Below are 57,186 nucleotides of genomic sequence, written 5' to 3'. Positions count from 1 at the left end.
CCCCCTCAGGCGCAGCCGCCCGAGCCACAGCTATGGCTCGCGGCCGCTTCGGCGGCTTCGCGGCATTCCCCTGTTGCCGGATCGAAGCCGCGCTGCGCCATCGTGAAGACCAGGGCCGCATCCATCATCTCGGCATGCTGCGGGAACCAGCCGGCCAGCTCCGTGCGCAGGATGTTCAGCGGTTCGCGGTCGTCCAGCTCATTGGCATAGCGCAGCGCCTCGCGCATCACGTTCAGCACCATGGCGTGCTGGCTGGCATGGCAGTTCTGCGCCTCGAAGCCGCAGCGCGCCATCCAGTCCTCCTCCATCGCGAAGTGAGCCTCGGTGTGAGCCAACAGCGCGTGGTAGGCGGGCAGGGCGTCGATGCCGGCGTCCAGCGCAGCGCCGAAGGCGTTCAGCAGGCCGACGAACTCTTCGTGGGTGGTGTCCAGCGTCGACTGGTTCAGGACCAGCTTTTCATTCCAGGCCAGTGTGCTCATGCGAGACGGGCGCGATGGCGGGCCACCTGGGCGCGCACCTGGGCCGGTGCGGTTCCACCGAGCACATTGCGCGCGTTCAGCGAACCTTCCAGCGACAGCACCTCGAACACATCGGCTTCGATGCGCGCGTCGAAGGCCTTCAGCTCGTCCAGCGACAGCGCGGCCAGGTCCACGCCCTTGGCCGTCGCCGTCTTGACGGCATGGGCGACCACCTCGTGCGCATCGCGGAAGGCCACGCCCTTCTTGACGAGGTAGTCGGCCAGGTCGGTCGCGGTCGCATGGCCCTTCAGCGCCGCGGCGCGCATGGCCTCGGGTTTGACGGTCAGGCCGGCCAGCATGTCGGCAAAGATGCGCAGCGTGTCCTTCAAGGTGTCCACCGTGTCGAACAAGGGCTCCTTGTCCTCCTGGTTGTCCTTGTTGTAGGCCAGCGGCTGGCCCTTCATCAGCGTGACGAGGCCGACGAGGTGGCCGACCACGCGGCCCGTCTTGCCGCGCGCCAGTTCGGGCACGTCGGGGTTCTTCTTCTGCGGCATGATCGACGAGCCGGTGCAGAAGGCGTCGGGCAGGGCGATGAAGCCGAAGTTCTGGCTCATCCACAGGATCAGCTCCTCGGACAGCCGCGAGATGTGCAGCATCACCAGCGTGGCGGCCGACGAGAACTCGATCGCGAAGTCACGGTCGCTCACCGCGTCCAGGCTGTTCTGGCACACGCCCTCCATGCCCAGCGTCTTCGCGACGCGCTCGCGGTCCAGCGGGTAGCTGGTGCCGGCCAGTGCCGCGGCGCCCAGCGGCAGGCGGTTGACGCGCTTGCGGGTGTCGAGCATGCGTTCGGCATCGCGGGCAAACATCTCCACATAGGCCAGCAGGTGGTGGCCGAAGCTGACCGGCTGCGCCACCTGCAGGTGCGTGAAGCCGGGCAGGATCACATCGGCATGCTCGCTGGCCTTTTCCACCATCACGGTCTGCAGAGCCTTGAGCAGGCCGCTGATCTCGTCGATCTCGCCGCGCAGCCACAGGCGCACGTCGGTCGCGACCTGGTCGTTGCGGCTGCGGCCGGTGTGCAGKCGCTTGCCGGCAWYGCCGACGCGCTCGGTCAGSCGCGCCTCGATGTTGAGGTGCACGTCCTCSAGGTCCAGCTTCCACTCGAACTGGCCGGCCTCGATCTCGGCGGCAATCTCGCCCAGGCCTCGCTGGATGGCCGCATGGTCCTCAGCATTGAGGATGCCTTGCGCCGCCAGCATCTCGGCATGAGCGAGGCTGCCGGCGATGTCGGCCCGCCACAGGCGCTGGTCGAAGCCGACGCTGGCCGTGTAGCGCTTGACCAGATCGCTCATCGGCTCTGAGAAGAGGGCGGACCAGGCTTGGGACTTATTCGCGAGTTGGTTGTCTGACATGACTGAGATGAGGCGGGCGGCGGAATTCAGCGCGCAAAATGCAGGCGCAGCCCGGGATTATCGAACGCCAACAAATCCGAGCCCCACATGCCCTTCTTCAAGCGTCGCGCGCCAGCGCACCACAGCGTCTGGCACGAGTCCATGCAGCTCAGCCAATGGCTGGGCTTCGCGGCCACCGAGCTGCCTGAACTGCCCGAGCTCAACAAGGCGCCGCTGCTGGACCCGACGCGCGCCTTCGACGTCTGCCACGTTGGCCTGGTGCTGCGCGCCGTGCTTGGCGTGCAGCTGTTGCTGGCCCTGGGGGTAGCCGTCGTCGCGCGCGATGCCGGCCAATGGCTGACGCTGACGGCCAACGGCACGGTCGTGACCATGTTCGCCGTGCTGTCCTGGCTGCTCGTCGTCTGCGCGGCCAAGCGGCTGTGGCCGCGCCTGCCCGAGCCGGTGCAGTGGGGCGCGCTGATGCTGCTCGGCGCCGTCGGTGCCTTGATGGGCTTTGGCCTGCTGAGCCTGACGAGCGAAGACCCGGCTGGCGCCTGGCGCGTCGCCAGCATCGCCGTCTGTGGCGCCAGCGGCGCGGCCCTGCTGCTGGCCTGGCTCAAGATGCGCGAGCACACCCAGCGCCCGGCCGACGCCTTGGCTCAGCTCGTCGAGCTGCAGTCGCGCATCCGGCCGCACTTCCTGTTCAACACGCTGAACAGTGCCATCGCCCTGGTGCAAATCGACCCGGCGCGCGCCGAGAGCGTGCTGGAGGACCTGGCCGAGCTTTTCCGCGTCGCCCTGGCCGACGCCAGCGCCTCGGTCACGCTGGCCGAGGAGGTCGAGCTGGCGCGTCGCTACCTCGCCATTGAGCAGATCCGCTTCGGCAAGCGGCTGCGCATCGTCTGGCACCTCGACCCCGAGGCGAACAGCGTGCGCGTACCGCCGCTGCTGCTGCAGCCGCTGGTGGAGAACGCCGTGCGCCATGGCGTCGAGCCCAATGACGAGGGCGGCGAGCTGGAGGTCACCACGATGCGCCGCGGCGCCGAGGTCGAGATCCGCATCGTCAACACCGTCGGCGGGCCGACGCGAACGGCCGGCCATGGCCTGGCCCTGCGCAATGTGCGTCAGCGGCTGAAGCTGATGCACGATGTCGCGGCGCGCTTCGAGCTCGAATCCACCGAGCAGCGCTTTTCCTTGCGTATCCTGGTGCCGTTATGACCACAGCCCTGCGCGTCCTCCTCGTCGACGACGAACCTCTGGCCCGGCTGCGCCTGCGCGGCCTGGTCGACGCCATCCAGGAACCGCGCTGCGAGGTCGTCGCCGAGGCGGCCACCGGTTCCCAGGCCGCGGCCTGGCTGCGCGAGCATGGCTGCGACATCGTGCTGCTGGACGTGCAGATGCCCGGCGCCGACGGCCTGCAATTCGCCGACAGCCTGGCCCAGCGTCAGGCGGACCAGCCCGGCCTGCCGGCGCCACTGATCATCTTCGTCACGGCCCACGCCATGCATGCGCTGCGCGCCTTCGAACTCGACGCGCTCGACTACCTGACCAAGCCCGTGCGCCGCGAGCGCTTGCAGGCCGCCCTGGCCCGCGCCGCGCAGCGCCTGGCCGAGCGGGGTGCCGCCCAGGCCCAGCAGCCGTTGGACGCGCCTGCCGCAACCGATACGGCTGACTTCGTCACGCTGACCGACCGGGGCCGCCTGCTGCGCGTGCCGATCGCGGAGGTGCTGTATTTCAAGGCCGAACTGAAATACCTGACGCTGCGCACCGCCAGCGAAAGCCATGTGATGGACGGGGCGCTGTCCGACCTGGAGCAGCGCTTCGGCGAGCGCTTCCTGCGTGTGCACCGCAACGCGTTGGTGGCGCGCTGGGCCGTGCGCGAACTGGAGCGCCACGCGCCGACATCCTTCGGCGAACTGGATGGCGGTGACTCCGCCGAGGTGGCCGACAGCTGGGCGGTGCGCGTCGTCCATGTCGACGAATGGCTGGCCGTGTCACGGCGCCAGGTGGCGGCCGTGCGCGAGGCACTGGCGGGACAGGCGCGTTGAGGCGAGGCAGGAGGTGGCTGGCGTTGGGCCTGCTGATGCTGGCGACTGCCGGCGGCCTGGCCGGGTGGCGGGTGTGGCGGCCACCGCAGCCCAGCTCGGCGGCGCCAGTCGCCGCGCCATCGGTCGCGGCCAGCTCGACGCCGGTGCCAGCGCTGGCGACTGCGGCCGCGCGGTCCATCGCGGCCTCCGTGGTGCAGCCACAGGCCAGCGGGCCGGCGGGCGCCGAGTCGAAGGAATTCGTCGAGGTCTGCGGCTTCGGCCGGGTGAAGCGTGCCGACATGGATGGCAAGAGCGAGGAGCCGCCGCCTTGGGCGCAGGTCTGGGAGCGGCAGGCCGAGGAGGGCAGGGCCAGCCTGCTCAGGCGTTTGGAGGCGGGTAGCCCGGGGCAGCGTATCTCCGCCGCCGTGCTGCGTGACGACGTGCAGGCGGCCGCCGCGCTCGCGGCCACGACCACCGACGCGGCAGCCTATCGCCTGGCACTGAGTGCCTGCCGCAACGATGCAGCCCGCCGAGTTGCTGCCGCCAGGCCGCCTTTGCCGCCGGCGTCGTATCCCAGTGGCGTGTTCCTGACAGAACCGCAGGCCCCCGGTCCTCTGCCGACGGCCTGTGCCGCACTGACCCTGGAAAGGCTGGAGCTGCTCAACCCTGGCGACGCCTGGCCCTGGCAAGCCCGCATGCAGGACAGCCAGCAGCGTGGCGACGCAGCGGGTGTTTCCCAGGCCCTCTATCAATTCGCCCAGCGTGCCCGCACGGCCCCGCCATTCAGGCCGCTATCCATCGCCATGGCCGAAGTCGCGGCGGCCGAGCCGACGCCGGAGGAGGCCATGGCTCTGATGATGGTGCTTGGGAAAGACATGGCCATCATGCAAAGCCCGCACTTCGAGATCTCGCGCGCCTGCCGCCCCGAAACGCTCGGTGATGCCAACAGGCGCCAGCTTTGCGAGCAAGCCGTGCGACGCCTGCCCGAGATGACGACGGAGCTCATCGAAGCCAGCCTGCTGTACAGGCTGGAGGAGCGCGTCGGCCTGGTGCACAGCGCCAAGGCTCTGCAGCGCGATGAGGGCAACCGGGTCCTTGAGGCGATGGCGGCAGACTCGATGCGGTGGTTGAAAGAGCCCAACTGTGGCGGCCTCAGCCGCATGGGGCGACAGCTCGCCCTGCTGGCTCGCCAGGGCGAGCTGGCCTATGCCCGCACGGTGATGAAGGACAGGCCGGCATCCGCGCCACCCTGAGGCGGCCGGCCTTGCCTATGTTGACGGCATGACTGCACGGACGCATCGCTGGTTTGGGATCGTGGCAGCCGGGGTGACGGCCTACCGGCGGCGTCGAGTGCCGGTTCGGCCGTCCTGGCGCGCATCATGGCCACGCCGCGCCAGCCAGCCTCTGCCAGCAAGGGTTGAGTCAACCTGCTGGTACCCGCTGCATCGCCCTCAGGCTCTCCAGCACCAGCCCATTGACCCGCGCCGCCTCCGTGATCGGCGCCATGTGCCCGGCACCGTCCAGCATCCTGAGCTTCACCAGCGGCAGCCGCACCGACAGGCTCTGCGCCACGCGGCGGGCGCTGGCGCGGGTGGCGCTGCCGCAGATCAGTTGCACCGGCATGCGCAGCAGGTCCAGCAAGCTGTCGCTCCATTGCGCGGCGAACAGGGCCTCGAAATGGCGGCGCACTGTCGGCATGGCTTCGGCGATACGCAGCTGCGCGGCGATGTCCATCTCGGGCCAGACGTCGCGGCCCTGCCAATAGGCGCAGAAACCGCGCGCGGCGCCGAAATCGTCGCTGCGGTCGAGTGCGGCACCCAGCGTGGCGGCGACCGCGCTGATTTCTTCCCACTCCGGCTCGTTCGGACCCAGGGCTGGCAGCACGCCGAAGGCCACGGGTTCGTACAAGGTCAGCGACAGCACGCGCTGCGGCTGCTGCAGGGCCATCTGCAGGGCGACGGCGCCTCCATAGCTGTGGCCGACGAGATGAAAGCCCTGGTTGGTTGCGAACGGCAAGCCGGCGAGCACGCCGTTGGCTTCGACCGACAGCTGGCTGGGCATCAGCTCCGGCCAGTCGGGCCGGCCGCCATGGCCGTAGAGATCGGGCGTGTGCCACTGCCAGGCGTCACTACCCTGGGCAACGAGGCGGCGCCATTGCTTGCCGCTGGCGGCGCTGGAGTGCAGGCAGACGACGGGGGTGGCTTGGGACTCGGTCATGGCGATCTCCGGTATGTGGCGGCATCCTCCGGTGCGTGTGTTTCAAGCAGGCTGCGAAGGGCCGGGCGTTTGTTTCATTCGTTTCAGGCCGCCGCGCCGGCGGGCGGCGCAGGGGATCACGAACCCAGTCGCATGGAAGGGGCTGTAGGTATGGGCCTACCCGTGAGCAGGCCGCAGGCCGATGTTTGCTGCACTGCGGTGGCGCCTAGGCTGGGGCTCCCCAATCAACAGGAGCGCGCAATGAAGCACGCCAAGCATTTCTCGGCAACGGCCCTGGCCTGCGCGCTGGTGGCCGGCACGCCCTTCCTGGCCGAGCCAGCCCAGGCGCAGCAGCGCAGCAGCCAGGTGGCGATGCTGCGCGTGACGGGCTTCGACGTCGAACAGGTCGACCGCCTCGAGCCGGGCGCCGAGCTGAACTTCACGGTCTGGGGCACGCCGGGGGCAAACGTGCTGCTGCAGATCGACGGCAGCCGGCGCACGGTGCGCCTGGACGAGACCAGCGCGGGCCGCTATCAGGGCAGCTACATCATTGGCCGCTCGGACCGCATCGGGCCGGATTCGCGGGTGCATGCCAATCTGCGCCGTGACAACCGCGTCACGACGGCGCTGCTGGGCGAAGCGCTGCAGGCGGGCTGGCCGGTGCCGGGCGAGACGGCCCTGCGGCCGGAGATCCAGTCCATGGATGTTGTGCGCGAACGCGGCCGTGGCCGCGCCGAGGCGCTGCGCTACACCTTGCGTGGCACACCAGGTGGCCAGGCCTCCGTGCTGCTGCAGGGCAGCGAGACGCGCAACATCGTCCTCGAGGAGATTCGCCCCGGCGAATATGCCGGCACCTATGTGCTGCCGCGCGGCGCCTGGGTGGATACCGAGCGGCCTCTGACGGCCCAGTTGCGCCTGGGGGACCGCAGCGTGCGCAGCAGCGTGCCCAATGCGTATGCCAGTGTGAACCTGCCGCCGCGCCGCGCCGAGGCCTGCTATGACTGCGCGACCGTGCAGGCCGTGAATGCCGTGCAGGTCGACGGCGAGGGCCGCGTGCTGGGCACGGTGGCCGGCGGCGTGCTGGGCGCGGTGGTGGGCAGCCAGTTCGGCAAGGGCGATGGCCGCACGGCCGCGGGCGTGGCCGGAGCAGTGGGCGGCGCGCTGCTGGGCCGCGAGATCCAGAAGCGCAACAGCGAGCGCACGCAGTATGAAGTGGTGGTGCGCACGAACGACGGCCAGCAGCGCACGGTTGTCTATGCCGACCCGCCGTCTTTCCGCGTGGGCGACACGGTGCGCGTCGTTGGCGACACGCTGGCGGCCTACCAGCGCTAGCGTCCAGGCGACGCGGTCGGGGGCGTGCGCTTCAACCGGTGTTGCGCAGCCCCGCGGCGATGCCGTTGATGGACAGATGGATGCCGCGCTGCACGCGCTCCATGGCCGGGTCGTCGGCCTGGGTGCGGCGGTAGCGGCGCATCAGCTCGACCTGCAGGTGGTTGAGCGGATCGATGTAGGGAAAGCGGTGCTCGATGGAGCGGGCCAGCGACGGGTTGGCCGCAAGGCGCTTGTCGTCGCCGGTGATGAGGCTCAGCGCCGCTTGCGTGAGGTCGAACTCGGCGCGGATGGCCGTGAAGATGCGCTTGCCGAGCTTCTTGTCTTCCACCAGCTCGACGTAGCGCTCGGCCAGGGCCAGGTCGGTCTTGGCCAGCACCATGTCGAGGTTGGACAGCAGCGCGCGGAAGAAGGGCCAGCCCTTGAGCATGCGCTTGAGCAGGGCCAGGTTCTTGGCGCGCTGTGCCGGCTCTTCGCCGAGGAAGGCCTCCACGCCGGAGCCGAAGCCGCACCAGCCGGGCAGGGCGACGCGGGCCTGGCCCCAGGAAAAGCCCCAGGGGATGGCGCGCAGGTCTTCGATGGCGCGCGTAGCCTTGCGTGAGGCCGGGCGYGAGCCGATGTTCAGCTCGGCGATCTCGCGGATCGGCGTGCTGGCGAAGAAGTAGTCGGCAAAGCCGGGCGTGTCGTAGACGAGACCGCGGTAGGCGTCGAAGCTTGCGTCCGACAGCGCCTGTGCAGCCTGCAAAAAGCCCTTGGGCGCGCTCTGCGTCGGATGCAGCAGCGTGGCCTCCAGCGTGGCGGCCACCAGCGTTTCCAGGTTGCGCCGGCCGATCTCCGGGTGGGCGTACTTGGAGGCGATGACCTCGCCCTGCTCGGTCAGGCGGATCTGGCCGTTCACGGTGCCGGGAGGCTGGGCCAGGATGGCCTGATAGCTCGGGCCGCCGCCGCGGCCGACGGTGCCGCCACGGCCGTGGAAGAGGCGTAGCGTGATGGGGCCGACGCGCTTCAATTCGTCGAACAGCKCGACCAGCKCGATCTCGGCGCGGTAGAGCTCCCAGGACGACGTGAACATGCCGCCGTCCTTGTTGCTGTCTGAGTAGCCCAGCATGATGTCCTGCTCGCCGCTCGAACGGTCCACCAGGCCGCGCACGCCGGGCAGGGCGTAGAACTCGCGCATGATGTCCGGCGCGACGCGCAGGTCGCCAATGGTCTCGAACAGCGGCACGATGATGAGGTCGCTGACCGCATACTCGGTCAGCACGCCGCGCAGCAGGCCGGTTTCCTTCAGCAGCAGGGCCACTTCCAGCAGGTCGGACACCGACTCGGTGTGCGAAATGATGTAGTGGCGCAGCGCCTCGCGGCCGAAGCGGGCCAGGGCCTCGCGGGCGGCTTCGAAGGTGGCGAGTTCGAACAGCGTCTTGTCGGTATAGCTCGCGCCGATGACGCGCAGCGGGCGGGCGTCGTTCAGCAGCTTCAGCAGCAGTTCGCGCTTGGCGGCTTCATCGAGCGCCGGGTAGTCGGCCTCGATCCGGGCCGTGGCCAGCAACTCCGCCAGCACCAGCTCGTGCTGGTCGCTGCTCTGGCGCAGGTCCAGCGTGGCGAGGTGGAAACCGAACACCTGCACGGCGCGGACCAGCGGGCTCAACCGCGGTGCGATCAGTGCTTCGGCATGGTGGCTCTTCAGCGAGGCCTCGATGATGCGCAGGTCGGCCAGCAGCTCATCGGGTGTGCGATAGGGGTCTTGCGGCGCGACGGCATGGCGCAGCGCCTCGGTGCCGGTCAGCGCATGCAGGGTGGCGGCCAGGCGGGCATACATGCCCGTCAGCGCACGGCGGTAAGGCTCGTCCATGCGATGGACGTTCTGGTCGGGGCTGCGCTCGGCGAGCTTCTGCATGTCGGCAGAGACGCCCGTCAGGTGCAGCGAGATGGACAGCTCCGCGCCCAACTCGTGCAGTTCGGTCAGGTAGTGGCGCAGCGCCACCTCACTCTGGCGCTGCATGGCGCGCTTGAGCGTCACGGCGCYGACGTTGGGRTTGCCGTCGCGGTCGCCGCCKATCCAKTKRCCCATGCGCAGGAAGCTGGGCAGTTGCTCGCCGGGCAGGTGCTCCTCCAGCTCGGCATAGAGCTTGGGAATCTGGCGCAGGAAGGTGGACTGGTAGTAGGAGAGCGCGTTCTCGATCTCGTCGGCCACCGTCAGCTTGGAGTAGCGCAGCATGCGCGTCTGCCAGAGTTGGGTGATGCGGGCGCGCAGCAGGCCCTCGGTGTCGCGCAGCTCACGCTCCGTGCCGGCTCGGTCACGCGCTTCCAACAGGCCGGCCACGGCGCGCTCGGCGTCCAGGATGCTCTTGCGCTGCACCTCGGTCGGGTGGGCCGTCAGCACCGGCGAGATGAAGCCGCGCTTGAGCACCTCGGCGATCTCGGTCGGGCGGATGCCGGCCTCGTGCAGATGCTCCAGGCAATAGGCCAGCGAGCCGGGCTGCAGGCTGCCGGCTCGCTCGTGCACGTCGCGGCGGCGGATGTGGTGACGATCCTCGGCGATGTTGGCCAGATGCGAGAAATAGCTGAAGGCGCGGATGACGCTGACGGCCTGCTCGCCGGACAGGCTCTTCAGCAGCTTGTCGAAGCGCTTGCCGGCCTCCTTGTCGTGCTTGTGGCGATAGGCCACCGACAGCTGGCGGATGCGCTCGACCAGCTCGTAGGCCTCGCGCCCCTCCTGTTCGCGGATGACGTCGCCGAGGATGCGCCCGAGCAGCCGGATGTCGGCCACCAGCGGTTCATTCTTGTCGGCCTTTTTGTCGATCTCTTGGCGGGCAGGAGCGGCTCGTGAGGGCATGGCAGGTCGTCCGAGAAGGAATTGCTATAGGAGAAGTAACCAAGTTACCTCTCCGTGACTCTAGCAGTTTCTTCTCAGGAGCGGACCCCTTCACTGTGCCGCCGGCGCTGTCGCGAAACCGTCGCTGAGCGTGCGCAGGAAGGCGACAACGTCGGTCACGTCCTGGGCGGTCAGGGTCGGCGGCTGGCCGGCGCGCCGGAAGGGTGCGCCTTGCTGGACATTGCCGTGGTAGAGGGCGGGCAGGTCGTTGTAGACCAGGGCCTGTCCGTTGACGGTCGGGTACCAGCGCGCCGGATCGAGGTCACGCGTGGCGTAGAAGGCGACGGCGTCTTCGAGTGCGGCGAAGCGGGCGTTGTGGAAGTACGGTCCCGTCAAGGCGACGTTGCGCAGCGTCGGCGTGCGGAACATGCCGCACAGGTCGGCGCGGCCAGCGAGGTCGCTGCGGGCGCACAGGCCGAGATCGAAGAAGGCCGGATTGGCGGTGGCCTGGCTCTGGTTGCGCGGCACGCCGAGGGCGTGATAGCTGAAGTTGGTGAACAGGGCGCGGTTCAGGCCTGGCTGGATTTGAACAGGCCGGCTGTCATGGCAGCTGGCGCAGTTGCCGCGCTGCGGGTCGTTGAACAGATTGAGGCCGCGCTGCTCCTGGGCGGTGAAGGTGGCGCGGCCGTCCTGGACCGCGTCGAACTTGCTTGTGAACGGATGGAACCTGGCGTCATCGGCCTGGTAGCGGGCGAGTGCGGTGACGGCGGCGTCGACCCACTGGTTGTCAGTCGCGGCGGCCGGCAGATTGGCTGCGGCACGCAGGTCGGCCGAATAGGGCAGGGCGCGCAACCGGGTTGCCAGCGCGGCGACGTCGGCATTGGCCATCTCGTCAGCATTGAACAGTGGCCCGCGCGCCTGCTCGCTGCGGTTGTTGGCGCGGCCATCCCAGAACAGCCCGCCGCGCGGCCGGCCCTGGGCGTCAAACCCAAAGGCGCCGGCCTGATCGAGGTAGCGAGCGCTGGGCGAACTGCGCAGGCCCTGGTGGGTGCCGTCGGCACCACCCAGGGGCAGGAAGCTGCCGGTTGCATCCGAATGGCCGCGCGCCTCGACGTGGCAGCTGGCGCAAGCCAGCTTGCCGCTGGCGGAGAGGCTGACCTCCTCGAACAACCGGTCGCCGACCTGGGCCAGCGTCGGCACGGGAACGGGCGCTGGCAAAGGCGTGCGGGGTGGGCGCTGGGCGGCGGCATCGGCGCTGGCGTCGGCAGCGGCGCCGCCAGCGCCGCCGCCGCAGCCAGCGAGCAGGCAGAGCAGCATTGCGGGCAGCAGGATGTGGCGGGCGAGCATGGCGGTCTCCTTCGTTGGCATGCCGCGAGCTTCCCGGCCGAGCGTGGGCCCAGCATGGAGAAACTGTGGAGGCCGGCTCCACAGTTGCCCGGCAAGATGCGCGCATGCGTCTTGTCCACCAGTTGTCTCTGCTTCTCATCACCATCGCGCTGGCGGCCGTCGCGGCCGTGGCCGGTCAAGTGGTCTGGAATCTGCGCGCCGGCTTCAGTGACTATCTGCAGGCTCAGGACGGCGAGCACCTGACGCGACTGATGGAAGCCGCCGAGCGAGACCTGGCCCGGCGCGGCGGGGCGCCGCAGGACTGGCGCCCGGCGCTGCGTGACTGGCTGGACACCGTGCGCGTGTCGACGGGGCATGGCGGCCCTGCTGAAGGACCACCGCCGGGCGGCCGGTCCGACGATCCGCCGCCACCGGAGCGTGGCGATCCCGAGGGCCGCCGTCCGCCGCCTGACCCGCGCCGCGACCCACCACCGCCGCGCCGCGATCCTTCCAATTTCGGCCCACGCGTCGTTGTGCTGGCTGCCGATGGCATCACCCCGCTGGCGGGCCGCCGCGAGACGCTGGGCCGCCCCGGCCAGACCCGCGCCATCAAGCTCAATGGCCAGACGCTGGCCGTGCTGCGGCTGGCGGAACGTGCCGGGCCGGCCGAGGGGGTGGACGCCAGTTTCATGCGACGGCAGTACATCGGCTTGGGCGTTGTGGTCGGGGGTGTCCTCATCGTGGCCTTGGTGCTGGCACGGCTGCTCGCCGTGCGCTGGGCGCGGCCATTGGCCGAGGCCCAGGTTGCGGCACGGCGGATCGCGGCGGGCGAGTTCGACGTGCGCCTGCCCGCGCCCCGCGATGGCGGCGGTGCCAGCGAGATCACAGGCCTGCACGCGGACATCAACGGCATGGCCGAGGCGCTGCAGCGACTGGAGAGCAGCCGCCAGCGTTGGATCGCCGAGCTGTCCCACGAGTTGCGCACGCCGCTGGCCGTGCTGCGTGGCGAGGTCGAGGCGCTGGTGGACGGCATACGGCCGCTGGACAGCACGGCGCTCACATCGCTGCAGGAAGAGATCAAGCGCCTTTCCCGCCTGGTTGAAGACTTCCATCTGCTGGCCACGTCGGAGCTGCGGTCCCTGCCTTGCGAGTTCGAGCCCGTGGCGCCGGTTGCGCTGCTGCAGGCGGCCCTTGAGCGCGTCGCGCCGCGTGCCAGGGCGCGGGGCCTGGTCATCGAGGCGCCCTTGCCGCAGGTGCTGCCGGCCGCGTGCTGGGATGCGGTGCGAGTCTCTCAACTGCTGGCCAATCTGCTTGAGAACAGCCTGCGCTACACCGAGGCTCCCGGCCTGCTGCAAGTGTCGGCGCGCTCGCTGGGCACGGCCATCGAGATCCGCATCGAAGACACACCGCCCGGCGTGGCGGAGGCCGAGCTGGACCGTCTGTTCGACCCGCTCTACCGTGTCGACCCCTCGCGCAGTCGCGCCTTTGGGGGCTCGGGCCTGGGCCTGGCCATCGCCCGTGCCATCGCGCTGGCCCATGGCGGCCGCCTGCACGCCGAGGCCTCGACGCTGGGCGGCCTGGCCATGGTGCTGACACTGCCGCTCAAACCCGAGGGAAATGGCCTATGAGCGATCTCATCCTGATCGTCGAGGACGAGCCCAAGCTGGCGGCCCTGGTGCGGGACTATCTGCAGGCCGCCGGCTACCGCAGCGAATGGCTGGCCGATGGCCGCCAGGCGCTGGAGAGGCTCAAGACCGGCCCGATGCCGGCGGCGGTGCTGCTGGACGTCATGCTGCCCGGGCTGGACGGCCTGGAGGTCTGCCGCGCCGTGCGCATGTTCAGCGACGTGCCCATCCTCATCAACAGCGCCCGTGTCGAGGAACTGGACCGGCTGCTTGGCCTGGAACTGGGCGCGGACGACTATGTCTGCAAGCCCTTCAGCCCGCGCGAACTCGTGGCCCGCGTGAAGGCCCTGCTGCGCCGCACCCAGGGACGGCTGGCGCCGGCCACACTGGTGCCGGCGGGTGGCGGCTTTGCGGTGGATGAGGCGGGCCAGCGCATCGTCTGGCAGGAGCAGGCGCTGTCGTTGACGCCGGTGGAGTTCCGCCTGTTGCGCCAGCTGCTGCAACAGCCGGGGCGCGTTTTCGAACGGTCGCAACTGCTGGATCTCATCCACGAGGACTTCCGCGACGTGTCCGACCGGGTTGTCGACAGCCACATCAAGAACATCCGCCGCAAGCTGGCGGCGCTGGAGCCAGCCCAGGAATGCATCGCTTCGGTGTACGGCGTGGGCTACCGGCTGGACCTGGCCTGAGCCTGCTTTCTCCACTGCGTTGCTTTTGGACAACTCATCACGGGCGCCGTACCTGCACTGAAACCAGAGGCACTCCTCTGGTGCCCAAGTGACCCATCATGGGCTTTCTGTCCCCATTCCGGGAAAACCAGACTGCGCCTGCAATTGAATCCTCCGCCACATTGGGATATTGTTGACAGCGTTGTCTATTTGAATTGACCCGCAGATCGATGTGCTCTTGGCAAGGATTCTGAGATCGCTACCAAAGCTCATCCCCGATGGTTGCGCGCAAGCGCACGATTCGCTGTCCGGCCACCCCGGAAAGAGCTGCTTTCGCAGGTGTTGTTGATTGCGCACACGGCAAGATCAACTCGCGTAAACCCCAGGAGTCATGGGGAGGCCAAAACGTACAGTACGCAGGCGCCTGCAACGGGCACTCTCTTTTTTGAGGAGTGCTGGTAACGCTACCAAGTGCTGGCATCAGCGGGCCATAGAGTCGTCATCAATCGGCGCTACAGCCGCTTAAAGCAAGTAAGGAGACAAATGAAACACCCTCAGATTTCCAAAGTTCGGCGTGGTCCCGTGCGGTCCATCCGGCTCAAGCCCGTTGCGTGGGCCTCATCGATCGCGTTGCTTACGGGTGCCGCGGCCGTGCATGCTCAGCAGGCTGGCGCTGCGGCACCTGCATCTGCGGCGTCGGCTGCTGCCAACTCCCTGGAGACCGTGGTCATCACGGGTATTCGCCGGTCCCTTGACAGCGCTGTCACCCTGAAGCGCGATTCACGCGGCTTGGTCGATGGCATCGTGGCCGAAGACATCGGCAAGTTCCCGGACACCAACCTGGCCGAGTCGATGCAGCGCATCGCCGGCGTGTCCATCGACCGGAACATGAGCGGTGAAGGCTCGCAAGTCACCGTTCGCGGCGTCGGCCCGCAGTTCAACATGGTGCTGCTGAACGGCCGGCAGATGCCGACCTCCAATGGTGCCGGCCGCGCCTTCGACTTTGCCAACCTGTCCTCCGACGCAGTTTCCGCGCTGGAGGTGTACAAGACCGCGCGAGCCTCGTCGCCGACGGGCGGTATCGGCGCCACCATCAACGTCAAGACGGCCCGCCCGCTGGATGTGCGCGAAACCATCGCCAGCATCGGCATCAAGGCCAACTATGACGAGTCGATCGGCCGCCTGCCGGGCGAGATTGCGGGCTCGAAGGTCACGCCAGAAATCTCCGGCATCTACAGCACGTCCTTCGGGGACCGCACGCTCGGCATCTCGATCAGCGGCAACTACTCGAAGCGCAATTCGGGCTCCAACAACGCCTTCACTGGCAACGGTTGGCAAACTCAGCCGATTACGAACGGTGCCGCCGGTACGGCGTATGACGGTGTTCCGGCCGGCAACCTGAAGAACTTCCCGACCAGCGGCTATGTGACGCACACGAATGACGTGCGTTACCGCGTGACCGATCTGGAGCGCGAGCGCATCAACGGTCAGGCCGTTCTGCAGTTCTCCCCGACGAAGGAACTGAAGTTCACGCTGGACCACACGATTGCCATCAACGCGACCAAGCAGAACGCCATTGAGAACTCCTCCTGGTTCGGCCCCTCGTATTCGGGCCCGTTGAATGGCCAGCCGCCCACGACCTTCACCGCCACGGGCCAGGTCTACGACCCGATCATCCAGACGGCCACCTGGGACGGCACGCACGACTTCGCGATGTACGCTGCCCAGCAGGCGGTCAAGACCAAGCTGAACTCCACCGGTTTCAATGCGGCATGGAAGGTCAGCGAGAAGCTGAACATCGATCTCGACGCTCACCATTCGACGTCCCGGACCAATCCGGACAGCCCCTACGGCGACACCAACGTCATTGACCTGGCAATGTTCAACCAGGGCAACACGACGATGTACTACGACCAGAAGTTCCCGGTCATGCAGTCGCCCGGCTTGAAGTACGACTCCAGCAAGACCACCGTCACGGGATCTCAGTTCACGAACAACATTTCGTACCAGGACGTCGACCAGGTCCAGGCCAGCGGCACCTACAAGCTCAGCGCCGACGACAAGCTGCTCGCCGGCCTCGGTTTCACCAAGCTGAAGAATCGTTCCGCCGGCTCGAACAACTTCCACGGCGACTGGGGTGGCATCGGCCCGCAAGGCTCGTTCAAGGACATGACCGTCGCCCAGTACAACATCGCCAGCTTCTACGGCCGGATTCCTGGCAGCAGCGACCCGCGCCAGTTCCCGACGTTCTTCGTGCCGAACTTCGACCAACTGCGTGCGCAGGCCGTCAAGAACGCGCAGTCGTATCGTCCGACGTCGCTCCCGGCGGGCAATCCGCTGAGCGCGGCGGAGGCAGATGCCTACTTCAAGCCGTATACGGACTTCACCAACGGCAACGATTGGCGCACCACCGAGAAGTCGACCGCGGCCTACGGTCAGTGGGACCACGCCTTCGACACCGTGATCCCGATGAACCTGTCGGTCGGTCTGCGCTATGAGCAGACGAAGATCACGTCCTCGTCACAAGTCACCTCCTACAACGCCACCACCTGGTATGCGGAAAACGAGGTGAGGCTCGATGGCGCAACCACGACCTTCGGTACCAAGGACGGCAAGTACAGCTATTGGCTGCCCAGCATCGACTGGGATGCCGACCTGACGTCCGATATCAAGGTGCGCGCGAGCTACGGTGTCAACATCGGTCGCCCGAACTTCGGCGACATGCTGGGCGGTGTCGCTCTGAACGCGAACTCTGGCCGCTACAACATCCACGGCGCCGGTTCGACCGGTGACCCGGCACTGAAGCCGCTGAAGTCCAAGAACTTGGACCTGTCTGCCGAGTACTACTACGCCAAGTCATCGTATGTGGCAGCAGGCGCCTTCTACAAGAAGGTGTCCGACTTCTTCACCACGAAGACGGTTCAGCAAACGTTCGTCGGCCTGAACCAGCCTGCCAGCGGCACGTATTTCGACGCTGCCCGGGCGTCGGGTATTCCTGCTGACAGTCCCAAGCTGCTGCGCAACTACATCTTCAAGAACTACAACGGCCAGCCGGGCGTCACGGTCACCGATGCCAGTGACCCGAACTTCCTGAAGGGCAACATTGCGGGCACGGTCCCCGGCGCCCAGCCGCTGATCTTCGACATCACGACGCCGTCCAATGCCGGTGGCGACAACATCAAGGGCCTGGAGTTCAACTTCCAGCACATGTTCAGCACCAGTGGCTTCGGCGTCTCGGGCAACTACACGCTGGTCCGCAGTGGCCTGAAGTACCGCAACGACGCGTCAAGCACCGATGTGCAGTCCCCTCTGGTGGGTGTCAGCGATTCCGCCAACGTGGTGGGCTTCTACGAAAACGACCAGTGGTCGATTCGTGCCGCCTACAACTGGCGCGATTCGTTCCTCTTGGGTAACGACAACGGCAACAACCCGCGGTACACCGAGGCCTATGGTCAGGTGGACGCGTCCATCGGCTACAAGATTGGCAAGAACCTGACCCTGCAGGCCGACTTGCTGAACTTGAACGATGGCTACATCCGCACCCATGGCCGCAGCAAGAACGAGATCATCTCCGCGATCCAGACGGGCCGCCGTTACCTGGTCGGTGCTCGCTATCGCTTCTGAGCGATGAGCACCGCCGCCCGGTAAACGCCCCTCGGGGCCGTTCGCCGGGCGACCCAGATTGGCCGAGGCGGGCGCGCAACGCCCACCTCGGCCAAATTTCCTTTCAGAATTCCTCGGCCTTTGCGGCGTGCCCGGCACCCGCACGGCCATACTTTGCGGGATGAGTTCCGAGGTGACGACAGCCGTTCGACGTATCGTGGTGCTGGGGGGAGGCTCGGCCGGTTGGTTGACGGCTGCGACCCTGGCGGCGGAACTGGGCGGTGACGGCCCCGACGCGCTGCAGATCACGCTCATCGAATCCCCCGACGTGCCCTCCATCGGCGTGGGCGAGGGCACCTGGCCGACGATGCGCGCCACGCTGCATCGCATCGGCCTCAGTGAAGTCGACCTGATCCGCGAATGCGACGCAGCCTTCAAGCAGGGCTCCTGCTTCGACGGCTGGCTGTACGGCGGTGCCGGTGATCGCTACTACCACCCCTTCACGTTGCCTCACGGCCATGGCGAGGCCGACCTGGCAGGCGCATGGCTGCAGGCGGGCGGCGAGCACGCGTTTGCCGAAAGCGTGGGTGCGCAGCCGCATGTGTGCGACGCGAGCCTGGCGCCCAAGCAGACGACGACGCCGGACTTCGCCGGCGTCCTCAACTACGGCTACCACTTCGACGCTGTCAAGCTCGGCCATCTGCTGCGCCGTCATGCGACGACGGTGCTCGGCGTTCGCCACATCGTCGATCACTTCGTCGCCGTGCGTTCGCACGAGAACGGCGACATCGCGGCGCTTGCGACCCGCGAGCACGGCGATCTCGAAGGCGATCTCTTCATCGACTGCTCCGGCATGGCCAGTTTGCTGCTGGGCCAGCACTACGGCGTCGGCCTCCGATGCCAAAAGGGCGTCCTCTTCAACGACAGCGCACTGGCCGTGCAGGTGCCGCATGCCGATGCCAAGGCGCCGCTCGCATCGGCCACCATCTCCACAGCCCATGCCGAGGGCTGGACGTGGGACATCGGCCTGCCCACGCGGCGCGGCATCGGCTTGGTGTTTTCAAGCAGCCATACCGACGATGCCGCCGCCGAGCGCGCGCTGCTGGGCCATCTGCAGCGCAACGGGCTGTCGCTGGGCGACGCAACGCCACGCCGGCTGAGCTTCAGCCCCGGCTACCGCGAGCATTTCTGGCATCGCAACTGCGTCGCCGTCGGGCTGTCTGCCGGCTTCATCGAGCCGCTGGAGGCGTCCGCGCTGGCGCTGGTCGAACTGTCGGCCGCGATGATCCGCGACGAGAGGCCTGCCAATCGCGCTGACATGGACCTCGTCGCCAAACGCTTCAACGAGGCCTTCGCCTACCGCTGGTCGCGCATCATCGACTTCCTGAAGCTGCACTATGTGCTGAGCCGCCGCGACGACGCGGACTACTGGCGCGAGCACCGCAGCGCAGCGACGCAACCCGAGTCGCTGCGCGAACTGCTGCAGCTCTGGGCTCACCGCGCGCCGTCGCGCAACGACTTCTATCGCAACGAAGAGGTCTTCCCCGCCGCGAGCTACCAGTACGTGCTCTATGGCATGCATTTCAAGCCCGCGCTGCGGGCCCCGCGTGCCGACCAGCGGACCCAAGCCGAAACCGGCCTCAAGGACGTGACGACAATCACCCGGCGGTTGCTGGGCGGCCTGCCCCGCCACCGCGATCTCATCCAACACATCCGCGAGCACGGCATGCCGCCGGCCGCTTGATTTCCAGAGCCCATCCATGCCGCAACTGCTCAACAACATCCAGCACAAGGACCTGCGCGTCATCACCCAGCGTGGCGCGCAATGGGGCGACGACATCATGTCGGCGCCCGTCACGGTGGACGAGTTCCGCAAGCTCCAGGCGCATTACCCCATCGTCTTCCAGCCTGACGGCAAGGGCGGCTTCGCGCCGGCGGCGCTGTTCGGCCTGCAGGAGGGGGAGAACCTGTTCCTGAACGAGCAGGGCTGGGATGCCGACTACCTGCCGCTGTCCGTGCAGCGCCTGCCGTTCTCCATCGGCATCGCCGATGACGAACTGCGCATGATGGTCGACATGGACAGCAAGCGCGTTAGCCTGGGCGCCGAGGGCGAGGCCGTGTTCCTGCCGCATGGCGGCACGACCGACTTCACCGAGAACGCGAACTCCGTGCTGCGCACGCTGCACGAGGGCCTGCAGACGACGACCGACTTCGTGCAGACGCTGACGCAGCACGAGCTGCTGGAGTCCTTCGTGCTCGACGTCGAGCGCCCGGACGGCTCGCGCGGCCAGCTGGTGGGCTTCTACATCATCCACGAGGAGCGCCTCGCCGCGCTGGACAGCAGCACCGTGGGCCTGCTGCACCAGGCCGACTACCTGCAGCCTATCTACATGGCCATCGCGTCGCTGTCCAACTTCACCAAGCTGATCAAGCGCCACCTCGCACGGGAGGTCTGAGCAGGATGTTGGAGCGCAGTGATGTGAGCGCCGAAGCGATCCCGGCAGACGTGCTCCAGTCCACCCAGCCCGTGCTGATGCGCGGCTTGGTCGGGCGCTGGCCGCTGGTGCAGGCCGCGCAGCGGTCCGACGCCGATTTTTGCGACTACCTGCGCGGCTTCGGCGCCGACACGCGCCTGGCCCTCTGGCGCGGTGCGCCGGAGATCGGCGGGCGCTTCTTCTACAACGCCGACTTCACCGGCTTCAACTTCCGGCACGAGACCCACACCTTCGGCGCGCTGCTGGACGAGCTGCTGGCCGGCACGCCGGACGCCCTCTACCTCGGCTCTACCGGCATCGACCACTGCTTTCCCGGCCTGCGCCCGCCCAACGACCTGCCTGCGCTGGCGCCCCTCAACCCGCATGCGAGCATCTGGCTGGGCAACCGCATGCAGGTGGCCGCGCATTTCGACCTGCCGGACAACATCGCCTGTGTCGTCGCGGGCCGGCGCCGCTTCACGCTGTTCCCGCCCGAGCAGGTGGCCAACCTCTACATCGGCCCATTGGACCTGACGCCCGCCGGCCAGCCGATCAGCCTCGTCGATCACGCGCGTCCCGACCTCGACCGCTTTCCGCGTTACGCGCAAGCGCTGGAGCATTCGCAAACCTTCGAATTGCTGCCAGGCGATGCGCTCTTCATCCCCAGCCAGTGGTGGCATGCCGTGGAGTCGCTGGAGCCCATCAGTGCGCTCGTCAACTTCTGGTGGCGGCAGTCCCCGGCCTTCATGGACGAGCCGATCAACACGCTGTTGATGGCCCTGCTATCGCTGCGCGACTTGCCACCGGCCCAGCGCGATACCTGGCGCGCGCTGTTCAACCACTACGTCTTCGACGCCGATGAACAGACGGCGGCCCACATCCCGCCCGCCGCGCGCGGCATCCTCGCGCCGATGACCGACAACAGCGCCCGCCAGCTGCGCTCGATGCTGCAGAACCGACTCAAACGATGAGCTCATCCACGACCATGACCACCGCTCCCAAACCCATCCGTCGCGTCGTCATCGCCGGCGGTGGCACCGCCGGCTGGATGGTGGCCGCCGGCCTGTCCAAATGCCTGGGCAAGCATTACGACATCCGCCTCGTCGAGTCCGAGGAGATCGGCACGGTCGGCGTCGGCGAGGCGACGATCCCGACGCTGCACATCCTGCACGAGATCCTGGACCTGGACGAGCGCGAGTTCATCCAGGCCACGCAGGCCACGTTCAAACTCGGCATCAGCTTCGAGAACTGGCGCAACGTCGGCGAGAACTACTTCCACTCCTTCGGCAAGACCGGCAAGGGTCACTGGACAGCCGGCTTCCACCATTTCTGGCTGGAGGGCCGCAAGCGTGGCCTGGCCAGCGACTACGGCGACTACTGCCTGGAGCTGCGTGCCGGGCTGGACAACCGCTTCGCGACGCTGCCCGACAACGGCATCAACTACGCCTATCACTTCGACGCCACGCTGTACGGCCAGTACCTGCGCCGCTTCTCCGAGGCCCTGGGCGTGCAGCGCATCGAAGGCAAGATCGCCAAGGTCCACACCGACGCCACCAGCGGCGACATCACCGGCCTGCAACTCGACGGCGGCGCGCTGATCGAAGGCGACTTCTTCATCGACTGCACCGGCATGCGCGCGTTGCTCATCGGCGAGACGCTGGGCGTGCCCTACGAGAGCTGGTCGCACTGGCTGCCCTGCGACAGCGCGCTGGCGGTGCAGACCACGCTGGTCGGCGAGCCGGTGCCCTACACCCGCGCCATCGCCCACCCCTGGGGCTGGCAGTGGCGCATCCCGTTGCAGCACCGCGTCGGCAACGGCGTCGTGTTCAGCAGCAAGCACATCAGCGACGACGAAGCCAAGGCCGCGCTGCTCGCCAACGTGCAGGGCGAGGTGTTGCGCCAGCCGCGCGTCATCAAGTTCACACCGGGCCAACGCGAGCAGGTCTGGAAGAAGAACTGCGTTGCCATCGGCCTGGCCAGCGGCTTCCTGGAGCCGATCGAATCCACCAGCATCCACCTGATCCAGAAGGGCCTGACCCGGCTGATCGAGCTGTTCCCGACCGACGGCGTGCGCCAGAGCGACATCGACGAATACAACCGGCAGACGCAGGAGGCGATCGAGGTCGTGCGCGACTTCATCATCCTGCACTACCACGTCAACAACCGCACGGACTCGACCTTCTGGCGCGACTGCCGCGAGATGGAGGTGCCGCCGCTGCTCAAGCACCGCATCCAGCATTTCCGCGACACCGCCCGCATCATGCTGAGCCAGGGCGAGCTGTTCGCCGAGAACTCCTGGGTGCAGGTCATGATGGGGCAGGGCATCCAGCCCGCCAGCCACCACCCCATCACGCGCAACATGGACAACCGCAACCTTGCGGAGTTCCTCGGCGACATCCGCAAGGACGTGGCGCGCACGCTGATGAAGCTACCCAAGCACCAGCAGTTCATCGACGGCTTCTGCTCCGCACCCAAGCTCGACCTGGTCACGAACAAGCCCGTCGTCGGCCCCGAGCTGCGCATCAACCCCAACGCCCGTCTGGAGACGGTGCAGTTGTCCAACGGCGCGACGGTCTATGTCGTCGACGATTTCGCGCAAGACCCCGAGGCCCTCGTGGCGCTCGCCCAGGCCCAGGCCGACCAGTTCCAGGCGCCTGCGGGCCATCCCTATCCCGGCCCGCAGCTGGCATTGCCGGATGGCATCGCCGCCGCTCTGGGGGGCTATTTCGACCAGCACCTGCGCCCCCGGCTGGGGGCCGGCCCGGGGCTGGGCATGTTCGGGCGCTTCTCGCGTGTCACCCAGGACGCCACGACGCTGGACCCGCGCCAGCGCATCTGCCACCGCGATGACTCCGCCATCGAGCCGGGTGAGGTGATCTCGGCGTCCGTGCACTATCTGTTCAAGGACGAGCAACTGGGCGGCACCGTGTTCTTCCGTTCGCTGATGTCCGACGTCGAAACGCGCCAGTTCATGCGCGACTCCAACACGCTGGACAGCAGCGCCTTCAGCGACAAGTACGGCATCGCGCCCGGCTACATGACCGAGAGCAACCGCTACTTCGAGGTCATCGGCCGGGTGCCGGCCAAGTGGAACCGAGCCATCTTCTACAGCGGCAGCATCTTCCATACCGGCGACATCAATTGGCCCGCTGCCAAGGCCGGCTACCAGACCGGCATGGGCCGCCTCACCATCAACGCCTTCTTCAAGAACCGCATGGCCTGAGGCCCCTCGCCCTGTCTCGCGCCGCTGAACGCGGGCGGGCCTGGTCGGTCCCCCGAGGGGACGAGGCCACCTGCAGCATTGAGCCGCAGGTGGCCTCAGTCGGGCCGGCTTGGGAGCGGCCCGGCGCTCGGCCCGGAAGACGTGACCCCACGGCCTCGATAATCGAGGCCATGACGACTTCCATCACCATCGCCACGCGCGAAAGCCGCCTGGCGCTGTGGCAGGCCGAGCATGTGCAGGCCCGTCTCGCCGCCGAGCTCGGCATCACCGCCACGCTGCTGGGCATGACGACCCGCGGCGACCAGATCCTCGACCGCACGCTGTCCAAGATCGGCGGCAAGGGCCTGTTCGTGAAGGAGCTGGAGACGGCGCTGGCCGAAGGCCGCGCCCAGCTCGCCGTGCATTCGCTGAAGGATGTGCCGATGGAGCTGCCCGAGGGCTTCGTCCTTGCGGCCGTGCTGGAGCGCGAAGACCCGCGCGATGCTTTCGTTTCCAACGACTACGCCTCACTGGCCGAACTGCCCGAGGGCGCGGTGGTGGGCAGCTCCAGCCTGCGCCGCGTGACCCAACTGCTCAGCCTGCGCCCCGACCTGCGCGTCGAGCCGCTGCGTGGCAATCTCGACACGCGGCTGCGCAAGCTCGACGAGGGTGGCTATCACGCCATCGTGCTGGCGGCGGCCGGCCTCAAGCGCCTGGGGCTCGCCAACCGCATACGTGCCCTGTTTGATATCGGCCAGATGCTGCCGTGCGCGGGGCAGGGCGCCCTGGGCCTGGAGATCCGCGCCGATGACGGTGCCTTGGCCGAAGCCCTGGCCAAACTCATCCATCAGCCGACGCTGTTGGCCTGCGAGGCCGAGCGCGCCGTGTCGCGTGCGCTCGGCGGCAGCTGCAGCCTGCCGCTGGCGGCCCACGCCCGCTGGCAGGGCGCGACGCTGTGCCTGGACGCCGCCCTGGGCCATGCCGAGGCCCACACCTCGCCGCTGCTGCGTACCAGCGTCACGGGTGACGTGGTGGCGACCGATGCGGCCCAGGCCCTGGGCCAGCAGGCCGCTGCACGCCTGCGCGAACTGGGCGCCGGCTCCTACCTGCCTGGATGACGACCCTCATCGTCACGCGCCCACGGCCGCAGTGCGCGGCCTGGCTGGCGCGCCTGGCCGAACTCGGCGTCGAGGCGGTGGCGCTGCCCCTCATCGAGATCCTGCCGGCCCGCGATCCGGCAGCGGTCGTCGCGGCCTGGGCCAGCCTGCCCGATATGGACCTGGCCGTCTTCGTCAGTCCCAATGCCGTCGAGCAGTTCTTCCGCCACGCCGACCGCCCGTGGCCAGTCCACACGCTGGCCGCCTGCGTCGGGCCGGGCAGCGCCCAGGCGTTGATCGAACGCGGCGTGCCCGCGGGCCAGATCGTCCAGCCCGCAGCGGACTCAGCCAGCCTGGACTCCGAACACCTCTGGCAACAACTGTCACCCCGTCGTGCCTGGGCCGGCGCCCGGGTGCTGCTGCTGCGCGGCGATGGCGGCCGCGAATGGCTGGCCGAGCAACTGACGGCCGCTGGCGCGCGCGTCGAAACCGTGACGACCTATCACCGTGCCGGCCCCCGCTTCGAAATGGCCGAGCAGGCATTGCTGGACGCCATTCGCGCAGAGCCCACAGCCTTTGTATGGCTGTTCAGCAGTGCCGAGGCCGTCGGCCACCTGCAAGGCATGGACATGAACCAGCAGCGCGCCATCGCCACCCATGCCCGCATTGCCGAAGCTGCCCGGGCGGCCGGCTTCGATCCTGTGGTTTTGGCGCGACCGGCCCCTGAAGCGGTGACTCAGGCCCTGAAAGGCCTCTGACAGAATCCATCGCACTGTGAGTGAGCCTGAGCTGAATCCCCCTGCTGTCGCCGCGGCCGAGCCCGCCGCGCCGCCACCGTCCCCTTTCGCCCCCGCGCTGCCGGTCTGGCTGCCCTGGCTGCTGGCCCTGCTGGGCGCCGCCGTGCTGCTTTGCGTCGTGCTGGCCTGGCAGAGCCTGTCGCGCCAGCAGTCGCTTGAGCAGGAGCTGGTGCGCCGCCAGGAGGCCAGCCAGGCGCAGGCCACCGAGGCGCGGCTGGCTGCCAAGCAATCCGCTGAGCTGGTGCGCGACACGGCCGCCAAGGTCTCGCTGCTGGACGCCCGTCTGGCCGAGGTCGCCCTGCAGCGCGGCCAGTTGGAGGAGCTGATCCAGTCCATGTCCCGCTCGCGGGACGAGAACGTCGTCGGCGACATCGAGGCTGCCATCCGCGTGGCCCTTCAACAGACCCAGATCACCGGCAGCGCCGAACCCTTGGTGGCCACGCTCAAGCAGGCCGACGAGCGCCTGCTGCGCTACAAGCAACCGCGCATGGAAGGCATACGCCGCGCCGTCGCGCGCGACTTGGACCGCGTCAAGGCGGTTGCCGTCGTCGACGTGTCCACGCTGACCATCAAGCTCGACGAGGTCGTGCGCATGGCCGACGAGCTGCCGCTGGTGTCGGGCAACGAGCCCGCGCCCAAGCAGCGCGACGAGCGCAATGGCGACGCCGCCAAGGAGCGCGAGCGCGCGCTGAAGCTGCAGCGCGAGCAGGCCGCCGCGGCGGCTGACGGCAAGGTCTCGCTGTGGTGGTGGCAGGCGACCCAGCAACTCTCCAGCTGGACCGGTGTGGTCTGGGGCGAAGCCCGCACGCTGCTGCGCGTGACCCGCATCGACCATCCCGAGGCGGCACTGGTCTCGCCCGATCAGAGCTTTTTCCTGCGCGAGAACCTGAAGCTGCGCCTGCTGAACGCCCGCCTGGCGCTGCTGAGCCGCCAGTTCGACACCGCTCAGTCCGACCTTCGTGACAGCCAGGAAATGCTGAACCGCTACTTCGACACCCGTTCGCGCAAGGTGGCCAGCGTGGCCGAGCTGCTGCGCCAGGTGTCAGGCCAGGCGCGCCAGGTCAGCGTGCCGCGGCCGGATGACACGCTGGCTGCGCTGACCGCCGCCGCGGCCGGTCGATGAAAGGACGCTGATCATGCGTCTCGTCATCTGGCTGGTCCTGCTCTTCGTCGTCGCCGTCGTCGCGGCACTGACCCTGGGCAGCAACGATGGTCTTGCCAGCTTCTACTGGGCCGGTTGGCGGGTCGACATCTCGCTCAATCTCTTCCTGCTGCTGCTGGTCGCCAGCTGCTTCGCCCTCGTCACGGCCATCCAGGCCATCGAGGCGCTGACGACCCTGCCCAAGCGCGCCCGCGAGTGGCGGCTGGCGCAGCGTGAGCGCAGTGCCCAGCTCGCCCTGCGCGAGGCTCTGGTCGAGCTCTTCGGCGCCCGCTTCAGCCGCGCCCAGAAAGCGGCGCAGAAGGCCCTCAACATCCAGTCCGCCACGCCCGAACTGGCGGCCGACCAGTCCTTCATGGCCCTGGCCCACTTGCTCGCCGCGGCCAGTGCCCACCGCTTGCAGGATCGCCGCCATCGCGACGAACAGCTCGCGCGCGCCCTCGACCTGGCGCATCGCACCAGTGGCGCACGCGCACAGGAAGACGGCGCTCGGCTGCTCGCCGCCGAATGGGCCCTGGACGACCGCGACGCCACCCGCGCACTGAGCGTGCTCGGCGAACTGGCCCCCGGTGTCGCGCGCCGCACCCAGGCCCTGCGCCTGCGGCTGCAGGCGTCGCGCCTGGCTCGCCAGCCGCTGGATGCGCTGCGCACCGCGCGCCTGCTCGCCAAGCATCAGGCCTTCTCCAAGGTCGCGGCCCAGGGACTGTTGCGGTCGCTGGCCTTCGAAGCGCTGGACGGCGCGCGTGATGTCGACCAGCTGCGCTCGATCTGGCAACAGCTCGATCCGGCCGATCGCCGTGATCCCCTCGTCGCCGCGCGTGCCGCGCAATGCGCCGGCCAACTCGGTGCGCCGGACGACGGTCGCGGCTGGCTGCGGCCATTCTTCGATGATCTGGCCGAATTGCAGTCTGACGACCGTGCGGCGCTTGCCAATGCGCTCGTGCCGGTGCTGGCTGGCTGCGGGCCTGACTGGCTGCAGCGCCTCGAGTCAGCGCAGTCGCGTTTCCCACGCGAGCGCGCTCTGGCCTATGCGCTGGGCCATGCTCTTGCGGAGCGCCAGCTCTGGGGCAAGGCGCGACTGATGCTTGAGACGGCAGCCGACGACGTGACGATGCCCAGCCCGGCCCGCCGTCGCAGCTGGCTGGCACTGGCGGCGCTGGCCGAGCAGGAAGGCGACGAAAATCGCCGCGCGCGCTGCTTCGAAGCCGCCGCGCGCCTGCCCTGATGGCGGCTGCCCAAACTATTTCTAAAAAAGCGCCAAAGTCTTGTCGGGCCCCTGAAAATCTGGCTATACTGTGAGGCTTCAGCGGCTGTAGCTCAGTTGGATAGAGTACTTGGCTACGAACCAAGGGGTCGTGGGTTCGAWTCCTGCCAGCCGCACCAAAACAAGAAGAAATGGAAACACCTCAGAGGTTCAAGCCTCTGGGGTGTTTTTCTTTGTGGCGCCGAATCAGCGGCTGCGCGAAAAGCGTGGTGCAGCGGCCGGTTGCCAATGGCCGCTCTCGGTCTGCGTGAAGCTGCCGCGCGCCAGGGCGTGCGGATGCAGCGGCGCTTCGGCCAAGGTCAGCACCGGCGCGAAGCAGACGTTGCTCCCCTCCAACTGGGCAGACCATTCATCACGCGTCTTCTCGCGCAGGCGCGAAGCCACGCGCTCGCGCAGCGCTGGCCACTGGCTGCGATCCTGTTGGGCGGCGGGATCGACGTCATCCAGCCCCAGGCGCTGCAGCAACTCGGCATAGAACTGCGGCTCCAGCGCGCCGATCGACACGAAGCTCCCGTCGGCGCATTCGAAGCAGTCGTAGAAGGGCGAGCTGTGCAGGAAGAAGTTCTGTTCGGGCTTGTCGCTCCAGCGGCCTGCGGCGCGCAGCGAATGCAGCAGGCTGGACAGCAGGCCCACGCCGTCCACCATGGCCGCGTCCACCAATTGGCCGCGGCCGCTGCGCTGGGCCTCCCATAAAGCGGCCATCAGACCAAAGGCCAGGAACATCGCGCCGCCGCCCATGTCGCCGATCAGTGTGGCCGGGATGCTCGGAGCGACGCCGGCACGCGTGGCCGCGGACAGTACGCCCGTCACCGCGACGTAGTTGATGTCATGGCCGGCGGCCTGGGCCAGCGGCCCTGTCTGGCCCCAGCCCGTGACGCGGCCGTAGACGAGGCGCGGGTGGCTGGTCTGGAAGACCTCGGGCCCGAGGCCCAGGCGCTCCATGACGCCGGGACGAAAGCCTTCGATCAGCGCATCCGCGCCCTCGATCAGCGCACGCGCCTCGGCCAGGCCGTCCGTCGTTTTCAAGTCCAGGCAGGTGCGTCGTTTGCCCCGATCCAGACCCGTGCCGGTATCCAGCACTCGGCCACCGGGGCGCTCGATGACCAGGACATCGGCGCCATGGTCGGCCAGCAGCATGCCGGTCAGCGGGCAGGGGCCGATGCCGGCCATTTCAATGACGCGCAGGCCGGCCAGCGGGCCGGCGGAGGGAGGGGCTTGCATCGGACAATGTTGTCATGAACAAGGCCTTCACCAAGGAATCCGACACGGCCGACGATGACGATGGCGACGGCCCCTCGCTGCCGGCGCTCCCAGCTGGCACGCGCAACTATCTGACGCCGGCTGGCTATGCGCGGCTGCGTGCCGAGTTCATGGAGCTGCTGGACGTGGAGCGGCCGCGCGTCGTGGAGGTCGTGTCCTGGGCGGCAAAGAACGGCGACCGCTCGGAGAACGGCGACTACCTCTATGGCAAGAAGCGGCTGCGCGAAATCGACCGCCGGCTGCGCTTCCTGACCAAGCGGCTGGACATCGCCGAGGTCGCCGACCCGAGCGTCCATTACGGCAGCGAACAGATCTTCTTCGGCGCGACGGTGACCTATGCCAACGCCAAGGGCGAGGAGAAGACGATCACGATCAAGGGCATCGACGAGTCCGACAGCCTGGCCGGCGAGGTCAGCTGGATCTCGCCCATCGCGCGCACGCTGCTGAAGGCACGCGTTGGCGACGAACTCAATCTCGTGACGCCGGTGGGCGTCGAGAAGATCGAGGTCGTCGAGGTCGTCTATCCGGCGCCGGCAGGCGGCTGATCAGGATTTCTTCGCCGGCGGTTTCAGCATCGCGTCGGCGCGGGCCTTTTCGTCCGGACTCAACCGCGCGGCGATGCTGGGCAGGGCCACGGCGGCCTGCTCGTGGCCCATGGATTTGCTGAGGCTGCACCAGGCGTAGGCGGCAGCCATGTCCTTGTCGCCGCCCTGGCCCTGCGCCAGCATGACGGCAAGGTTGAACATCGCATCCGGCTGGCGGCGCTGGGCGGCGGCCTGGAAGAACTGGCGGGCTGTGGCGAAGTTCTGCGGCACCACCTCACCGCGATAGAAGTAGGTGGCCAGCGCGTTCTGCGCGTCGGCGTTGCCCTTCAGCGCGGCGTCCTTGTAGAGCACGACCGCGCGTTCGGGCGCGGGTGCCGGCAGGCCTTCGCCGAGGTCCATCATGCGGGCGGCGGCGTAGGTGCCCTCCAGGTGGCCAGCCTTAGCGGCGGCGGCGAAGTAGGCACCGGCGCGCTGCAGGTCCAGCGGCACGCCGTCGGGCTGGCCGGGCAGTTGGTGGTGGTACAGCTGTCCCAACATGTACAGGGCGGTCACGTCACCTGCCTCGCCGGCGGCCTGCAGGTAGGCCAGCGCGGGCTTGGCGTCGGGCTTGGTGCCGATGCCGCTGAGGTGGGCCTGGGCCAGCAGCGTGCCGGCGGGCTCGAAGCCGTAGTCCAGCGCCTTGCTCCACCACTTGTAGGCCTGCACCGGGTCTCGCTTGGTGCCCTGGCCGGTGAGGTAGATGCGCGCCAGCAGCAGCGAAGCCTCGACGCGGGTGTTGATGTTGTCGGGCTTCTGGGGATCGAACTTCAGGCGGTCCGCGGCCGGGTTGTAGGACGCGTCGACCACTTCGTGCAGCCACTCGATGGCCTTGGGCGTGCTGCGCGGCGTGCCCAGGCCCATCAGGTGGATGCGGCCCAGCATCATGGCCGCTTCTTCATAGCCCAGCTTCTTCCAGCCCTCTTCAAACCTGGCGCGGGCCTCGGTGTAGTTGCCCGCTTCGTAAGCCTCGAAGGCCTGGGTGAGCGACTTGTCCTTGCGGGCGATCCAGTTGCGGCCGGCGGCGGCGCGGCGGTCACCGGGACCGCACCCGGTGGAGGGCGCCATCAAGTCTGGCGCCGTGTCGACGGCGGGTTCCAGCGAGCTGCCAGCGCTGGCGGTCTTGGCATTGCCTTCGGGGCTGAGGTCGCTGAAGCGCTCGGCCTCGTTGGACGGGCTGTCCGACAGCTTGAAGTCACGCATGTAGGCCAGCGTGACGGGGTCGTCGGCAGCCGAGTAGCTGCTCATGAAGGCGCAGGACCGCGCGTATTCGCGTGACAGCACCTTGCTCTTGGCGGCGTCGATCATGGACGGATCGACGCTCTTGTCGCGCTGGCCTGTCACCTTGACGGCGTCCAGCGTGTTGGGCGCCCCGGCAGGCGCACTGGCGGCGGCCAACTGCGCCTGGCTGGCCGGGCAGGCCAGCGCGAGGCACAGCGCCACGCCGACGAGCCCCAGGTATTCGGGCCGAGCGCCGGGCCGCTCCCAAGCCGGCCCGCCATGGCGATGTGCTCGCGGCTCGATGCCGCGAGCATCGCCGTCCCCCCGGGGGACCGACCGGGCTTGCCCGCGTTCAGCGGGGCAAGACTGGGCGAGGGGTTTCATTTCAACGCGGGCTGCGCAGCGTCATGCCCACCATGTAGCGGCGGCCGTTGTAGCCATCGCCATAGATGCTGGGAATGCCGTCGGCATAGTCTTGATAGCCGCCCGTCGTGGTCTGCGTGCGCTCCCCGGTGAGGTTGCGGACGTCCGCGAACAGCTCCAGGCCGTTCTTGAACCGATAGGAGACCTTGGCGTCAATGAAGGCGGTGCGGCTGCCGAAGATGGGGGCGCCCGGGTTGTAGCTCGTCGGTGCGCCGCGGAAGCTGGTGCCGATGGACGGGAAGTTGTTAACGCCCACGCTGGTTCCGGTGTTCGGCGTGAACACGAAATAGCGCGCGGCCACCACCTGCATCGCCACGCGGGCCTGGAAGCCGCCGTCGTCGTACCACAGCGAGGCATTCCACGAATACTTCGGCTCGTTGACGACCGGCAGGATTTCGCCGCTGATGAGGTCCAGCGTCGGCGCGCCCTGGGTCGAACGCACGCGGCTGTAATTGGCGTCCACGCCGGTGTAGCGCAGGATGGACGGCAGGAAGGTGAAGGCGGTCCTCACGCCAAGCTCCAGGCCGCGGCGGGTCGACGCCGGGGCGTTGTCCCACTGGGCGAACGAGAAGTCGATGTCCTTCAGCGGGGTGCCGGTGATCGGGTCGACCGCATTGCTGGTGGCGAACACCTTGTTGTTGTTGCGGAAGACGCCGATGGTGGGCGCTCCGATCAGGCCCTTCTGGCGGAAGACGCCGACCGACACGCTGGTGTCGCGATTGGCATACCACTCCAGCGACAGGTTCTGGTTGACGTTGGTCTGCGGCTTCAGCGCCGGGTTGCCGAGCGTGCCCGAGCAGCCCTGGTCGGGGGCACTGTCGTCCGGATCGGCTGATTCCTCCACGATCTGGCTGTTGGAGCAGACGACGTTGGTGCCGCCCGAGGGCAGCAGCTTGGACACCGGCGGGCGGGCGATCGTCTTGCCGAGGGAGTAGCGCAGCGCGACTTTGTCGACAACGGGCCACAGCACCAGGTTCAGCGAGGGCATCACGTCGGTCGACTTGGCCTCGACCGATGCGTTCTGCGAGAAGGTGTTCGACACGAAGCCGGCGGGGGCCGTCGGGTTGTTGATATCGAAAGCGGCGGTTTTGCGCACCGAGCGGAAGGTCAGGTAGCCGGTGCCGGTCACGTCGGTCTGCACCACGCGCACGCCGAAGTTGCCTGCCAGTTCCATACCGAAGGGCAGGGCCCAGTTCGTGAACGGCACGCGGTCAATCTCGAAGTCCGTCATCAGATAGGCGGCCTTGGACTTCTCGGTGAACTTGGTCATCGGCATGTCGTAGACCTTGCCGTCGCTGGCCGTGCAGGTGCGGAAGCAGTCCAGACGCACCGGGATGCCGGCAAGCTGGAACATCTTGTCGACGTCGAGCTGGTTCCAGCCGTCGATCAGCGTCGCCGGGCGGTCCTTGGAGCCGCCGTAGAACTGGCCGGCCGGGGCCATGGTCAGCGTCTGGCGGATCAGTTCTTCGTACTGCGCCTTGGTGAACGTGTTGGTGCCCGCCACCACGCTGCCGGTGCCGTTGTTGAGCTGGTTGTTGGGGATGTAGCCGTAGGCGCAGGGCTGGCCGTTCGCGGCCACGGAGCCGGCGGTGTTCTCGCAGCCGATGACGTTCCAGCGCGTGTTGACGCCGGGCATGTAGACGCCCGGCACGAAGCCGGCCGTGCCGAAGGTGCCGACCGGGTCCTTGATCGTGCCGCCGGCGCCGCTCCAGGTGGTGCCGCCGGTGTCGCGGTAGTTGAGGCCGCCCTTCAGCGAGGTCAGGAAGGGCACCTTGTCGACCAGGTTGTAGGCCAGGTCGACCTTGCCGGTTTTTTCGGTGCTCTCGGTGTCGAAGGAGCGGATGACCAGCAACTGCGTGTTGTTGGTGTACTGCGCGCGCTGGGCTGCCGTGTAGGCCGGCACGGAGACCGGGTTGGTCGCCGAGGCCGGGAAGGCGGCCAACGCCACGGCCGGGTTCAGCGTGGAATAGAGCGGGAAGTTGAGCTGCTCGTTGTTGTTGCCGTTGGGCAGCGTGAACGACCAGATGCCATTGGGCTGCAGCGCGAAGTTGCCGATGCCGTACACATAGCTGACGGAGGCGCGGCGGTCATAGCGCATCGCGGTGGACTTGGTCGAGCCGCCCATCGCCTGCACGCTGAGGCGGTCGCTCTTGTATTCGCCGCCCAGGATCAGCGTCTTCGAATCGGTGTCGATGCTGCTGAAGATGGTGTCCGTGCCAAAGGAGCCGTTGTTGGTCGAATAGCTCGTCAGGTGATGCGAGGAATCGACCGTGTAGCCTGGCAGCACGTTGGTCGTCGTGCCGAGCACCAGCGGCGCATTGTTGGCGCGGAAGGAGTACGAGTTGGGCAGCAGGGAGGCGTAGGCGCTGGATGCCGGGTTCAGTGTGCGGACGTTGGTGGTCGTGTTGTCGAGGAAGGTGGGAACAGGGGTCGCCGGGGTCGTCTGGTTGAAGGCCGTGTTGCTGCCCACGCCGAGGAAACCGACGATGTCGTCGACATGGCGCTTGTTGAGGCTGAGCTTGCTGTAGACGGTCAGCTGATCGTTGACCTTGAAGTCCAGCCGCACGTCGCCGCCGCTGCGCTTGTCGTCCTGGCTCTTGAAGTTGTAGCGAAAGCCCGCCGTTTGCGAGGGCGAGTAGTCATTCCACTGGTTCAGGCAGGTGATCTGCTCGTTCTGGCGCTGCGTGTAGGCCGCAGTGCGGCCAGCGGCGACCATGAGGTTGGTCTGGGCCGTCGTCAGATTGGGGAAGGTGGTGAAGCAGTCGGCCTTGGTCTGCGCTGCGGCTGACTTGGTCAACAGCTCCAGCGGCGTGGAGGCGTTGAAGTTCCCGCCGGCGATCAGCGGCGTGATCTGCATCGGCGTGTTGATGGTGTCGCCGTTGGCCGTCGCCGGGTTGAAGGTGAAGGTCTTCTCTGGCGAGCCGTCGAAGTCGCCCAGGCGCACCAGGCCCTGCTGGTTGTTGCTGCCGCCCTGTGTGACGCCATGCTGCTCACTCTTGTAGCGCGACTTGTTCAGGTTGACGATCACCCCCAAGCGCTTGTCCAGGAACTTGTCGGCCAGCACCAGGTTGAAGTTGGGCGTGTTCTGCTTGTTCAGGTCGCTCTGCGTGGCGGCGGCGCGGAACGAGTAGAAGGGCTTGTCGAAGTCCAGACCCGTGCGGGTCGTGATGATGATGCCGCCGCCAAGCGAACCTTCCGTCATCGCGGCCGTGGAGCCCTTGATGACGTCGACGCTCTTGATGAGGTCGGAAGACAGCTCGCGGAACTCGGTGCCGCGGCCGTCGCCGCCGCCCAGCAAGTCGGTGCCGGCGCCCGAACGCACGGCCATGCCGTCCATTTCGACGCGGGTCAGCTCGGGGCCGTTGCCGCGGATGGATACGTTCACACCTTCGCCGAAGTCGCCGCGGTCCAGGGCCACGCCGGCGATCCGGGAGATGGCCTCGCCGATGTTGCGGTCAGGGAAGGCGCCGACGTCCTCGGCCACGATGGAGTCCTGGGCCGTGGCCGCGTGCTTCTTGCGGTTGATGCTGGACTGCTGCGACTGGCGCGTGCCGACCACCAGCACGGTTTCAAGTTCCTGCACCGGGGCGCCTGGCTTGCGCGCCGCCGGCTTGGCGTCTTCGGGCTTGGCGCCGTCGCCGCTTTGCTGGGCGAGGGCGGATTGCTGGGCCATCAGGGCCAGGGCCATGGAAACGGCGGTTGCCACCGCAGGCTTGTTGAACTTGTTCACGTGTCTTCTCCGCGCTCCGGTGGGATCCCGGGCTTGTTGTGGGTCGGGTCGCTGCGGGTCGGATAGAGGCGCTTTTGCACCGTCTTCCCGGGCCGCGGCGCGACCTTAAGCAGCCGCCGTAACTCGGAGAAATTCGTTTTGTCTCGTTTGCTATCCCGAAAAGAAATACCGGGCCCAGAAACACTGGTTAACCCCAGGAAGCGAATAGAAACAGTCACGGCCGTGATTGGCCGCAGCGCCCTCGGCGCACGTCCTACGGCTTGACGCGCCAGACGCGCTGAACGGGCGCGGTGCGGCGCAGCACGCGCAGCACGTCGGCCAGGTGCAGGCGATCCCGCACGGCGATGAGCAGCGTCATCTCGGCCGTTTCGCGCAATTGCGCCTCGTCGCTCATCGAGATGTGGGTGATATCGGCCTCGGCCTGGGCCACCGCCTGGGCCACCTGGGCCAGCACGCCCTTGCCGTTGGCCATCAGCAGCGCGATGCCGGCCTCGAAGCTGCGGCCCAGCTCCTCGGCCCATTCGACCTGGATCCAATGCTCGCTGTCGCGCTGGAAGAGGCGGCGGCCGATGGCGCATTCGCAGGTGTGCACGATAAGTCCTTCGCCGCGCCCGAGGTAGCCGCGTACTTCGTCGCCGGGGATGGGGCGGCAGCAGCTGGCCAGCTGCACGGAAGCGCCCTCGTTGCCGTCGATGGTCACGCTGCCCTGGTTGGACGGCGCCTCAGCGAAGCGGCCGAGCGTCAGCGCCAGCGCATCGGGCTTTTGCCCCTGCTCGGCCATCAGTCGGGCCAGCTTCTTGGCAATGATGGTGGCAATCTTGCGGCCCGCGCCAATGTCGACGAGGAGCTGCTCGGTGTTTGCACTACCGGCCCAGCCGGCCAGCTCATGCCAGATCGGCGCAGCCGGGTCGTCCAGCTCCAGGCTGGGCAGCCCGAGGCCTTCCACGCGCATCGCCTGGGCCAGCATCTTCTCGCCCAGTTCGCGTGACTCTTCCTGCTCCAGGTCCTTCAGGTAGTGGCGGATCTTGGAGCGGGCCCGGCCGGTACGCACAAAGCTCAGCCAGGCCGGGTTGGGGCTGGCGCCTGGCGCGGTGATGATCTCGACGATGTCGCCGCTGCGCAGCTCGGCGCGCAGCGGCACGGCCTCGCCATTGACCTGGGCCGCGACGCAATGGTCGCCGACGTCGGAGTGGATGGCGTAGGCGAAGTCCACCGGCGTCGCGCCCTTCGGTAACGCCATGATCTTGGACTTGGGCGTGAAGACGTAGATCGCGTCCGGGAAGAGGTCGATCTTGACGTGCTCGAGGAACTCGTTGGCGTCACGCGTCTCATCCTGGATGTCGATGAGGCTTTGCAGCCAGCGCGCATTGGCCTGCTGGGCCACCAGCGCCGACGCCTGTTTGCCGCGGCTCTTGTAGATCCAGTGCGCCGCCACGCCCTGCTCGGCGATCTGGTGCATGCCCTCGGTGCGCAGCTGGAATTCCAACGGCGTGGCCAGCGGCCCCATCAGCGTCGTGTGCAGGGACTGGTAGCCGTTGTCCTTGGGCGTGGCGATGTAGTCCTTGAAACGACCGGCTTGCGGCTTGTAGAGCTGGTGCAGCACGCCCAGGGCCGTGTAGCACTGCAGCGGCTCCTCGGTCAGGATGCGAAAGCCAAAAATATCGCTCACCTGGGCAAAGGACAGGCCGCCCTTTTCGCGCATCTTCTTGTAGATGGAATGGACCGTTTTCTCGCGCCCCTGCACCTCCACGCGCAGGCTGGCCTTGGCAAAGGCGGCGCGGATCTCGGCCTCGATGCGCGACACCAGGTCGCGCCGGTTGCCGCGCGCCTTGCCCACCGCCTTGCTGAGCGCGGCATAGCGCCAGGGGTGGAAATACTGGAATGACAGATCCTGCAGCTCGCGGAAGGTCTGGTTCAGGCCGAGGCGGTGGGCGATGGGCGCATAGATGTCGAAGGTCTCGCGCGCGATGCGGCGGGCCTTGTGCGGCGCCATCGCGCCCATGGTGCGCATGTTGTGCAGGCGGTCGGCCAGCTTGATGAGGATGACGCGCAGGTCGCGCGCCATCGCCAGCAGCATCTTGCGGAAGGACTCGGCCTGCGACTCCTCCTTGGTGGAGAACTGCAGCTTGTCCAGCTTGGTCAGGCCGTCGACCAGATCGGCCGTCGTGGCGTCGAACTTCTCGATCAGCTCGGCCTTGGAAACGCCGCAGTCTTCGACCACGTCATGCATCAGCGCCGCCATCAACGCCTGGGCATCGAGTCGCCACTCGGCACAGATGCCGGCGACGGCGATCGGGTGGGTGATGTAGGGCTCGCCGGTCGCCCGCTTCTGGCCCAGGTGGGCCTCGTCGGCGAACTTGTAGGCCTCACGCACGCGCTTGACCTCGGCCTTGCTCAGGTAGCCGAGCTTGGGAGCGAGGGCATCAAAGGAAGCAGCTTCCGCCTGCGTGGGCGGCGCCGCCTGGCGCAATCCAGGCAGCGTGAACCAGGCGGTGAGGGAGCGTTGGGCCATATGGTCCCGAATTTAGCCGATGAAAACTGTTGGCCCCTCGTCCAGGGAATACCTGGCCGGCCCCTCGCGGGGACGGCGATGCTTGTAGCGTTGAGCCACAAGCACATCGCCATGGCGGGCCGGCTTGGGAACGGCCCGGCGCTCGGCCCAAACTCCGAAATGCAAACGGGCGCCCGAGGGCGCCCGTGTGGCAGCAGGGGACGGTGCTTAGACCGGAACCTTGCGCAGCATCTCGATGCCGACTTCGCCGGCGGCAATTTCACGCAGGGCGGTCACGCCGGGCTTGTTCTTGCTCTCGATGCGGGGGCTGTGGCCCTGGCTCAGCATGCGGGCGCGATAGGTGGCGGCCAGCACCAGCTGGAAGCGGTTCGGGATCTTGATCAGGCAGTCTTCGACGGTGATGCGGGCCATGGTGTTCCTTGGAGAAAAGCGGATCAGGGCAGATCGAGCGCCTGAAAGACGGCAGAGCGGTTGCGCCGCTGAGCCAGGTATTTTAGCCGCTGCGCGTGGACGATGGATTTGAGGTCGAAAACGGCGGTGTCGAACACCGCATTGACGACGACAAAATCGAAGTTCTGCGCCTGCGCCACCTCGAGGCGCGCATTGGCCATGCGCTTGGCGATGACCTCGGGTTCGGTGTCGCCGCGGCGGTTCAGGCGTGACTGCAATTCKTCCCAGCTCGGCGGCAGGATGAAGATCAGCACGGCATAGGGGAAGAGCTGCTTGATCTGCAGCGCACCCTGGAAATCGATTTCGAGCACGACGTCGTCGCCATGCTGCATGCGCGCCTCGATGGCGGCACGTGAAGTGCCGTAGAGGTTGCCGTGGACCTCGGCCCATTCGAAGAAATCACCGCGCTCTGCCATCGCGCGGAATTCCTCGGGCGTGATGAACCAGTATTCGCGGCCATGCTGTTCCTGGCCGCGCGGCGCGCGCGAGGTGTGGGAGATGGAGACGGCCAGCTTGGCATCCAGCTCCAGCAGCGCCTTGACGAGGCTGGACTTGCCCGCGCCGCTCGGTGCGGCGACGACGAAAAGATTGCCGGGATATTCCATGGAGAAGTGGGCTTGGCGTGCCGGGCCGGCTTGGGGCTGAAGGCTAAGTGCCTGTCAGCCCTGCGGATTTCTCGCGCCGCCCGGTGGGTGATGGGTGCGAACTTTAGCTCGGACGCCGCCCGGCGCCGCCTGCACGGAGCGGCGATGGCTGCCCTATTTGGCAATGCAGGCCCGATTGCGAGTGCCCGACGACCCCGTGCGTCGTCAAGTCTTGACCTCCGGCAGCGCCACAGCGGCTTGTCCGACGCGGGCGTCGGGTGGCTTTTCTTATCGTCGTGGCGTGTCCATGTGACATCACGAGGTCCCACGATGCGCCGCTTTCTTCGCCACGAGGTCCATCCTGACAACCCGCAAGCGCGCCTGCTCCAGGCGACTGCGGACAGGCTGCGCGCCGGCGCGATCGCCGCCCTGCCGACGGCGGCCGGGTATCTGATGGCCTGCCGGCTCGACGACAAGGCGGCCGCGGCCCGGTTGCTGCGCGTGGTGGACGAGCGCCAACCCGTCATGCTGTTGTGCCGCGACCTCGCCCAGGCGGCCACTTATCTGCGCATCGACGACCGCGCCTTCCGCGCGGTCAGGGATGCCGAGGCGGGTGCCGCTGCCTTCCTGCTGCGCTGCACCCACCGCGTGCCGCGCCGCCTTGCTGCGGCGGCTGGCGGCGCAGGCTTGCTGTATTTCGGCGCCCATCCGGTCTGCCAGGGCCTGTTGGGCCTGCTCGACGAAGCGCTGCTCGTCACGCCGCCGCTTTGGGGGCAAGGCGCAGAAGACCTCGACCTGCTCCCGATTGATGCCCAGGCGGTGCTGGACGTCGCCCTCGACGTCGGCTCGCTCGAACCCCAGGATCTGGCGTGGGTGGAGCTGTTCCAGCCGTCCCGGCCGAGCCTGGCGCGTTGGCCCGTTGGCGTGGCGCAGTCCGAGGTGCGGATGGCCGCCTGAATGACCTGCCCAAAACCTATTCGATGTTTTGCACCTGTTCGCGCATCTGCTCGATCGCGACTTTCATTTCGACGGAAATATTCGTCAATTCCAGCGCGGCGGATTTGGAACCCAGGGTATTCGCTTCTCGATGTAATTCCTGAATCAGAAAATCCAGGCGTTTGCCGAGTTCGCCGCCCTTTTTAAGCAGGCGGGTCAGCTCTTCGAGGTGCGCCCGCAGCCGCCCGAGTTCCTCGGCCACGTCGATTCGGATGGCAAAGGCTGCGGCCTCGTTCAGCGCGCGCTCCTGCAAAGCTTCCTGTGGCACGCTGCTGCCGGCGCCTGTGGTAGCCAGCGCTTCCTGCCAGCGCTCCAGGAAGCGCTGCTGCTGGCGCGCGACGACGGCGGGCAGCAGGGGTTCGGCCTCGTCGGCAAGCACGCGCAGCCGCGCAATGCGTTCGTTCAGGATGGCCACCAGCTTCTCGCCCTCGCGCTCGCGGGCCTCGGCCAAGCCCTGCACGCAGGCCTGCGCAGCCTCCAGCGTCGTAGCGTCCAGTTGGGCTGGGGCCGCCGTGCCGCTCTTGCACCAGTTCAAGGCTTCATGAACGGACAGCGGCGCGGCCTTGGGCAGCCAGGTGAGGACCTTGGCTTCCAGGCTGGCCAGGCGGTTGAGCTGTTCGGGCTGGGGTTGTGGCCAGGCGCCATCGGCGTCGCGCTGGGTGTTGATGCGCAACTCGATCTTGCCGCGCTTGAAACGTGCCGCGATCAGCTCGCGCAATTGGGGTTCGAGGCCGCGCATTTCCTCGGGCATGCGCATGGACAGGTCCAGAAAACGGCCGTTGACCGACCGCAATTCCACGCTCACTGAAGCTTGCGCTGAACTGTTGCCGTCCTCGGCTTTAGGGGGTTGTGCCAGGGAATTGGCGTACCCGGTCATGCTGTAGACTGGCATTTCGCATCTCGCAAAACAGACAAAACGCGATTATGTCCAAGCCGAAGCCGGCGCCCTTGCCCGCAGGCACGGTGGTTGGGGGCTATCAGATCATCAAGCGGCTGGCGGCGGGCGGTTTCGGCGTGGTGTATCTCGCCGAGGATCCCGACCACCATCTGGTCGCATTGAAGGAATATCTGCCCTCGTCGCTGGCCGAACGTTCGCCCGGCGAACTGACCCCTCGCGTCAAGCCCGAGAAGCAACCGCTATACCGACTCGGCCTGAAGAGCTTCTTCGAAGAGGGCCGTTCGCTCGCGCAGATCTCGCACCCCAGCGTCGTCTCGGTGCTGAATTTCCTGCGCGAGAACGAAACTGTCTACATGGTCATGAACTACCTGCAGGGCGACACCCTGCAGGACTTCATCGTGACCGCGCGCGATATGAAGCGCGACAAGGTCTTCCGCGAGTCAACCATCCGCAGCCTCTTCGACGAGATCCTGCGCGGCCTGCGCATCGTCCATCAGCACAAGATGCTGCACCTGGACATCAAGCCGGCCAATATCTTCATCACCAATGACAACAAGGCCGTGCTGCTGGACTTCGGCGCCGCGCGCGAAGTGCTGAGCAAGGAAGGCAACTTCATCCGCCCGATGTACACGCCGGGCTTTGCGGCGCCCGAGATGTACCGCCGCGACGGTAGCTTGGGCCCCTGGACCGACATCTACGCCATCGGCGCGTGCATCTATGCCTGCATGCAGGGCTACCCGCCCAATGACGCGCCGCAGCGGCTGGAGAAGGATCGCCTGTCCTTGAGCCTGTCGCGCCTGCGCAATGTCTACTCGGACAACCTGCTCGAGGTGACCGAGTGGTGCATGTCGCTGGACGCACTGTCGCGCCCGCAGAGCGTGTTCGCGCTGCAGAAGGAACTCGCTCGTGAGACCGAAAGGCGCTACACCAAGCTCAGCTTCAGTGAACGCCTCAAACTCCAGCTTGAAAACCTGAAGTCCGGAGCGAAAGCCTGATGCGATTCAATGTCTTCCAGGTCAGCCGTCGCGGTGGCCGTGAGACCAACGAAGACCGCATGGGCTATTGCTTCACGCGGGAGGCGGGACTGTTCGCGCTGGCTGACGGCATGGGCGGCCACCCGGAAGGTGAAGTCGCGGCCCAGATCGCGCTGCAGACGTTGGCCGCGCTGTTCCAGCAGGACGCCCGCCCGGTCATCGAAGACCCACAGCGCTTCCTGCAGGAAACCATCGTCATTGCCCATCAGCAGCTGCTGCGCTATGCCGAGAGCAAGGGCCTGCACGACACGCCGCGCACGACAGTCGTCGCCTGCATCCTGCAGGGCAACCAGGCCTGGTGGGCGCATTGCGGCGATTCGCGCCTGTATCTCGTGCGCGCCGGCAAGCTGATTGCCCGCACCCGCGACCATTCCTATTCCGAGTTGCAGGAAGCCCTGGGCCGCGTGTCCCGCGGCGGCGAGCCTTTCAATCGCAACGTGCTCTTCACCTGCCTGGGCAGCCCCGGCAAGCCCATGGTGGACTGCCAGGGGCCGCTCATCATGGAGGCCTCGGACCGCATCCTGCTGTGCTCCGACGGCCTGTGGGGCAGCGTGGAGGACGGCGAGATCGTTCAGCACATGGCTGACCAGGCCATTACCGAAGCTGTGCCCGAACTGGTCGAGCAGGCCCTGCGCCGCGGCGGCGCGCGCAGTGACAACGTCACCGTGCTGGCCGTCGAATGGGAAGGCGAGGGCGAGCCCAGCGGCGAGACCACGCAGAATCTCGGCAATTCCGGCTTTGCGTCCACCATCCAGGGCGCCCTGGACGCCGACCTTGTCGCCGGCATGGACGACGAGGAGATCGAGCGTTCGATACGCGAGATCAACGAAGTCATTCGCCAATCGGGCCGCGGCGCCAATCGCCGCTAACTCTCCTTTTCTCATGACCAAGACCTTCACGCGCAGCGCAGGCCGCGCCGCCAATCAATTGCGACCGGTGCGCATCACCCGCGGTTTCACCGTGCATGCCGAGGGCTCGGTGCTGATCGAGTTCGGTGGCACCCGCGTGTTGTGCACGGCTTCCGTCGAGGAGCGCGTGCCGCCGCACAAGCGCGGCTCGGGCGAGGGCTGGGTGACGGCCGAATACGGCATGCTGCCGCGCGCCACGCACACCCGTGGCGACCGCGAGGCCGCGCGCGGCAAGCAGAGTGGCCGCACGCAGGAGATCCAGCGCCTGATCGGCCGCTCGCTGCGCGCGGTGTTTGACCTGAGCGCCCTCGGCGAGCGCACGATCACGCTGGACTGCGACGTGCTGCAGGCCGACGGCGGCACGCGCACGGCGGCCATCACCGGCGCCTTCGTCGCGGCCCAGGACGCCGTCAACAGGCTGCTGGCCGACAGCAAGCTGTCGCGCTCGCCGATCAAGGACACGGTGGCCGCCATCTCGGTCGGCATCGTCGACGGCGTGCCGCTGCTGGACCTTGAATACATCGAGGACGTGGCCTGCGACACCGACATGAACGTCGTCATGACGGGCTCGGGTGGCTTTGTCGAGCTGCAGGGCACGGCCGAGGGCGTGGTGTTCACGCGTGACGAGATGAATGCGCTGCTCGACCTGGCCGACAAGGGCATCCGCGAGCTGATCGAGGCCCAACAAGCCGCGCTGAAGTGAAGCTGGTTCTTGCCTCCAACAACGCCAAGAAGCTCGTCGAGCTGCAGGCGTTGTTCGCGCCGCTCGGTATCGAACTGGTGAATCAGGGCAGCCTGGGCATCCCGGAGGCCGAGGAGCCCTTTGAAACCTTTGCCGAGAACGCGCTGACCAAAGCCCGCCACGCCGCCAAGCTCAGCGGCCTGCCAGCGCTGGCCGACGATTCAGGCTTGAGTGTTGACGCTCTCGGCGGCGCGCCCGGCGTGCGTTCGGCACGTTACGCGCTGGACACCGGCGGCGAGAAAAGCGACGCAGCCAACAATGAACGGTTGCTGCGCGAGATGGCCGGCATCGAGGATCGCCGGGCGCGCTTTGTCTGCGCCCTGGTGGCGGTGCGCGGCGCCGACGACCCCGAGCCACTGATCGCCATGGGCCGCTGGAGCGGCGAGATCCTGAAGGCGCCGAGCGGCGAGGGCGGCTTTGGCTACGACCCGCTGATGCACATTCCCGAGCTCGGCCAGACCGTGGCCAGCCTGGGCGCTGCGGTCAAGAACCAGCACAGCCATCGGGCACTGGCGGCCGTGCACCTGATCCAGCAGTTCCGCGAGGTCTGGCGGCTTGGCTGAGATCGTCCATCTGATGCGGCCGGGTACGCTGCAGTTGCCCGCGCTGCCCCCGCTTGCCCTCTACGTTCATCTGCCCTGGTGCTTGCGCAAATGCCCCTACTGCGACTTCAACTCGCATGAGGTCAAGGATGGCGCGTTGGCGGTCGACACGGCCGAGGCCTATCTCGCCGCGCTGCGAGCCGACCTCGAAGCGGCGTTGCCGCTGATCTGGGGCCGGCCTGTCATCAGCATCTTCGTCGGCGGCGGCACGCCCAGCCTGTTCAACCCCGAGCAGATCGCGCAGCTCATCTCGGATATCCGTGCACGCCTGCCGCTGGAGCCGGGCTGCGAGATCACGCTGGAGGCCAACCCCGGCACCTTCGAGCGCGAGCGCTTCAAGGGCTTTCGCCAGGCTGGCGTCACGCGGCTGTCGGTGGGCGTACAGAGCTTCGATGACGCGCAGCTGAAGACGCTCGGCCGCGTGCACAGCGCGAGCCAGGCACGCGAGGCGCTCACCGAGGCGGCTGCGGCGTTCGAGACCTTCAACCTCGACCTGATGTATGCGTTGCCCGGGCAGTCGCTGGACGACCTGTCGCGTGAGCTGGACGCTGCGCTGAGCTTCAAGCCACCGCACCTGTCCATCTACCACCTGACCATCGAACCCAACACGGTGTTCGCGACGCGCACGCCGGAGCATCTGCCTGACCCCGACCTGGCCAGCGACATGCTGGACCTGATCACGGCGCGTACCGGCGCCACGGGGCTGTCGCGTTACGAGGTCTCGGCCTATGCCCGCGAGGGCCACCGCTGCCTGCACAACCTGAACTACTGGCAGTTCGGCGACTATCTCGGCATCGGCGCTGGCGCGCACAGCAAGCTGAGTTTCCCCAACCGCGTGCTGCGCCAGGTGCGCTGGCGTGAACCGGCGGCCTTCATGGCGCAGGCGAACAAGGTCAGCAACGAACACGAGGTGGCGCGCAAGGACCTGCCCTTCGAGTTCATGCTGAATGCGCTGCGGCTGAAGGAAGGCGTCACGCTGACGCAGTTCCTCGAGCGCACCGGGCTGCCTGTGTCGGCGATTGCGAAAGGCTTGGAGGTGGCCCGTGGCCGTGGCTTGCTGACCAGTGATGCGGCTCGCATCCAGCCAACCGAGCGAGGCTTCGACTTCCTCAGCGATCTGCAGCAGCTGTTTCTTTGAGTCGCTGCTGCAGCGCCGCGACCTCGGCATGCAGCCAGTCGCAGAAGATGCGCACGGCCGGGTCGTCGCGCAGGGCCTCGGGGTAGACGACCTGGTAGTCACGCGTGGCGTCATCGTCGACGGCGTGAGTCGACAGCCGCACGAGCCGCCCGTCCAGCAGCGCGTCGGCGGCGAACAGTTCGCGGGTCAGGGCCACGCCCATGCCTTGCTCAGCTGCCTGTCCCAACATCGCGGCGTCGTTGAAGGTGGCCACAGGCGTTGGCACCGTGCCGGAGTGGCCGACCTCGGCAAACCACTGTCGCCACAAATCGGCGTCGCCCATCAGCGGCTGCTGCGTCAAGAGTTCCGGCGTTGCATCCACCAGGCGCTGCGCGAGCAGCGGCGCGGCAACGACGATGTGCGGCGAGTGAAAGAGTGGCTCACAGATCAGCCCGGGCCAGCCGCCACGGCCGATGCGCAGGCCGATGTGAAATCCCTCGCGTTCCAGGTCCACCACCTGCTGGGATGAATGCAGGTCCAGCGTGATGCAGGGCTGCAGGGCTTGCCAGCGCGGCAGGCGGGGCAGCAGCCAACGCTGCGCGAACGAGGGCAGGGCGGTCACTCGCAGCGTCTGCGCGGCGCTCCCGTGCGCTTGCGCCGCCGCCAGCAGGCCCGCCTGCAAGGCAGCGAACACCTGTGTCACGCCGCGCTGCAGCGCCTGCCCAGCCGGGTTCAGCGTCAGCCGCCGGCCCTGGCGAGTGAACAGCTCAAAGCCGAGCTGGGCCTCCAGGCCGCGGATCTGCTGGCTGACCGCGCTGTGAGTCAGGTGCAGGCTCTCGGCCGCGGCGCGCAGGTTCTCGGTCTGGGCCGCGGCACGAAAGGCAGCCAGGTAATGAAGGGGAAAACGGTCGAGTGAGGCCATCTGGTAAGCCAATCCAACCAATCAGTGAAGAAATAAGCGCTTCGTGGCGAGGCTCTGGATGCATAGCATAACCAGCACTTGAAGGAGCTTCACCATGATCACACTGCCCCGCTGGATTGCTTTTGCCTCATTTGCTGTCGTCCTCGTGCTCGCCACGACCGGCGCCCGGGCGTTCACGGATTCGAATGCCGAATTGAAGGAAGCGGCCGCGGAGCGCTCCAACCGCGTCGTCGTGACCGGCAAGGCCGAACGGCCCGTGCAGACGGCCTGGGTGCCGACCGCCCCGAAGTCGCTGGACGGTTTCAAGCCGGTTTTCCCGGCTGACCCCGTGGTCGTCGCGCGTCACCGTCCGATGCTGCTGGCCAAGGCCGATGCGCCCGCCAGTGCTGGTAAACGTTGAAGCCCCTCGTCCAAGGATTACCTTGGCCGGGACCGCGCTGCGGCCAGTGGCCGCAGCGCTTCGGCAGGCACATCGCGCCCACTGGGCGCAATGTGTCCGGCCTCAGCCCCCAAGGGGACGGCGATGCTTGCCGGATTCGCCGACAAGCACATCGCCCAAGGCGGGCCGGCTAGGGAGCGGCCCGGCGCTCGGCCCGCAAAACGCCTGAAATGAATCGTCAGACGCGGTTGAGCGAGATGCCCGAAGTGGCGCGCAGCCGCTCCAGCACTTTGGTCGCAATCTGGTTCAGCGGCAGCACCTCGTCCGCCGCGCCGGCCGCGATGGCCTCGCGCGGCATGCCGAAGACGACGCAACTGGCCTCGTCCTGGCAGTAGTTGTAGGCGCCAGCGTCCTTCATGACCTTCATGGCCCTGGCGCCATCCGCGCCCATGCCGGTCAGCATGATGCCGATGGCGTTCGGGCCGACCACCTTGGCAGCCGACAGAAACAGCGCCTCGACCGAGGGCTTGTGGCGGTTGATGGGTTCGCCGTCCTGCACGCGGGCGATGTAGTTCGCGCCGCTGCGCTCCACGCTCAGATGCATGCCGCCCGGTGCGATGTAGCCGTGGCCGGGCAGGATGCGCTCGCCGTCCTGGGCTTCCTTGACGCGGATCTTGCACAGGCCGTCCAGCCGCGCGGCATAGCTCTTGGTGAAGCCGGGCGGCATGTGCTGGGTGATGACGACGGCCGGGCTGTCAGCGGGCAAATTGATCAACACGTCCTTGGTCGCCTCGGTGCCGCCGGTGGAGGCGCCGATGAAGATGATCTTTTCGGTCGAGGCCCTGCCGAGGCTGGCCATCGTGACGGCCTTGACCGGGGCCGGCGCGGCTGCACCCGGTGCGGGCGGCGGTGGCGCGCGGCGGATGTGGGCCTTGGAGGCGATGCGGATTTTGTCCGTGATGTCCTGGGCCAGTTGGCGGATGCCGTCGGCCACGCCGATCTTGGGTTTGGCGACGAAGTCGATGGCGCCCAGTTCCAGCGCCTTCAGCGTGACCTCGGCACCGCGCTCAGTCAGCGTGGACACCATCACCACTGGCATCGGYCGCAGTCGCATCAGCCGCGAAAGGAAATCGAGGCCATCCATGCGCGGCATCTCGACGTCCAGCGTGATGACGTCGGGGTTGAGGTTGCGGATCATCTCGCGCGCGACCAGCGGGTCGGCGGCCGCGCCGATGCATTCCATGTCGGACTGCCGGTTGATGATCTCGGTGAGGATGGAGCGCACCAGCGCTGAGTCGTCCACCACCACGACTTTGGTCTTGGCCATCGGTGGCCTCCTAGAACAAATCGATGGAGCCGCCGCTGCTGGCGACCGGCTGCACCTTTTGAATGGCTGCCCTGTCCTGCTGGATCAGCGCGTCGTTATTCGTCGGTGCCAGGCGCTTCACCATCGCCTTGCCACTGGCCGGCAGGAAGCAGACCTTGCGGGGGTAGACGTCCATCACGTCCTTGGACACGATGGGGATGCGCTCGAGCTTCAGGAAGTCGATGACGAAGTTGGTGTTGCGCTCGCCGACGTTGAGCGAGTTCATGCCCGAGATGACGGCACCGCCGCCGAAGATCTTTGCTTCCATGCGTGCCTTGCTGGCACCGCGCTTCATCATCTCGTTGATGAGCAGTTCCATGGCGAAGGACCCGTAGCGGCCTGAGTCGCCATTGCCCTCGGGCAGCATGAAGTGGTTCATGCCGCCAACCTTGGCGACGCGGTCCCACAGGCAGGCGGCGATGCAGGAGCCCAGCGTCGTCATGACGAGCAGGTCTTCCTGGTCGACGAAATACTCGCCCGGCAGGATCTTGACCGCAGCGTTCTTGAAATGCGCGTCGTAGAAGAAGAACGAGGCTTCACCCTGCTTGCGCGGCTGGGCCTTGAGGTGGTTGACCTTGGCCACCGCGACCGGGTTGCCGAGGCCGACCGTGGGTGGCGAGGCGAATGGGGTGCTCATGGTCAGACCCGTTCGTAAATGGTTTTGCCGCGCAGCTTGAACAAGTCGCGGGCTTCGGTGAAGTTCTCCGAATGCCCGACGAAAAGCAGCCCTCCCGGCCGCATGACGCGGTGGATGCGCTCCAGCACCTTGCGCTGGGTGGGCGCATCGAAATAGATCATCACGTTGCGGCAGAACACCATGTGAAAGGGGTCGCCCAGCTGCCACTGCGCGTCCATCAGATTCAGCGAGCGGAACTCGACCCAGCGCTGCAGTTCAGGCTTGACGCGGATCTTGCCGGAGTTGGCGCCGGTGCCGCGCATGAAAAAGGTCTTCAGCCGCGTCGCGTCAAGGCCGCGAGCGTCGGCGTTGTAGACGCCGCGCTTGGCCGTGGCCAGCACGTTGGTGTCGATATCGCTGGACACGAGCTGCACCGAGGCGCTGGCGCCTAAGGCCTCGCTGCAGGTCATCAGGATGGAATAGGGCTCTTCACCGGTGGAAGCGGCGCAGCACCAGATGCGGACCTGCTTGCCGGCCGAACCGTTTGCAAAAGGCTTGAGGTCGTCCTTCAGCGCGTGGAAGTGATGCTCCTCGCGGAAGAAGGAGGTCAGGTTGGTCGTCAGGCAGTTGACGAACTCCTGCCACTCCGCGGCGCCGGACGGGCCGGTCGAGGCCTCCAGCCACTGCAGATAGCTGCCGAAGCTCTTGTGCCCGGTCTCGCGCAGGCGCCGAGACAGCCGGCTGTAGACCATCGCATGTTTGCCGTCATGCAGGCTGATGCCGGCGTGCTTGTAGATCAGTTCACGCACACGGTCGAAGTCGGCCTTGCTGAAGCTGAATTCGTGGTCGAGGGAGTCCGTGCCGGAGGCGAGGTCGGGTGCGGGCATGTCGAAATTCAGATTTGTTGGTGCTCGCAGCAGTTCTGGCGTGGCGCGCCGATTCTGCACCGCAGGGCCTTTTTAAGGCCCCTGGGCCGGTCCAGCATAGTGCAAACAGCCTCCAGGAACGTGCCTGTTTCACGACCTGGGCGCGCAGACGCCGCTGCTAGACTGCCCCGAAACCACAATCCACCCATCCGCCCCCACAGCCACAACCCTTTGGAACAACGCCTGCCCGCCACCCACCTGATCGACGCCGAAGCGCTCGTTCTGGATCAGGCCCTGCAATTGCTGCAGCAGGCCGGCGCATTGCTTCCAGACGAGGCGCCGATGAGTGCTGCCTGGTTGCAGGCCGTGCTGGATGCGCTGTGCGACCTCTCCAGCCGGGATGCGCTGACCGGCCTCGTCAACCGCCGCAGCTTCGAGATGGCGCTGGCCCGCGAGGTCGACCGCGTCGCGCGCTCGGGTGAGGGGGCCCTGCTGCTGATGCTGGACATCGACCACTTCAAGGCTGTCAACGACACCCACGGCCATGGCGCCGGCGACCAGGTCATCCGTGCCGTGGCCTGCGCCGTCGAGCAGACCGTGAGGCCCATGGATCTCGTCGCCCGCGTGGGCGGCGAGGAGTTCGCCATCATCCTGCCCAACTGCGCCTCGCATGTGGGCTTGGCCGTGGCTGAGCGCGTGCGCGAGCGCGTGTCCGAGCTCGCCATCGAGGTCGGCCCGGGCCAGATGCTCAGCGTCACCGTCAGCCTGGGCGGCGCCTTCGCGCCACAGTGGGTGCGCTCATCACCGTTGCTTTGGACGGAGCGGGCCGACCGCCAGCTCTACCGCGCCAAGGCCGAGGGCCGCAACCGCGCCTGCCTCGAACCTCAGATCGACTCCCTGGTCAGCGCCGAAGAAAAGGGCATGTTGTTCGCCTCCCTGAATCTCGAAACGCAACAGGACACCGCATGAGCACGACCTCTGATCCTGCTGCTCCCGCCGCATCTCCTGCTCAGCCGCCGCGCCCGGCGCGCGGCGGTGCGCGCACCCTCGCCGTCACCAGCGGCAAGGGCGGCGTCGGCAAGACCTTCGTCACCGCCAATCTCGCTGCAGCCCTGGCCGCGCGCGGCCAGAAGGTGCTGGTGCTGGATGCCGACCTTGGCCTGGCCAACCTCGACGTGGTGCTGAACCTGCACCCCAAACTGACGCTGCACGACGTCTTCACCGAAAAGGCCACGCTGGAGCAGGCCATCCTGCCCGCGCCGGGCGGCTTCTCCGTGTTGCTGGCCGGCTCGGGCATGGTCGAGTATTCGCGCCTGACTCCCGAAGTGCGCGACAAGCTGCTGCACATCATCGACCTGGTCAAGCCGCGCTTCGACTGGGTGCTGCTGGACACCGGCGCGGGCATCTCCGACGTCGTGCTGTTCGCGATCTCGCTGGCCACCGACGTCCTCGTCGTGGCCACGCCCGAGCCCACGTCGCTGACCGATGCCTACGCCACCATCAAGGTGCTGGCCACCCAGCAAGACCGCCGCCATGTGGGCCTGCTCGTCAACCAGGCCAACCGTGTCGGCGAAGGCAAGCTGATTTGTGGCCAGTTGCAGCAGGTGCTGCAGCGCTTCGTCGGCCCGACGCCGGGTCAGAGCTTCCGGCTTGAGCTCTACGGCGAGGTCAAGGCCGACGTGGCCGTCAAGCAGGCTGTGCTCAAGCGCCAGCTGATGCTGGAGCACTATCCCGGCTGCGACGCGGCCCAGGCCATCAAGGCGCTCGCCTCCAAACTCCTTGGCTGAATCGACTCCCACCACTGCCTTCGAATGGGCAGGCGGCGAGGCGCGGGTGCGCGGGCTCGTCGACCGCTTCTACGACCTGATGGACCTGGAGCCGGCCTACGCGCGGCTGCGCGCGGCGCATGGCGATTCGCTGGACAGCGCGCGCGACAAGCTGTTCTGGTTCCTGTGTGGCTGGCTCGGCGGTCCGGACCACTACATCAGCCGCTTCGGCCACCCGCGGCTGAAGGCGCGGCACATGCCGTTTCGCATCGGCATTGCCGAGCGTGATGAGTGGTTGGCCTGCATGGGCCAGGCCATGCAGGAGACCGGGGTGGACCCGGCCCTGCAGGCCCGGCTGGCCGAGTCCTTTGCGGGCACGGCCGACTGGATGCGCAACGTTTAGTCGAGGCGGAACGCGAAGTCCTGCTGGAACATCGCGTCGCCCTGGCACTGGTAGCCGGAGAGGGCGGATTCCACCGAGCGTTGCAGCGAGCGCTTGGTCTTGCCGTCCAGGGCGCCTTGCATCACGCGGAAATCGCTACCGACGACGCGGCCGCCGCGCACCGTGGCAACCACTTGCAGCACGGCTTCACCGCTCCAGTTGACGGCGGGGACTTCGGGGCGCGGCATGACCGAGCAGACGGCGCCGGCCGCTCTGAGCCCCGCGTCCTGTTTCACCACAGGGGGCGTTACTGGCGGCGTGCCGGTGCCTGTCGAGCCGCCCGCCGAAACCGTGGGTTCTCCGGTCCGCTGTTCGACGACAACGACATGCGGTGTCTCCTCTGTCCATGTAGGTGGAGGCAACACGTCCGGCTTGGGAACATTGATCAGCGTGGGCTGTTCGGCCTTCTTGATCTCTCGCACAGGTTCCCTTTCGGGCTGCTTGTCCGGGATGGGTGGCAACAGGATGGTGGCTTCCTTGACCCTGGGCGGAGACTTGATCAGCCCGGCGCTCAACGCGTAGATCCCGGCCAGATGCAGGGCGACAACCAGACCGATGCCCAGATAGCTCTTGGGCTGGGGCGCACGATCGGAAAAGGTAAGGGACATGGGCTCTCCTCGTTGGGGCTGGGAAACCGGATGTCGCGCTGATGGCGGCTTGAGCCCAGACTACTCCGGGCTAACGGCGTCGGTCAATGGCGTTGCACCTCGTGTCGGCCGCGCGACGTGACAGCCCGGTGTTATTCACCGTCAGCGGCGCGTCAGGCCGTTCCGCTGAGCAGCACGATCAGCGCCCCCGCCCCGCCGTCACTGGCGCGCGCCTGCACGAAGGCCAGCACCTCGTTCTTCTGCACCAGCCAGCGCCGCACGCGGCCCTTGAGAACGGGCTCGCGGCCCGGTGAGCCATGCCCCTTGCCATGCACGACGCGCACGCAGCGCAGGCCGCGCCGCGCGCTGTCGTGGATGAACAGCCCCAAGGCCTCGCGGGCCGCGTCACGGCGCAGCCCGTGCAGGTCGAGCTGGGCCTGCAGCGCCCAGTGGCCGCGGCGCAGTTTGCGCACCGCCTCGAGGCTGATGCCTTCGCGGCGAAAGCTCAACGTCTCGTCGGTGTCCAGCAGCGTGTCGACGTCGATCTCGTCGGACAGGGCCTGCAGCAGCACCGCGCGCTCGTCCGCTTCGCGCTGGCGCGGCTCGGGTGGCGGTTGCTCGAGGTCGTGGATGAAGCGGTCCATGCTGCGCAGCGGTGTCACCGGGCCGACGGTCAGCTCGAAGACCCGCCTTTCCTGCTCCGCCAGGCGCATGGCCGCGGCGACACGCTCCCGTTCGAGCTCGGCTGCCAGCCTTGCCGCGGCCAACTCGCGGGCCAGCGGTTTCAGGTCGGCGAGGCTGCGCACCGTCTTGACGGTCACAGCAGCCCCCGCTCGGCAAATGACACGACCTCGTTCGCACCGACGACGAAATGGTCGACAACACGCACATCCACCAGGGCCAGCGCCTGGCTGAGATGCTTGGTCAGCAGTTCATCGGCGCGCGAGGGCTCGGCCACGCCGCTGGGGTGTAAGGATGCATTGACCGATGTCAACATGATTGGCTCGGACAGCTTGGCTGCATAGACTCGCCAGAGGGGTTGGAAGCAGCCTCTTTTAGAGGCGAGTAGCCCTCCTGGGCGCAACGTACGTTCGATGGGATTTTCCATGGAATCGGCAAGACGCATTGACGCAGGTACGTTGACACGCCTTCGCTCGCTCGATGCAAATCTAGTGTTGCCGGCTATCTGCACGCATTTCAAGCTCGATCCGACGTATTGCCCTTTGAAGGACCCGCGCACTTGCAGATGGCACGTCAGGACAACCTGCGGGGAATTTGAGCTCCTGGCGATGGGATGCAAGTGGTTCGACACGCGGAGTCGGATTGGTGGGGGCGGTGCGGTTGACCTCGCGATGTATCTGTTGCGCCTCGATTTCTTGGATGCAGTCGCGCTTCTTGAAGATGGAGGACTGTGATGCACGTCGTTCGAAGGGGCACTCTTTCGAATCTCAAAGACCTTCCCGAAGGCGTTCGGCCTGCGCTGGATGCCCTGCCAAGAGTCACGATCCGGCAACCACGCCCGGCCGGCTTTCCACTGCTCTTCACGTCCGATTGGAATCTCGTAGAGCCTGCTGTGGAGTACCTGCACGAGCACGCCGTTCAGCGGGCTCGCACCCCGGAAACGGTCAGGACCTATTCGGAGATTCTTTTCGACTGGTTTGAGACGCTTGAGCAAAACGCCATCTGTTGGCGCGGGGCCGATGCAATCGATCTGGTGGCATACCGCAACCGAATGCTGAGCGAGCCAAGTCCGCGGACCGGCCGCCCTTACAAGACCACTACCATCAACCTACGGGTGCGTGGCGTCCTGCGGTTTTATCGGTGGGCTGTGCGCACAAGGTGGCTTTCGGCAAGTCCTCTTGCTGAGCCGAGCGCTGAGATGTTCGCTTCGGCGAAGCGCTCCCAAGAAGCGCGCGCGACTGAGTCGAGCATCTTCGCGCTCCGCCAGTTTGAGACGTTGCCTCGCCCCCTCAGTCGCGGGCAGTTGGATCGCCTTGTCGGGCGCCTACCGATGCCCTACGACTTGATGGTGAAGTGGCAGGCTGCTACCGGTTTGCGGGTGAGCGAGTTGCTTCGGCTCAAAACGACGGATGTCGTTTCGTCGGCAACGGATGCGGAAGGGCGTCTGATCAATGTTTTGCGCAAGGGACGCAAGCCCGGCTTTGTTATCGCACCAGCGGAGCTACTGGAGGAGTCGCGGGCTTACGTTCGCCTGCATCGTGATCTCTGGATTCGGCGCCGGCAACGAAAGGGACGCGCGGGGGCGGGCACAGAATTATTTGTCGGACCGCGTGGATCGCCGGTCCTGAAGAACACCTATCAGCGAGCTGTGCGCGTCGCAGGGAGTTCTTGCGATTTTGCGGTGGTTAGCCATGCATTGAGGGCCACGTTCGCCTGCACGTTGCTTGCTCAGTTGGAGAAAGCGGTGCGTGACGGCGCCGATCTCAACCCGCTTTTCATCGTCAAGGTGTTGCTGGGGCATGAGCGCATAGAGACGACAGACCGGTATTTGCGATCTATCGTCGTCGACGACTGTGCGCTGATGGAAGCGATCGAAAGTCTTATTCCCACGAGCGATCTAGCATGAGCGGCAAGGTCATGGATCGGAAGCTGGCGGGCAGACCCGCGAAGGCCACAGCGAATGCCGATCTTCGCCGCTGGGCCACACCTCGTGTCGTCCTTGAGACCACCATCGACATCGGCGCCTTAGAACTGCCACCACGAGTCCGCCTTCTATTTGCAGAGGCCTTCTGGAACCAGTACCAGCACGAAATTCATCGCGCTCAGATAGCCCGATGGTGGCGTCTCAAGTGCTTTGAACGCTTCGTCAAAGAAACAGGGGCAGTCGAAGGAGTCGAGGACCTGTGCAGCGCAATGTTGCGCCAATACATTGAATGGTTGAATCGACAGCTGCGGGCGGATGGAAGGCCGTGGGCGAAGGGATACAGATCGTCCAACTATTCGACGTTGAAGGCGATGGTGAAGTGGATCCAGCGCTGCCACCCTGAATCTGTGGGCGCTATCGACTACCCGTTCAGTCCCTTCCCGCATCGCAATCGAGATAGGACGCGCCGTCCATCTATGGCGCCGGCAGCGCTGAGGGCGCTTCTTCGAGCATGTGAGAAGGACATCCGTCGGCTTCGGGAAGTACGTGCAGAGGGTTTGGCCGCACGTCGCGATGCAGAGCCGGGTTCGCTCGGCCGGTTCCTTGAGTCCATCGATAGAACCTGTGGTGGTGTCCTGCCCGACTCGTCCGAACTGCAGAGGTCGGGCAGGCATGCGATGCGGGTTGCTGTGCAGAAGCACGGTGGCGCGCGAACCRTAGAGCGATACCTCTATCCGCAGGTCGACACCCTGCTGCCGTACTACTTGGCCATCTTGCTTCACACCGCCGGCAATCCAGAGCCGATTCTTGATCTACGCACTGATTGCCTTCGCCCCTTGCCTCTTTTGGATGACAGAGAACTCGTTGTGTGGATGAAAAAGCGTGCGGGTAAGGAGCAACGCCGAGCGTTTGATCGCGGCCGCAGCTTTGAGCCCCCGGTGTTGATCCGTGAGGTCGTCGAATGGACCGCGAGGTTGAGAGACGCGGCGCCGGCTGATGTTGCAGATAGGCTGTTCCTCTTCAAGTTCGGATCGCGCATCAACGCCCTCTCGATCACGAGCTATCGAAACGTAATTGGAGATTTTTGCAAGCGGCACGGGCTGCCGAGGTTTGCGCCGACTTCGATCCGTGTTGGCGCACTTACATCCTTTTATCGCGCCACGGGAGATCTGAAGAAGACCAGTGCCATTGCAAACCATTCCGGCCTGTCGACGACAGCAAGCTACGTGCGTTCGGCGGAGGTTCATGATCTGCATCAGGCTCGAATCGCCAGCCTGCAATCGGCCTTCATTGGGCACATTGAGAAGGAGCTCAGCGCCGGAGATAGGGAGGTCGAGAGCGGACAGGTTCAACAGTTAATCCCTGACGGTGAGGCCATTTCTATGTTTGGCTTCGGGTGTCGGGATCCGCTTGAGGGAGTCGCCCCGGGCAGTGTCAAAGGACAACTCTGCGGAAGTTACCTCGGTTGCTTCACCTGTCCTAACGCGGTGATCGTTGGCGATCTAAGGACGGTAGCAAGACTTCTGCAGGCCCAAGACCACCTACGCGCTGCCGCGCAGTCCGTGCATCCCGCTCGCTGGCAGGCTATCTATGCGCCACCCCTGCGGGTGCTTGAGAGTGACATCCTGCCGAGATTCACACAGGCCGAGCGTTTGCAGGCGCGCGAGCTGGTGGCGTCTCTGCCGCCGTTGCCGGACCTTCGATGATGAAGTCTTCTTCTCCCGAAGCATCAAGACCTGACCCTGGACCTGCGGTTTCAGCGGATCGGATCGACGCCGGGCGCGATTGGTTTTTGATGGGCTGCCGATGGGGAGATCCGGTATGGGTTCTGAGGCCAGGCAACGTCCTCGACGAAAAGATGCCGGTGAAGCTGTACTGGGATTTTCAGATGCCGACTGGCGGAAGATTTACCGATCCTGTTTATTCAAGGCTGCTTGAGACATGCCGCACAGTTGTCAAATTGGCACGAGAAAGATCGCCCATGACGGGGATGCCTCAGAAAGCATCCAGCGTCAGCACTTTTTTCTTCCACATCAGGACGCTAGTCAAATGGATGGTCAGTGCGGGGTATGCGAGATTCTCGGAGATTGATCGGCAAGGTGCGCTGAACTTCTTGCATCACGTTCGCCAGCGGACGGGCGCGTCGGGCAAGGAAATCTCGCCTGGAACTGTCGAGAAGTATCTCCACGCGCTGATGTACTTTTACTGGTACCGACATCAGCTTGATGGCGAGGGATTGGCAGTGGATCCGCTCGGGGGCGCGTCTGCCTTCGAAGAAGCCGGCTTAGGTAGTGCACCTAGAAATCCTTGGCCACACACGCCCGACGGCATCGCCGCTGAATTTGTGACGAAGGCCATTTATCTAGTGGAGGTCGAGGCGGCGCGGATCTTGTCGCTCCGGCAGGTCTACGCTAGCGCGATGTTGAAGGCCGAGAGGTCTGGATACGAGATGAAGAGTGCTCGCGTCATCGCTGCTCGCGCGATTCGCGAAGAGGATTCTTCTGCGGTGGGTTCGGTGGAGCGGTTCCATTCGACGAAGCAGCTTGCACAAGCAATAGATCGGCTATACGCGGCTTGTTTCATCGTGATCTCCTATCTGGCCGGAGCAAGGGTCAGCGAGATCCTTCGATTGCAGGCGGGATGTGCAGCGCGTCGGGGCGCGAACGGATCAGTGTCTGTGATCGTTGGGGCCATCTTTAAGCATCAGCAGGAGTACCACGGGAAGCCGCATGAATGGGTTGCGCCGCCGCCCGCCATCACAGCGATCGCAGTGCTCGAGAAACTTTCAGAGGGCCATCGTGCAAAGGCAAATCGGCAGGACCTATGGCTTCGGCAGACCGTCTTTGGGGCAACGGAATGGAAGGCCAACGGGGGCGTGAACGTAGAAGTGATCCCCACTTGACCTGCCCCCAATCGCCGTACCAGTCATTGCGAGGGAGCCCTGGGGGTCAAGGGTATCGCCAGTGCGGCGGTTGAAGCTGAACCTTCCTCGACAGCCTGCTGCCGTTGAAGGCGTGCGAAGCACCTGGGTGGCATGCGGCCGATGCTCGAATGCGGCCGCACCTCGTTGTAGTCCTGTACCCAGGCCTGGATCACGACCCGGGCCTGCGCCAGCGTCTCGAACCAGTGCTCGTTGAGGCACTCGTCG

General features: G+C 66.7%; 48 protein-coding genes, 1 tRNA gene and 1 pseudogene. 30 read left to right on the top strand and 20 right to left on the bottom strand.

Annotated features, from left to right (window positions below; all coding sequences use genetic code 11):
• Window positions 1–5: 5 nt before the first annotated feature.
• Both ACXJKM_RS24710 and argH read right to left on the bottom strand, forming a co-directional pair.
• The gene (locus ACXJKM_RS24710; RefSeq protein ID WP_457355888.1) at window positions 6–479 is read right to left on the bottom strand and encodes a hemerythrin domain-containing protein; all 474 of its coding nucleotides are present in this window, start codon (window positions 477–479) and stop codon (window positions 6–8) included.
• Complete coding sequence (gene argH, locus ACXJKM_RS24705; RefSeq protein WP_457355887.1) at window positions 476–1,873, bottom strand: argininosuccinate lyase; 1,398 nt, start codon at window positions 1,871–1,873, stop codon at window positions 476–478. Before argH ends, ACXJKM_RS24710 begins: the two co-directional genes overlap by 4 nt.
• Window positions 1,874–1,960: 87 nt before the next feature.
• Between argH and ACXJKM_RS24700 the strand changes: the two genes are divergently transcribed.
• Genes ACXJKM_RS24700 through ACXJKM_RS24690 form a run of 3 tightly spaced genes read left to right on the top strand, consistent with a single transcriptional unit; the run spans window position 1,961 to window position 5,132 of the window.
• The gene (locus ACXJKM_RS24700; protein ID WP_457355886.1) at window positions 1,961–3,070 is read left to right on the top strand and encodes a sensor histidine kinase; all 1,110 of its coding nucleotides are present in this window, start codon (window positions 1,961–1,963) and stop codon (window positions 3,068–3,070) included.
• Window positions 3,067–3,900: a LytR/AlgR family response regulator transcription factor gene (locus tag ACXJKM_RS24695; protein ID WP_457355885.1), complete on the top strand. Its 834-nt coding sequence runs from the start codon at window positions 3,067–3,069 to the stop codon at window positions 3,898–3,900. Before ACXJKM_RS24700 ends, ACXJKM_RS24695 begins: the two co-directional genes overlap by 4 nt.
• Window positions 3,901–3,935: 35 nt before the next feature.
• Window positions 3,936–5,132 carry a hypothetical protein gene (locus tag ACXJKM_RS24690; protein ID WP_457355884.1) on the top strand — a complete coding sequence of 399 codons (1,197 nt, stop codon included), beginning with the start codon at window positions 3,936–3,938 and terminating at the stop codon, window positions 5,130–5,132.
• A gap of 169 nt (window positions 5,133–5,301) precedes the next feature.
• Here ACXJKM_RS24690 and ACXJKM_RS24685 read toward each other — a convergent pair whose 3' ends face one another.
• A complete protein-coding gene (locus tag ACXJKM_RS24685; RefSeq protein WP_457355883.1) occupies window positions 5,302–6,096 on the bottom strand; it encodes an alpha/beta fold hydrolase in 795 nt (264 codons plus the stop codon).
• Between the two features lie 240 nt (window positions 6,097–6,336).
• Here ACXJKM_RS24685 and ACXJKM_RS24680 point away from each other — a divergent pair, with 240 nt between their 5' ends.
• Complete coding sequence (locus tag ACXJKM_RS24680; protein WP_457355882.1) at window positions 6,337–7,407, top strand: glycine zipper 2TM domain-containing protein; 1,071 nt, start codon at window positions 6,337–6,339, stop codon at window positions 7,405–7,407.
• Between the two features lie 31 nt (window positions 7,408–7,438).
• Here the strand turns inward: ACXJKM_RS24680 and ppc are convergent, their stop codons facing one another.
• Together ppc and ACXJKM_RS24670 are read right to left on the bottom strand one after the other, a co-directional pair.
• Window positions 7,439–10,237, bottom strand: a complete 2,799-nt coding sequence (ppc, locus tag ACXJKM_RS24675) for a phosphoenolpyruvate carboxylase (RefSeq protein ID WP_457355881.1) — start codon at window positions 10,235–10,237, stop codon at window positions 7,439–7,441.
• A gap of 90 nt (window positions 10,238–10,327) precedes the next feature.
• Window positions 10,328–11,563, bottom strand: coding sequence for a cytochrome-c peroxidase (locus tag ACXJKM_RS24670; RefSeq protein ID WP_457355880.1), 1,236 nt, complete (start codon window positions 11,561–11,563; stop codon window positions 10,328–10,330).
• A 104-nt stretch (window positions 11,564–11,667) separates the two neighbouring features.
• Here ACXJKM_RS24670 and ACXJKM_RS24665 point away from each other — a divergent pair, with 104 nt between their 5' ends.
• From ACXJKM_RS24665 to ACXJKM_RS24610, 12 genes are all read left to right on the top strand, one after another.
• The gene (locus tag ACXJKM_RS24665; RefSeq protein ID WP_457355879.1) at window positions 11,668–13,170 is read left to right on the top strand and encodes an ATP-binding protein; all 1,503 of its coding nucleotides are present in this window, start codon (window positions 11,668–11,670) and stop codon (window positions 13,168–13,170) included.
• Window positions 13,167–13,856 (top strand): response regulator, encoded by a 690-nt coding sequence (locus ACXJKM_RS24660; RefSeq protein WP_457355878.1) that lies wholly within the window; start codon window positions 13,167–13,169, stop codon window positions 13,854–13,856. The genes ACXJKM_RS24665 and ACXJKM_RS24660 overlap by 4 nt, the downstream gene beginning before the upstream one ends.
• Window positions 13,857–14,378: 522 nt before the next feature.
• Window positions 14,379–17,459, top strand: a complete 3,081-nt coding sequence (locus ACXJKM_RS24655) for a TonB-dependent receptor (protein ID WP_457355877.1) — start codon at window positions 14,379–14,381, stop codon at window positions 17,457–17,459.
• A 172-nt stretch (window positions 17,460–17,631) separates the two neighbouring features.
• Window positions 17,632–19,182, top strand: a complete 1,551-nt coding sequence (locus tag ACXJKM_RS24650; protein ID WP_457355876.1) for a tryptophan halogenase family protein — start codon at window positions 17,632–17,634, stop codon at window positions 19,180–19,182.
• A gap of 16 nt (window positions 19,183–19,198) precedes the next feature.
• A complete protein-coding gene (locus ACXJKM_RS24645; protein WP_457355875.1) occupies window positions 19,199–19,894 on the top strand; it encodes a SapC family protein in 696 nt (231 codons plus the stop codon).
• A gap of 23 nt (window positions 19,895–19,917) precedes the next feature.
• Window positions 19,918–20,883 carry a cupin-like domain-containing protein gene (locus ACXJKM_RS24640; protein WP_457355874.1) on the top strand — a complete coding sequence of 322 codons (966 nt, stop codon included), beginning with the start codon at window positions 19,918–19,920 and terminating at the stop codon, window positions 20,881–20,883.
• A gap of 14 nt (window positions 20,884–20,897) precedes the next feature.
• Window positions 20,898–23,135 (top strand): DUF6445 family protein, encoded by a 2,238-nt coding sequence (locus ACXJKM_RS24635; RefSeq protein ID WP_457355873.1) that lies wholly within the window; start codon window positions 20,898–20,900, stop codon window positions 23,133–23,135.
• Between the two features lie 170 nt (window positions 23,136–23,305).
• Window positions 23,306–24,232 carry a hydroxymethylbilane synthase gene (gene hemC, locus ACXJKM_RS24630; protein ID WP_457355872.1) on the top strand — a complete coding sequence of 309 codons (927 nt, stop codon included), beginning with the start codon at window positions 23,306–23,308 and terminating at the stop codon, window positions 24,230–24,232.
• Complete coding sequence (locus ACXJKM_RS24625; RefSeq protein WP_457355871.1) at window positions 24,229–24,969, top strand: uroporphyrinogen-III synthase; 741 nt, start codon at window positions 24,229–24,231, stop codon at window positions 24,967–24,969. Before hemC ends, ACXJKM_RS24625 begins: the two co-directional genes overlap by 4 nt.
• A 16-nt stretch (window positions 24,970–24,985) precedes the next feature.
• Window positions 24,986–26,131 (top strand): uroporphyrinogen-III C-methyltransferase, encoded by a 1,146-nt coding sequence (locus ACXJKM_RS24620; protein WP_457355870.1) that lies wholly within the window; start codon window positions 24,986–24,988, stop codon window positions 26,129–26,131.
• 13 nt (window positions 26,132–26,144) lie between these two features.
• A complete protein-coding gene (locus ACXJKM_RS24615; protein WP_457355869.1) occupies window positions 26,145–27,392 on the top strand; it encodes a heme biosynthesis HemY N-terminal domain-containing protein in 1,248 nt (415 codons plus the stop codon).
• Window positions 27,393–27,473: 81 nt separating this feature from the next.
• Window positions 27,474–27,550 (top strand) — tRNA-Arg (locus ACXJKM_RS24610).
• 67 nt (window positions 27,551–27,617) lie between these two features.
• Here the strand turns inward: ACXJKM_RS24610 and ACXJKM_RS24605 are convergent.
• Window positions 27,618–28,652, bottom strand: coding sequence for a CaiB/BaiF CoA transferase family protein (locus tag ACXJKM_RS24605; RefSeq protein ID WP_457355868.1), 1,035 nt, complete (start codon window positions 28,650–28,652; stop codon window positions 27,618–27,620).
• Window positions 28,653–28,666: 14 nt separating this feature from the next.
• Between ACXJKM_RS24605 and greB the strand changes: the two genes are divergently transcribed.
• The gene (gene greB, locus ACXJKM_RS24600; protein ID WP_457323559.1) at window positions 28,667–29,236 is read left to right on the top strand and encodes a transcription elongation factor GreB; all 570 of its coding nucleotides are present in this window, start codon (window positions 28,667–28,669) and stop codon (window positions 29,234–29,236) included.
• Here greB and ACXJKM_RS24595 read toward each other — a convergent pair whose 3' ends face one another.
• The 5 genes from ACXJKM_RS24595 to gmk all read right to left on the bottom strand — a co-directional run bounded on the left by ACXJKM_RS24595 (window position 29,237) and on the right by gmk (window position 38,213).
• Complete coding sequence (locus tag ACXJKM_RS24595) at window positions 29,237–30,715, bottom strand: tetratricopeptide repeat protein (RefSeq protein ID WP_457355867.1); 1,479 nt, start codon at window positions 30,713–30,715, stop codon at window positions 29,237–29,239. It lies immediately after the preceding gene.
• Window positions 30,716–30,878: 163 nt separating this feature from the next.
• Window positions 30,879–34,646, bottom strand: a complete 3,768-nt coding sequence (locus ACXJKM_RS24590; protein ID WP_457355866.1) for a TonB-dependent receptor — start codon at window positions 34,644–34,646, stop codon at window positions 30,879–30,881.
• A gap of 253 nt (window positions 34,647–34,899) precedes the next feature.
• The gene (locus tag ACXJKM_RS24585; RefSeq protein ID WP_457355865.1) at window positions 34,900–37,158 is read right to left on the bottom strand and encodes a RelA/SpoT family protein; all 2,259 of its coding nucleotides are present in this window, start codon (window positions 37,156–37,158) and stop codon (window positions 34,900–34,902) included.
• 207 nt (window positions 37,159–37,365) lie between these two features.
• Window positions 37,366–37,569 (bottom strand): DNA-directed RNA polymerase subunit omega, encoded by a 204-nt coding sequence (gene rpoZ / locus ACXJKM_RS24580; RefSeq protein WP_056195325.1) that lies wholly within the window; start codon window positions 37,567–37,569, stop codon window positions 37,366–37,368.
• A gap of 23 nt (window positions 37,570–37,592) precedes the next feature.
• Window positions 37,593–38,213: a guanylate kinase gene (gene gmk, locus ACXJKM_RS24575; protein WP_457355864.1), complete on the bottom strand. Its 621-nt coding sequence runs from the start codon at window positions 38,211–38,213 to the stop codon at window positions 37,593–37,595.
• A gap of 309 nt (window positions 38,214–38,522) precedes the next feature.
• On the opposite strand from gmk, the gene ACXJKM_RS24570 reads away from it, so the two are divergent.
• Window positions 38,523–39,149, top strand: coding sequence for a Sua5/YciO/YrdC/YwlC family protein (locus tag ACXJKM_RS24570; protein ID WP_056195332.1), 627 nt, complete (start codon window positions 38,523–38,525; stop codon window positions 39,147–39,149).
• Between the two features lie 16 nt (window positions 39,150–39,165).
• Here ACXJKM_RS24570 and ACXJKM_RS24565 read toward each other — a convergent pair whose 3' ends face one another.
• The gene (locus ACXJKM_RS24565) at window positions 39,166–40,080 is read right to left on the bottom strand and encodes a YicC/YloC family endoribonuclease (protein ID WP_457355863.1); all 915 of its coding nucleotides are present in this window, start codon (window positions 40,078–40,080) and stop codon (window positions 39,166–39,168) included.
• Window positions 40,081–40,112: 32 nt separating this feature from the next.
• Between ACXJKM_RS24565 and ACXJKM_RS24560 the strand changes: the two genes are divergently transcribed.
• The 5 genes from ACXJKM_RS24560 to hemW are packed head-to-tail and all read left to right on the top strand — an operon-like array spanning window position 40,113 to window position 44,510.
• Window positions 40,113–41,081: a serine/threonine protein kinase gene (locus tag ACXJKM_RS24560; protein WP_056195338.1), complete on the top strand. Its 969-nt coding sequence runs from the start codon at window positions 40,113–40,115 to the stop codon at window positions 41,079–41,081.
• A complete protein-coding gene (locus ACXJKM_RS24555) occupies window positions 41,081–41,989 on the top strand; it encodes a PP2C family protein-serine/threonine phosphatase (protein WP_056195341.1) in 909 nt (302 codons plus the stop codon). The genes ACXJKM_RS24560 and ACXJKM_RS24555 overlap by 1 nt, the downstream gene beginning before the upstream one ends.
• Window positions 41,990–42,002: 13 nt before the next feature.
• Window positions 42,003–42,731, top strand: coding sequence for a ribonuclease PH (gene rph, locus ACXJKM_RS24550; protein ID WP_056195344.1), 729 nt, complete (start codon window positions 42,003–42,005; stop codon window positions 42,729–42,731).
• Window positions 42,728–43,333, top strand: a complete 606-nt coding sequence (gene rdgB, locus ACXJKM_RS24545) for an RdgB/HAM1 family non-canonical purine NTP pyrophosphatase (RefSeq protein WP_457355862.1) — start codon at window positions 42,728–42,730, stop codon at window positions 43,331–43,333. Before rph ends, rdgB begins: the two co-directional genes overlap by 4 nt.
• A gap of 13 nt (window positions 43,334–43,346) precedes the next feature.
• A complete protein-coding gene (gene hemW, locus ACXJKM_RS24540) occupies window positions 43,347–44,510 on the top strand; it encodes a radical SAM family heme chaperone HemW (protein WP_457355967.1) in 1,164 nt (387 codons plus the stop codon).
• Here the strand turns inward: hemW and ACXJKM_RS24535 are convergent.
• Entirely contained in the window at window positions 44,482–45,411 is a 930-nt protein-coding gene (locus ACXJKM_RS24535; protein ID WP_056195351.1) for a LysR substrate-binding domain-containing protein, read from the bottom strand. The genes hemW and ACXJKM_RS24535 overlap by 29 nt on opposite strands.
• Window positions 45,412–45,505: 94 nt before the next feature.
• Here ACXJKM_RS24535 and ACXJKM_RS24530 point away from each other — a divergent pair, with 94 nt between their 5' ends.
• Window positions 45,506–45,811, top strand: coding sequence for a hypothetical protein (locus ACXJKM_RS24530; RefSeq protein WP_457355861.1), 306 nt, complete (start codon window positions 45,506–45,508; stop codon window positions 45,809–45,811).
• Window positions 45,812–46,028: 217 nt separating this feature from the next.
• Here the strand turns inward: ACXJKM_RS24530 and ACXJKM_RS24525 are convergent, their stop codons facing one another.
• The 3 genes from ACXJKM_RS24525 to ACXJKM_RS24515 are packed head-to-tail and all read right to left on the bottom strand — an operon-like array spanning window position 46,029 to window position 48,659.
• Window positions 46,029–47,117, bottom strand: coding sequence for a protein-glutamate methylesterase/protein-glutamine glutaminase (locus ACXJKM_RS24525; RefSeq protein WP_056195356.1), 1,089 nt, complete (start codon window positions 47,115–47,117; stop codon window positions 46,029–46,031).
• A gap of 10 nt (window positions 47,118–47,127) precedes the next feature.
• Window positions 47,128–47,793, bottom strand: a complete 666-nt coding sequence (gene cheD, locus ACXJKM_RS24520) for a chemoreceptor glutamine deamidase CheD (protein ID WP_056195359.1) — start codon at window positions 47,791–47,793, stop codon at window positions 47,128–47,130.
• 2 nt (window positions 47,794–47,795) lie between these two features.
• Window positions 47,796–48,659 carry a CheR family methyltransferase gene (locus tag ACXJKM_RS24515; RefSeq protein ID WP_056195362.1) on the bottom strand — a complete coding sequence of 288 codons (864 nt, stop codon included), beginning with the start codon at window positions 48,657–48,659 and terminating at the stop codon, window positions 47,796–47,798.
• Between the two features lie 210 nt (window positions 48,660–48,869).
• Here ACXJKM_RS24515 and ACXJKM_RS24510 point away from each other — a divergent pair, with 210 nt between their 5' ends.
• Genes ACXJKM_RS24510 through ACXJKM_RS24500 form a run of 3 tightly spaced genes read left to right on the top strand, consistent with a single transcriptional unit; the run spans window position 48,870 to window position 50,807 of the window.
• Window positions 48,870–49,607, top strand: a complete 738-nt coding sequence (locus tag ACXJKM_RS24510; RefSeq protein WP_056195365.1) for a GGDEF domain-containing protein — start codon at window positions 48,870–48,872, stop codon at window positions 49,605–49,607.
• Entirely contained in the window at window positions 49,604–50,425 is an 822-nt protein-coding gene (locus ACXJKM_RS24505; protein ID WP_056195368.1) for a MinD/ParA family protein, read from the top strand. The genes ACXJKM_RS24510 and ACXJKM_RS24505 overlap by 4 nt, the downstream gene beginning before the upstream one ends.
• A complete protein-coding gene (locus ACXJKM_RS24500; RefSeq protein ID WP_157281372.1) occupies window positions 50,418–50,807 on the top strand; it encodes a group II truncated hemoglobin in 390 nt (129 codons plus the stop codon). Before ACXJKM_RS24505 ends, ACXJKM_RS24500 begins: the two co-directional genes overlap by 8 nt.
• On the opposite strand, the gene ACXJKM_RS24495 is transcribed toward ACXJKM_RS24500, so the two are convergent.
• The 3 genes and pseudogenes from ACXJKM_RS24495 to ACXJKM_RS24485 form a co-directional block, all read right to left on the bottom strand.
• Window positions 50,804–51,454, bottom strand: a complete 651-nt coding sequence (locus ACXJKM_RS24495) for a hypothetical protein (protein ID WP_457355860.1) — start codon at window positions 51,452–51,454, stop codon at window positions 50,804–50,806. The two genes, ACXJKM_RS24500 and ACXJKM_RS24495, sit on opposite strands and share 4 nt — an antisense overlap.
• A 152-nt stretch (window positions 51,455–51,606) precedes the next feature.
• Entirely contained in the window at window positions 51,607–52,254 is a 648-nt protein-coding gene (locus tag ACXJKM_RS24490; protein WP_457355859.1) for a Smr/MutS family protein, read from the bottom strand.
• A pseudogene (locus ACXJKM_RS24485) lies at window positions 52,251–52,412 on the bottom strand (JAB domain-containing protein); the annotation flags it as partial. The pseudogene ACXJKM_RS24485 and the gene ACXJKM_RS24490, both read right to left, overlap by 4 nt.
• A 435-nt stretch (window positions 52,413–52,847) precedes the next feature.
• Here ACXJKM_RS24485 and ACXJKM_RS24480 point away from each other — a divergent pair.
• The 3 genes from ACXJKM_RS24480 to ACXJKM_RS24470 are packed head-to-tail and all read left to right on the top strand — an operon-like array spanning window position 52,848 to window position 56,940.
• Entirely contained in the window at window positions 52,848–54,020 is a 1,173-nt protein-coding gene (locus tag ACXJKM_RS24480; protein ID WP_457355858.1) for a tyrosine-type recombinase/integrase, read from the top strand.
• Complete coding sequence (locus ACXJKM_RS24475; RefSeq protein ID WP_457355857.1) at window positions 54,017–55,744, top strand: hypothetical protein; 1,728 nt, start codon at window positions 54,017–54,019, stop codon at window positions 55,742–55,744. Before ACXJKM_RS24480 ends, ACXJKM_RS24475 begins: the two co-directional genes overlap by 4 nt.
• On the top strand, window positions 55,741–56,940 hold the full coding sequence (locus ACXJKM_RS24470) for a hypothetical protein (protein ID WP_457355856.1): 1,200 nt from the start codon (window positions 55,741–55,743) through the stop codon (window positions 56,938–56,940). The genes ACXJKM_RS24475 and ACXJKM_RS24470 overlap by 4 nt, the downstream gene beginning before the upstream one ends.
• A 23-nt stretch (window positions 56,941–56,963) precedes the next feature.
• On the opposite strand, the gene ACXJKM_RS24465 is transcribed toward ACXJKM_RS24470, so the two are convergent.
• Window positions 56,964–57,186: integrase core domain-containing protein (locus ACXJKM_RS24465; RefSeq protein WP_457353896.1), on the bottom strand; the 223-nt coding region annotated here is incomplete at its 5' end.

This window comes from Roseateles sp. P5_D6 (assembly GCF_054049415.1).
Note: the sequence above shows the minus strand (reverse complement) of the source record. Positions and strands in the feature narration are given on the sequence as shown.

Coding starts and splice junctions, on each gene's coding strand:
- ACXJKM_RS24710 (WP_457355888.1), bottom strand. CDS start 479: ATGAGCACACTGGCCTGGAATGAAAAGCTGGTCCTGAACCAGTCGACG.
- ACXJKM_RS24700 (WP_457355886.1), top strand. CDS start 1,961: ATGCCCTTCTTCAAGCGTCGCGCGCCAGCGCACCACAGCGTCTGGCAC.
- ACXJKM_RS24695 (WP_457355885.1), top strand. CDS start 3,067: ATGACCACAGCCCTGCGCGTCCTCCTCGTCGACGACGAACCTCTGGCC.
- ACXJKM_RS24690 (WP_457355884.1), top strand. CDS start 3,936: ATGCTGGCGACTGCCGGCGGCCTGGCCGGGTGGCGGGTGTGGCGGCCA.
- ACXJKM_RS24685 (WP_457355883.1), bottom strand. CDS start 6,096: ATGACCGAGTCCCAAGCCACCCCCGTCGTCTGCCTGCACTCCAGCGCC.
- ACXJKM_RS24680 (WP_457355882.1), top strand. CDS start 6,337: ATGAAGCACGCCAAGCATTTCTCGGCAACGGCCCTGGCCTGCGCGCTG.
- ACXJKM_RS24670 (WP_457355880.1), bottom strand. CDS start 11,563: ATGCTCGCCCGCCACATCCTGCTGCCCGCAATGCTGCTCTGCCTGCTC.
- ACXJKM_RS24665 (WP_457355879.1), top strand. CDS start 11,668: ATGCGTCTTGTCCACCAGTTGTCTCTGCTTCTCATCACCATCGCGCTG.
- ACXJKM_RS24660 (WP_457355878.1), top strand. CDS start 13,167: ATGAGCGATCTCATCCTGATCGTCGAGGACGAGCCCAAGCTGGCGGCC.
- ACXJKM_RS24655 (WP_457355877.1), top strand. CDS start 14,379: ATGAAACACCCTCAGATTTCCAAAGTTCGGCGTGGTCCCGTGCGGTCC.
- ACXJKM_RS24645 (WP_457355875.1), top strand. CDS start 19,199: ATGCCGCAACTGCTCAACAACATCCAGCACAAGGACCTGCGCGTCATC.
- ACXJKM_RS24635 (WP_457355873.1), top strand. CDS start 20,898: ATGACCACCGCTCCCAAACCCATCCGTCGCGTCGTCATCGCCGGCGGT.
- hemC (WP_457355872.1), top strand. CDS start 23,306: ATGACGACTTCCATCACCATCGCCACGCGCGAAAGCCGCCTGGCGCTG.
- ACXJKM_RS24625 (WP_457355871.1), top strand. CDS start 24,229: ATGACGACCCTCATCGTCACGCGCCCACGGCCGCAGTGCGCGGCCTGG.
- ACXJKM_RS24615 (WP_457355869.1), top strand. CDS start 26,145: ATGCGTCTCGTCATCTGGCTGGTCCTGCTCTTCGTCGTCGCCGTCGTC.
- ACXJKM_RS24605 (WP_457355868.1), bottom strand. CDS start 28,652: ATGCAAGCCCCTCCCTCCGCCGGCCCGCTGGCCGGCCTGCGCGTCATT.
- greB (WP_457323559.1), top strand. CDS start 28,667: ATGAACAAGGCCTTCACCAAGGAATCCGACACGGCCGACGATGACGAT.
- ACXJKM_RS24585 (WP_457355865.1), bottom strand. CDS start 37,158: ATGGCCCAACGCTCCCTCACCGCCTGGTTCACGCTGCCTGGATTGCGC.
- rpoZ (WP_056195325.1), bottom strand. CDS start 37,569: ATGGCCCGCATCACCGTCGAAGACTGCCTGATCAAGATCCCGAACCGC.
- ACXJKM_RS24570 (WP_056195332.1), top strand. CDS start 38,523: ATGCGCCGCTTTCTTCGCCACGAGGTCCATCCTGACAACCCGCAAGCG.
- ACXJKM_RS24565 (WP_457355863.1), bottom strand. CDS start 40,080: ATGCCAGTCTACAGCATGACCGGGTACGCCAATTCCCTGGCACAACCC.
- ACXJKM_RS24560 (WP_056195338.1), top strand. CDS start 40,113: ATGTCCAAGCCGAAGCCGGCGCCCTTGCCCGCAGGCACGGTGGTTGGG.
- ACXJKM_RS24555 (WP_056195341.1), top strand. CDS start 41,081: ATGCGATTCAATGTCTTCCAGGTCAGCCGTCGCGGTGGCCGTGAGACC.
- rph (WP_056195344.1), top strand. CDS start 42,003: ATGACCAAGACCTTCACGCGCAGCGCAGGCCGCGCCGCCAATCAATTG.
- hemW (WP_457355967.1), top strand. CDS start 43,347: ATGCGGCCGGGTACGCTGCAGTTGCCCGCGCTGCCCCCGCTTGCCCTC.
- ACXJKM_RS24535 (WP_056195351.1), bottom strand. CDS start 45,411: ATGGCCTCACTCGACCGTTTTCCCCTTCATTACCTGGCTGCCTTTCGT.
- ACXJKM_RS24530 (WP_457355861.1), top strand. CDS start 45,506: ATGATCACACTGCCCCGCTGGATTGCTTTTGCCTCATTTGCTGTCGTC.
- cheD (WP_056195359.1), bottom strand. CDS start 47,793: ATGAGCACCCCATTCGCCTCGCCACCCACGGTCGGCCTCGGCAACCCG.
- ACXJKM_RS24515 (WP_056195362.1), bottom strand. CDS start 48,659: ATGCCCGCACCCGACCTCGCCTCCGGCACGGACTCCCTCGACCACGAA.
- ACXJKM_RS24505 (WP_056195368.1), top strand. CDS start 49,604: ATGAGCACGACCTCTGATCCTGCTGCTCCCGCCGCATCTCCTGCTCAG.
- ACXJKM_RS24495 (WP_457355860.1), bottom strand. CDS start 51,454: ATGTCCCTTACCTTTTCCGATCGTGCGCCCCAGCCCAAGAGCTATCTG.
- ACXJKM_RS24480 (WP_457355858.1), top strand. CDS start 52,848: ATGCACGTCGTTCGAAGGGGCACTCTTTCGAATCTCAAAGACCTTCCC.
- ACXJKM_RS24470 (WP_457355856.1), top strand. CDS start 55,741: ATGATGAAGTCTTCTTCTCCCGAAGCATCAAGACCTGACCCTGGACCT.